42 protein-coding genes and 1 pseudogene are annotated in these 41,492 nt (G+C 65.5%); 14 read left to right on the top strand and 29 right to left on the bottom strand.

Translation table 11 applies throughout. The features are described from left to right. Positions 1 to 349: 349 nt before the first annotated feature. From hisI (HPY23_RS24790) to HPY23_RS24825, 8 genes are all read right to left on the bottom strand, one after another. Positions 350 to 757: a phosphoribosyl-AMP cyclohydrolase gene (gene hisI, locus HPY23_RS24790; RefSeq protein WP_099957656.1), complete on the bottom strand. Its 408-nt coding sequence runs from the start codon at positions 755 to 757 to the stop codon at positions 350 to 352. Positions 758 to 821: 64 nt separating this feature from the next. Beyond that, the gene (gene merB / locus HPY23_RS24795; RefSeq protein WP_043075381.1) at positions 822 to 1,586 is read right to left on the bottom strand and encodes an organomercurial lyase; all 765 of its coding nucleotides are present in this window, start codon (positions 1,584 to 1,586) and stop codon (positions 822 to 824) included. Positions 1,587 to 1,624: 38 nt separating this feature from the next. After that, positions 1,625 to 3,064, bottom strand: a complete 1,440-nt coding sequence (merA, locus tag HPY23_RS24800) for a mercury(II) reductase (RefSeq protein WP_099957658.1) — start codon at positions 3,062 to 3,064, stop codon at positions 1,625 to 1,627. Then, positions 3,061 to 3,324, bottom strand: a complete 264-nt coding sequence (merF, locus tag HPY23_RS24805; RefSeq protein ID WP_099957659.1) for a mercury resistance system transport protein MerF — start codon at positions 3,322 to 3,324, stop codon at positions 3,061 to 3,063. Before merF ends, merA begins: the two co-directional genes overlap by 4 nt. 19 nt (positions 3,325 to 3,343) lie before the next feature. After that, positions 3,344 to 3,682 carry a cation transporter gene (locus HPY23_RS24810; RefSeq protein WP_043075327.1) on the bottom strand — a complete coding sequence of 113 codons (339 nt, stop codon included), beginning with the start codon at positions 3,680 to 3,682 and terminating at the stop codon, positions 3,344 to 3,346. A gap of 31 nt (positions 3,683 to 3,713) precedes the next feature. Continuing rightward, positions 3,714 to 4,118, bottom strand: coding sequence for a mercuric transporter MerT family protein (locus HPY23_RS24815; protein WP_043075326.1), 405 nt, complete (start codon positions 4,116 to 4,118; stop codon positions 3,714 to 3,716). 93 nt (positions 4,119 to 4,211) lie between these two features. Beyond that, positions 4,212 to 4,628 carry a phosphoribosyl-AMP cyclohydrolase gene (gene hisI, locus HPY23_RS24820; protein ID WP_043075325.1) on the bottom strand — a complete coding sequence of 139 codons (417 nt, stop codon included), beginning with the start codon at positions 4,626 to 4,628 and terminating at the stop codon, positions 4,212 to 4,214. 111 nt (positions 4,629 to 4,739) lie between these two features. Beyond that, positions 4,740 to 5,669, bottom strand: a complete 930-nt coding sequence (locus HPY23_RS24825) for a Vgb family protein (protein ID WP_099957661.1) — start codon at positions 5,667 to 5,669, stop codon at positions 4,740 to 4,742. Positions 5,670 to 5,883: 214 nt separating this feature from the next. Here HPY23_RS24825 and HPY23_RS24830 point away from each other — a divergent pair, with 214 nt between their 5' ends. After that, positions 5,884 to 6,312: a MerR family transcriptional regulator gene (locus HPY23_RS24830; RefSeq protein ID WP_043075324.1), complete on the top strand. Its 429-nt coding sequence runs from the start codon at positions 5,884 to 5,886 to the stop codon at positions 6,310 to 6,312. 3 nt (positions 6,313 to 6,315) lie between these two features. Here HPY23_RS24830 and HPY23_RS24835 read toward each other — a convergent pair whose 3' ends face one another. From HPY23_RS24835 to HPY23_RS24870, 8 genes are all read right to left on the bottom strand, one after another. Further along, a complete protein-coding gene (locus HPY23_RS24835) occupies positions 6,316 to 7,659 on the bottom strand; it encodes a dihydrolipoyl dehydrogenase family protein (RefSeq protein WP_043075323.1) in 1,344 nt (447 codons plus the stop codon). Positions 7,660 to 7,961: 302 nt separating this feature from the next. Further along, positions 7,962 to 8,767 (bottom strand): IS5 family transposase gene (locus HPY23_RS24840; RefSeq protein ID WP_099957662.1). Its coding sequence is split into 2 segments (ribosomal slippage): positions 7,962 to 8,437 and positions 8,437 to 8,767, totalling 807 coding nucleotides; the frame shifts between segments, so codons are not numbered across the junction. A 65-nt stretch (positions 8,768 to 8,832) separates the two neighbouring features. Further along, positions 8,833 to 10,044, bottom strand: coding sequence for an MFS transporter (locus tag HPY23_RS24845; protein ID WP_043075322.1), 1,212 nt, complete (start codon positions 10,042 to 10,044; stop codon positions 8,833 to 8,835). Next, positions 10,041 to 10,283 (bottom strand): heavy-metal-associated domain-containing protein, encoded by a 243-nt coding sequence (locus HPY23_RS24850; protein ID WP_043075330.1) that lies wholly within the window; start codon positions 10,281 to 10,283, stop codon positions 10,041 to 10,043. Before HPY23_RS24850 ends, HPY23_RS24845 begins: the two co-directional genes overlap by 4 nt. Before the next feature lie 15 nt (positions 10,284 to 10,298). Further along, positions 10,299 to 10,979: a cytochrome c biogenesis CcdA family protein gene (locus HPY23_RS24855; protein WP_052517025.1), complete on the bottom strand. Its 681-nt coding sequence runs from the start codon at positions 10,977 to 10,979 to the stop codon at positions 10,299 to 10,301. Continuing rightward, positions 10,976 to 11,323: a heavy-metal-associated domain-containing protein gene (locus HPY23_RS24860; RefSeq protein WP_099957663.1), complete on the bottom strand. Its 348-nt coding sequence runs from the start codon at positions 11,321 to 11,323 to the stop codon at positions 10,976 to 10,978. Before HPY23_RS24860 ends, HPY23_RS24855 begins: the two co-directional genes overlap by 4 nt. 14 nt (positions 11,324 to 11,337) lie before the next feature. Beyond that, complete coding sequence (locus HPY23_RS24865) at positions 11,338 to 13,788, bottom strand: heavy metal translocating P-type ATPase (protein ID WP_099957664.1); 2,451 nt, start codon at positions 13,786 to 13,788, stop codon at positions 11,338 to 11,340. Positions 13,789 to 13,821: 33 nt separating this feature from the next. After that, positions 13,822 to 14,505, bottom strand: a complete 684-nt coding sequence (locus HPY23_RS24870; RefSeq protein ID WP_236012845.1) for a MerR family DNA-binding protein — start codon at positions 14,503 to 14,505, stop codon at positions 13,822 to 13,824. A 293-nt stretch (positions 14,506 to 14,798) separates the two neighbouring features. Between HPY23_RS24870 and HPY23_RS24875 the strand changes: the two genes are divergently transcribed. The 3 genes from HPY23_RS24875 (at position 14,799) to HPY23_RS24885 (ending at position 16,803) form a co-directional block, all read left to right on the top strand. Continuing rightward, positions 14,799 to 15,086, top strand: coding sequence for a 2OG-Fe(II) oxygenase family protein (locus tag HPY23_RS24875; RefSeq protein ID WP_052517036.1), 288 nt, complete (start codon positions 14,799 to 14,801; stop codon positions 15,084 to 15,086). A 705-nt stretch (positions 15,087 to 15,791) separates the two neighbouring features. Continuing rightward, complete coding sequence (locus tag HPY23_RS24880) at positions 15,792 to 16,373, top strand: recombinase family protein (protein WP_053611413.1); 582 nt, start codon at positions 15,792 to 15,794, stop codon at positions 16,371 to 16,373. Between the two features lie 4 nt (positions 16,374 to 16,377). Continuing rightward, positions 16,378 to 16,803, top strand: a complete 426-nt coding sequence (locus HPY23_RS24885) for a hypothetical protein (RefSeq protein ID WP_053611414.1) — start codon at positions 16,378 to 16,380, stop codon at positions 16,801 to 16,803. 134 nt (positions 16,804 to 16,937) lie between these two features. On the opposite strand, the gene HPY23_RS24890 is transcribed toward HPY23_RS24885, so the two are convergent. The 3 genes from HPY23_RS24890 to HPY23_RS24900 form a co-directional block, all read right to left on the bottom strand. Next, a complete protein-coding gene (locus tag HPY23_RS24890; RefSeq protein ID WP_078947397.1) occupies positions 16,938 to 19,181 on the bottom strand; it encodes an AAA family ATPase in 2,244 nt (747 codons plus the stop codon). A 95-nt stretch (positions 19,182 to 19,276) separates the two neighbouring features. Next, the gene (locus tag HPY23_RS24895) at positions 19,277 to 19,594 is read right to left on the bottom strand and encodes a helix-turn-helix domain-containing transcriptional regulator (RefSeq protein ID WP_053611415.1); all 318 of its coding nucleotides are present in this window, start codon (positions 19,592 to 19,594) and stop codon (positions 19,277 to 19,279) included. Then, positions 19,594 to 19,920, bottom strand: coding sequence for a type II toxin-antitoxin system RelE/ParE family toxin (locus HPY23_RS24900; protein WP_053611416.1), 327 nt, complete (start codon positions 19,918 to 19,920; stop codon positions 19,594 to 19,596). Before HPY23_RS24900 ends, HPY23_RS24895 begins: the two co-directional genes overlap by 1 nt. A 294-nt stretch (positions 19,921 to 20,214) precedes the next feature. On the opposite strand from HPY23_RS24900, the gene HPY23_RS24905 reads away from it, so the two are divergent. From HPY23_RS24905 to HPY23_RS24930, 6 genes are all read left to right on the top strand, one after another. Next, positions 20,215 to 21,171 (top strand): toll/interleukin-1 receptor domain-containing protein, encoded by a 957-nt coding sequence (locus HPY23_RS24905; protein WP_053611417.1) that lies wholly within the window; start codon positions 20,215 to 20,217, stop codon positions 21,169 to 21,171. A 313-nt stretch (positions 21,172 to 21,484) separates the two neighbouring features. Then, entirely contained in the window at positions 21,485 to 22,138 is a 654-nt protein-coding gene (locus tag HPY23_RS24910) for a ParA family protein (RefSeq protein WP_053611418.1), read from the top strand. Further along, positions 22,113 to 22,397 (top strand): ribbon-helix-helix domain-containing protein, encoded by a 285-nt coding sequence (locus HPY23_RS24915; RefSeq protein WP_053611419.1) that lies wholly within the window; start codon positions 22,113 to 22,115, stop codon positions 22,395 to 22,397. Before HPY23_RS24910 ends, HPY23_RS24915 begins: the two co-directional genes overlap by 26 nt. 155 nt (positions 22,398 to 22,552) lie before the next feature. Continuing rightward, positions 22,553 to 23,566, top strand: a complete 1,014-nt coding sequence (locus HPY23_RS24920; protein WP_007558570.1) for a hypothetical protein — start codon at positions 22,553 to 22,555, stop codon at positions 23,564 to 23,566. Positions 23,567 to 24,913: 1,347 nt separating this feature from the next. Continuing rightward, on the top strand, positions 24,914 to 25,666 hold the full coding sequence (locus HPY23_RS24925) for an IS6 family transposase (protein WP_099957665.1): 753 nt from the start codon (positions 24,914 to 24,916) through the stop codon (positions 25,664 to 25,666). A gap of 284 nt (positions 25,667 to 25,950) precedes the next feature. Then, a complete protein-coding gene (locus HPY23_RS24930; protein ID WP_099957666.1) occupies positions 25,951 to 26,226 on the top strand; it encodes a hypothetical protein in 276 nt (91 codons plus the stop codon). A 167-nt stretch (positions 26,227 to 26,393) separates the two neighbouring features. Here the strand turns inward: HPY23_RS24930 and HPY23_RS24935 are convergent. Both HPY23_RS24935 and HPY23_RS24940 read right to left on the bottom strand, forming a co-directional pair. After that, positions 26,394 to 26,807 (bottom strand): annotated as a pseudogene (locus HPY23_RS24935) (MgtC/SapB family protein); the annotation flags it as partial. Positions 26,808 to 27,040: 233 nt separating this feature from the next. Beyond that, positions 27,041 to 27,373, bottom strand: coding sequence for an ArsR/SmtB family transcription factor (locus HPY23_RS24940; protein WP_099957667.1), 333 nt, complete (start codon positions 27,371 to 27,373; stop codon positions 27,041 to 27,043). A 182-nt stretch (positions 27,374 to 27,555) separates the two neighbouring features. Between HPY23_RS24940 and HPY23_RS24945 the strand changes: the two genes are divergently transcribed. Then, positions 27,556 to 28,551, top strand: a complete 996-nt coding sequence (locus HPY23_RS24945; protein WP_099957668.1) for a lipid kinase — start codon at positions 27,556 to 27,558, stop codon at positions 28,549 to 28,551. Between the two features lie 12 nt (positions 28,552 to 28,563). Next, on the top strand, positions 28,564 to 29,832 hold the full coding sequence (locus tag HPY23_RS24950; RefSeq protein ID WP_099957669.1) for a sodium:proton exchanger: 1,269 nt from the start codon (positions 28,564 to 28,566) through the stop codon (positions 29,830 to 29,832). A 66-nt stretch (positions 29,833 to 29,898) separates the two neighbouring features. On the opposite strand, the gene HPY23_RS24955 is transcribed toward HPY23_RS24950, so the two are convergent. The 8 genes from HPY23_RS24955 to HPY23_RS24990 form a co-directional block, all read right to left on the bottom strand. Next, a complete protein-coding gene (locus HPY23_RS24955; protein WP_164712608.1) occupies positions 29,899 to 30,180 on the bottom strand; it encodes an RT0821/Lpp0805 family surface protein in 282 nt (93 codons plus the stop codon). 457 nt (positions 30,181 to 30,637) lie between these two features. Beyond that, on the bottom strand, positions 30,638 to 31,021 hold the full coding sequence (locus tag HPY23_RS24960) for a hypothetical protein (protein WP_123834609.1): 384 nt from the start codon (positions 31,019 to 31,021) through the stop codon (positions 30,638 to 30,640). Between the two features lie 154 nt (positions 31,022 to 31,175). Then, positions 31,176 to 31,511: a hypothetical protein gene (locus tag HPY23_RS24965; RefSeq protein WP_236012844.1), complete on the bottom strand. Its 336-nt coding sequence runs from the start codon at positions 31,509 to 31,511 to the stop codon at positions 31,176 to 31,178. A 90-nt stretch (positions 31,512 to 31,601) separates the two neighbouring features. Beyond that, positions 31,602 to 32,030, bottom strand: a complete 429-nt coding sequence (locus HPY23_RS24970) for a threonyl-trna synthetase (RefSeq protein WP_236012843.1) — start codon at positions 32,028 to 32,030, stop codon at positions 31,602 to 31,604. 189 nt (positions 32,031 to 32,219) lie between these two features. After that, a complete protein-coding gene (locus tag HPY23_RS24975) occupies positions 32,220 to 35,477 on the bottom strand; it encodes an efflux RND transporter permease subunit (protein WP_099957673.1) in 3,258 nt (1,085 codons plus the stop codon). A 14-nt stretch (positions 35,478 to 35,491) separates the two neighbouring features. After that, a complete protein-coding gene (locus HPY23_RS24980; RefSeq protein WP_099957674.1) occupies positions 35,492 to 36,841 on the bottom strand; it encodes an efflux RND transporter periplasmic adaptor subunit in 1,350 nt (449 codons plus the stop codon). Positions 36,842 to 37,533: 692 nt separating this feature from the next. Next, the gene (gene lspA / locus HPY23_RS24985; protein WP_236012842.1) at positions 37,534 to 38,178 is read right to left on the bottom strand and encodes a signal peptidase II; all 645 of its coding nucleotides are present in this window, start codon (positions 38,176 to 38,178) and stop codon (positions 37,534 to 37,536) included. Then, positions 38,178 to 40,379, bottom strand: coding sequence for a heavy metal translocating P-type ATPase (locus HPY23_RS24990; protein WP_099957676.1), 2,202 nt, complete (start codon positions 40,377 to 40,379; stop codon positions 38,178 to 38,180). The genes lspA and HPY23_RS24990 overlap by 1 nt, the downstream gene beginning before the upstream one ends. A gap of 99 nt (positions 40,380 to 40,478) precedes the next feature. Here HPY23_RS24990 and HPY23_RS24995 point away from each other — a divergent pair, with 99 nt between their 5' ends. Both HPY23_RS24995 and HPY23_RS34140 read left to right on the top strand, forming a co-directional pair. Next, positions 40,479 to 40,904 carry a MerR family transcriptional regulator gene (locus tag HPY23_RS24995; protein WP_099957680.1) on the top strand — a complete coding sequence of 142 codons (426 nt, stop codon included), beginning with the start codon at positions 40,479 to 40,481 and terminating at the stop codon, positions 40,902 to 40,904. Positions 40,905 to 41,005: 101 nt separating this feature from the next. Next, complete coding sequence (locus HPY23_RS34140; RefSeq protein ID WP_420891344.1) at positions 41,006 to 41,485, top strand: transposase; 480 nt, start codon at positions 41,006 to 41,008, stop codon at positions 41,483 to 41,485. Positions 41,486 to 41,492 lie beyond the last annotated feature (7 nt).

Here is a 41,492-nt window from a genome sequence, read left to right on the forward strand (position 1 = left end):
GACCATCTGGCGGCGGAACTCCGCCGGGTACGGGGGACGGGTTCTCGGCATGGCAAACACACCTCACGCGAAAGCGCTCTCGGTGTCCACCGATCCGGGGCAATCCCAGACCATCGACTGGCTCAGCCACGCTACTGTCGCGACAACGCCTGACACGAGCGCTGCAGGACCTGCGCAACAGACCACCGTCAGAGGGAATACGAACAAAAACGCTACGAAAGCTGCGACGGGCTTATCGCTCACGAAGTCTCTCCTCGATGTCTGTGATGGGGCGATGACGGCTTCGCGCCCGGGTGTCCCTTGAAGTAGCAATCGGCCGGCAGGGCGGGATCGGCGCTGGCTCGGGACATCATCGCGCATCCGTACCGGCTACTCGGAGGATCAGTCCGTCAGGTCCACTCGACAGCAATCGGTAAAAGCAGCTTGCCCGACCCGTATGGCAGCAGGACCCATCGCCGCCGACGTTCACCTTCAGCAGAATTGTGTCTTGGTCGCAGTCGACCCACGGCTCCTGGACGTGCTGGATCTGCCCGCTTGTCTCGCCCTTGTGCCACAGAGACTTGCGCGATCGGCTCCAGTACCAGGCTTCGCCGGTCAGGATCGTCCTGTTCAACGCGTCCGCGTTCATCCAGGCGAGCATGAGCACGGCTCCGGTCTGACACTCGGTCGCGATTGCCGGGATCAAGCCGGCTTCGTTAAACGCAGGCCTGAGCACCGGGCCTTCTTCAAGCTCGTTCGCGGTTCCGGCTCCTTGCACCTGTTTCTTCTCCTCAGCAGGAAAGAGGTCGGCGCCCTCGGAGACGCGCTGCAGGGCGAGGCTCTCAAGGCAGCGCGGACACGGGCTCCCTGAGGATCGGGGCAAAGATCGCGCGACCGAGTTCCAACCCCTCGTTCATGCTCAGCCGAACTCCGGCCCTTGCCGGCTCCTGCCCTTCCAGCCAGCGACGGAGATGCTCGTCCGAGCAGAAGAACGCGATCGACGGGCAGCAAGAGGAGGCCGCGCTGTCGCCGTAGGCAAAGTCGTACCAGATCACCGCCCCGGCAGGAGCGACGCTGCCCAGCTTGCGGCCTTGGTCCGTCGTGACGACGCTGATCGTCTCCCCGCAGGATCGGCACTGCGCCTGGACCCTGATGTCCGTCCGATACATGTCCCCAACGCCAAGCGCGTCGATCGCGCAAAGGGCGCTGAGAACATGCCGACCGAAACCAACCCGGTGCCCGGTTTCGCTTTCCGTGAACGGGTAGGCGTGCCGGATCTTATCGGACTCGTTTTCGAGGCCGACAAGGTCGCGCAACTGCAGCTTGCGCAGCAATGCGCCGACCCGGTCACTGGGGATGCCCGTATCGCCGGCAAGGTCCGCCGCTTGGGGAGGCCGGCCCATGGTGGCGTATCGCTTTAAAATATTCCGCCACACCAGATCCTCGTCGGGATCCAGGGCGTGCGACCACTTGTCGAGCAGGCCAGCACGTGCCGACATACGCCCGCTCAGCGCATTGCGGGCGGCCGGGGTTGTCACGGCGGACCAGTCCGGCCGCACCACGCCCGGCCTGATCTCGGTCGCGAGCTCTTCCGCTTTTGCGACCATTCCGTCTCCGTCGCCCGCGCAAGCGTCTTGCCCCGGCATCAACCGGCGCAACACGAAAGCCTCTTCACGTCCCGATCGAAGGTCTGAGCCGCGAGTTTCAGGCCCTCGACCGTGGTCAAATACGGAAAGATCGTCTCGGCCAAATCGTCGATCGTGAGCCCACCGCGTATCGCCATTGCGGCGGTCTGGATGCTGTCGGCCCCCTCGGGTGCTACGATGTGGCTTCCCAGAAGCTTGCGGGTCCCCCGGTCGGCGACGAGCTTGATCAGACCGCGCGTGTCACGAGCCGCAAGCGCCCGCGGCACATTGTCGAGCGAGAGCACCGAAGTGCGAACGTCGTGCCCGGCAGCACGGGCCTGGGCTTCAGTGAGCCCAACGCTTCCGACCTGCGGGTCCGTGAACACCACGGCCGGCATCACCCTGTTGTCGTAGCGCAGGCTGTCACCGTTGAGGGCGTTCTTGGCGGCCAGTTTCGCGCCGTAGGCCGCCATGTAGACGAACTGGTCCTTGCCGGTCACGTCACCCGCCGCGTAGACGCCCAGCTTCGAGGTGCGCATGCGGTCATCGACCACGATGGCGCCCGTCGGCGTCTGGGCCACACCCGCTTCCGCGAGGCCGAGGCTCTCGGTGTTGGCCGAACGCCCGGTCGCGACGACGATTTGCTCGGCCGTGACCGTCTCGCTGCGTCCGTTTCGTCGGACCGTGAGGCTCACGCCTTCCTCCGTTCGGCGCACGGCCTCGTAGGCAAGGTCGCCCAGGACCGTGATGCCTTCTTCCGCTAAGTAGCCGGCGAGCGCCGCGCCAATCTCAGGCTCTGCCTCGGGCAGAAGCCGGCTGCGGAATACAAGGGTCACCGCGACCCCGACCCGTGCGAACATCTGCGCAAGCTCCGCACCGATGTAACCGCCGCCCAATACGATCATCGAACGCGGCAGCTGAGTCAGCGCAAGAGCTGCCGTGCTGTCGAGAGCCGACACCTCCGCGATGCCCGATATGGCTGGTAGGGCCGGGCGTGTACCGGTGGCGATGATGATGCGGTCCGCGGAGAAACGTTGGCCACCGGCCTCGACCCCGCCTTCGACCAGGCGCGCCTCGCCCTCGTGGTAGGCCACGTTGTTGTAGGCCGGCAGAAGGTCGGCATACTTCGCATGCCGCAGGCCCTCGACCAAAGCATCTTTCTGGGCAACCTGTGCACGCCAGTCGACCACCCGCGCCTCACCCTGGACGCCTTCGAAGCGGGTGCTGGCGGCGTTGGCGTGATGCACGGCTTCCGCAGCCCGGATCAGGGCTTTCGACGGGACGCAGCCCACGTTCACGCAGCTGCCGCCAATCGTCCCGTATCCGATGAGGGCGACCTGTGCGCCCTGCTCGGCCGCCGTGATCGCGGCCGAGAACCCAGCCGACCCGGCGCCGACGACGACGAGGTCGTAGCGGCCCTTGCCGTCGCTCTCGCGCTGAGTGTTGCAGCAATCGCTCATGGTTTCAGCTTTCGTGTGTCATCGTCCGCGTCGCAGCAATCGGATGCCGCCGGGCTCTTTGATGTGTTTCGTCGATAGAGTCCGATCCCGACCAAGCCGACCGAGGCGACGAGCACTGGGATCAGGACGTAATCGGCCTTGGCAGCCCAGGCCGCGAGCCCGACCGCACCGAGACCAACCGCCAAGAAGGGCGTCACGCAGCAAAGCGCGGCCACAACGGCGCCGGCGATGCCGGTTCGTACAAGGATGCGGTCTTCCATGACGAAGCTACCCCACCGCTCAGCGCGCCTGGGCGGTGCTGCCCGTGGTGTCCGCACTCGCGTTCCTCACCTCCTTCACCGAAGATGGGTATCCGGCACCGGTGGTTGCCTGGGAGAGCGCCTCGGCTGTGATCTTGTCGTCGTCGAAGGTGACGGTCGCCGTCGCCGCGCCGCCGTGCTCGACCACTGCCACCTGGGTGACGCCGGTCAGACGTGACAACGTCTTCTTGACGATGGGCGCGCAGGTCACGCAACTCACGTTCTGCACGTCGAGAATGGCCGTGCGAGGAGCGGCGGAGGCAGCGCTGGCCGATATCAGGATCGATGCGGCGAAGGTGGCACGGAGCAAGGTTTTCATGGGTGGTCTCCTTCGATCGTGGCGGTGAAGGTCAGAGAAACAGAGGCGCGGTGTAGGGGAAGGTCACAGCCGCGAGGATGAGCGCGGCGGCCACCCAGAGCCCGATCCGGGCGACCCGGCTGGAGCCTGGCCGCGCGCAAGAACCTTCATCTGAACACGTCGCGGGTCGGCGGTAGGCCCGCCAGAAGCCAAAACCAAGAAACGCGACCGCCGTGGCGATGAAGAAGGGTTGGTAGGGGGCGAGCGCGGTCAGGTTGCCGATCCAGGCCCCGCTCACGCCGAGGCTGAAGAGCACGAGCGGCAGGATGCAGCACGAGGAGGCGCCGAGCGCAGCGAGGATACCGCCGACGACCGCGAGCTTCTGTCCCTTCTGTCCCCCTTCGCTCCTCGGTACGACCGCGTTTCCGCGAGGAGCCGTGCCAGCCAATTTGTCCATCAGAGTTTCCCTCACCGTGAGAGTGTACGACCTGTAGTAACTACAGGTGCAAGAGCTAATTTCGGAAGCTCACTCGCCCTCGTCCGAAGAGCTTCAGGACTGTTCCGCAGGGCGTCCGAGGGCGACCGGGTCGAGGGCGAGCATCGGCCCGCTCACGACGCGACGGTAGAAGCAGCTCGAACGGCCGGTGTGGCAGCAGCCCGCCTGTTCGGACATCCGAACCCTCAGCCAGATGGTGTCCTGGTCGCAGTCGACCCGGATCTCCTGGATGCGTTGGACCTGCCCGCTCGTTGCGCCCTTGTGCCAGAGACATTGCCGGGACCGGCTCCAGAACCAAGCCTCGCCCGTCTCGATGGTCCTGCCGAGCGCCTCGGCGTTCATCCAGGCGAGCATCAGCACGGTTCCGGACACCGCGTCGGTGACGACGGCCGGAAGAAGCCCGGCGCCGTCGGACCGCGGAGTGAGCGCCAAGCCTTCCTCGCGAGCCTGGATCTCAGAATGGCCGGACATGCAACATCTGTTCTCTGATGCGAGTTCTCGGCCATCTGGGCTGACGCGAGTTTTCATGCCCGGGGCGGGGGGGGGCCCGAAACGAGTCAGTGAGGAACCTGGAAACAACGCTCATTTCCCGTCGTTCTTGGGCCGGTGGCGGCCGATGCCGTTCGAGCGCGCGAGAGCAAACCAGACAGTGTCGTCCTGATCGACCACAATCCCGTTCGGGGCTCGCAGCCCGTCCAGCCCGACCTCGCTGAAGTGTCCGTCTGGCGTGAGGCGGCTGAGCCTTCCGCCGCAATGCTGCGTCACCCACAGGGCGTCCTTGCTCGACGCGATGCCGTAGGGAGACTTCGTGCTGGTGCAACGCGAGGGACGGCCATCCTCCGAAGGAGAACCAGGCAGGCACGATGGCAGCGCGAGCTCGGTCACCTTGCCGTCCGTCGTGATCCGACCGACGCCGTCCACGGCGGCTTCGGTAAACCAGAGGCTCCCGTCGGGGCCGGCAACGATATTCTGCGGCGCGCTGTCGAGGGTCGGGAGCGGGAACTCCGAGACTTGGCCGGTCGGCGTGATCCGGCCGATGGTGTTGCTGTTGAAGCCCGTGAACCAGAGATTGCCGTCGGGGCCGGCCGTGATGCCGTAAGGGGTCAGCGTCTTGCCGAGCCCAAACTCGGTAACCTGACCATCGACCGTGATCCGGCCGATCCGGTTCGTACCGGACAAGGTGAACCATAGGGCACCATCGAAACCCATCACGATGCCGAAGGGATAGCTCGCAGGTTCCGATAGCGGGAACTCCGCGATTTCGCCCGCGGGCGAGATGCGCCCGATCTTGTTGCCGCGGTTCTCCGTGAACCACAGGTTCCCGTCAGGACCCAAAACGATGTCCTGAGGCCGGCTGTCCTGCGTGGGGATAAAAAACTCGTTCAACTGTCCGTCGGGCGCGAGACGTCCGATCTTGTTGCCTTGCTTCTCCGTGAACCAGATGGCGCCGCCGGGTCCGACGGCGACACTCTCTGGATAGCTATTCGGGGTCGGAACCTCGAAAAGCTTCACGCCTTCCGCACTCGCCGGGGCTGTCAGGACCAAAGCGGCATAGAGGCTTCCTAGGCGAAGCATCCGAGCGCCGAAACACGCGATGTCAGGGGCGGCCGTCGGGGCCAATCGGCGCGCTGCTTGGATGACATGATTAATTGCTTCGAACATGGCTTTCCCTCGAACCGCAGAGGGCGTAACATCTGTACCAACTACAGCTTCAAGGTAAATTTCGATGGGTGCGCTACCAGCGACACGAGGGCCTGCTTCCTTGACTATCGGCGCGCTCTCGGAGCGCACCGGCGTCAACATCGAGACGATCCGGTACTTCGAGAAGGTGGGCCTGCTCCCCCGTCCCCCACGCACCGAAGGGGGGCATCGGTCCTACGATACCGAGCATGTGCGCACCCTGGCCTTCATCCGGCGTGCGCGCGAACTCGGCCTCAACCCCAAAGAGGTTCGGGCGCTCCTTGAATTGCGTCAGCCCGGCAAGGCGTCCTGCTGCGAGGTGCAGGAAATCGCGGTGCATCACCTCGACCGGGTGCGTGCGAAGATCGCCGACCTGACCCGGCTCGAACGGCTCCTGACCAGGACCATCGACCAGTGCTCGGGTGAAGCGGCTCCCGAATGCCCTGTGCTCGACATGATCGATCACTCGGGGTGAGCGTCACAGCATGTATCCGATATCTGAGGATCCGGTTGGATAGGCGAACATCGTGGATTTCAGATCGTCGGCCGTCAGCCCATGCCGGATCGCCAGGGCGAAGACGTTGATGGTCTCGTCCACGTGCGGGCCAACGAGATGGGCTCCCAGGATGCGCCCGGTCCCTTCCTCGACCACCGTCTTGTAGCCGTAGACCCGTTCGGCTTCGCGCCGCGCCGTGAACCAGCCCGAGGTGAACTCGGACTTGATGCGGACGCGCAGGCCGCTCTCCCGAGCTGCGGCTTCCGACATGCCGACCGCTGCGATGGGAGGCGAGGTGAAGGCGACACTCGGCACGCCCGTGTAGTCCGGCTTCGCGTGATTGCCTTCGAGCAGGTTGGCGGCGGCGACCTTCGCATCGTGACTCGACACGGGCGTAAGCGGCGGCCCGACCAGCGCGGCATCCCCGGCCGCGTAGATCGCGGGGTTCGTGACGCTCTGAAGGTACTCGTTCAGCTTGAGCCGTCCGTGCTCGACCGTGACATCGGCGGTGGCCAGATTGAGCTTGTCGAGCGCGGGCCTGCGCCCGGCTGCGTGGACGACGAGATCGGCTTCGAAGGTCTCCTGGCCCGCGTCGGAGGATGCCTCGACCCGGAAGATGTCACCAGCCCGCTGGATCGCCGTGACGGTCGTCCGGGTGCGCACATCGACGCCCATCCCGTCGAACGCTTTCATGAGCCAACCGACGAGATCGGGGTCGAACTGCAGGAGCATCCGCTCTCCCCGCTGAAGCACCGTGACTTGTGCCCCGGCTCGTGCCGCGATGCGCGCGAACTCGGCCGCGATGTAGCCGCCACCGACAAGGACGATGCGAGACGGTAGGTGCTCCAGAGCAAGGAACTCCTCGCTCGTCGCCAGATGCTCCTCGCCAGGAATGCCGAGTGGCACCGGCACTGCCCCAGCCGCGATCAGGATGTGCCGTGCCTGGATCGCCGTTCCGGCGACATCGAGCGTGGTGCGGCCCGTGAACCGGGCCTCGCCGTGGAAAGTGTCGATGTCCTTGTCGGCATACCGGTGCTCGTTCTTCACCGGCACCGGATCTGTGAAGGTGCGCTTGAAGGCGATCAGGTCAGGCCAGTCGATCCGCACATCTCCGACGATGCCATGACCGCGCATTCGCCCTGCGGCGTCGATCACCTCGGCTCCCGCGATGAGCATCTTCTTCGGGTCGCAGCCCCGAAGTGCGCAGGTGCCGCCGAATGGCTTGTGGTCAATCACGGCGACATTCCAGCCTGCACCACGAACACGCATGGCCGCGACCATGGCCGCCGTGCCGGTGCCGATGATCGCGAGATCATAGATTTTCATGTCGGGTCCTCCAGCATTCTGAAGGACAACAAATCTGGAGTTGGTATAGGTTCCGGGCGATTACATTCTGCCTTTTGCGCTGGACACCGTCATCGACGTTCTCAAGGCCTCGGTCACGGCCTTTCTCTTGTCGGTCGGCGGGTGCGCCCGGCTCTGGTTGAGGTCCGCAGACGTCGGCCCGCATCGTCATCGTCGCCCCGCCCCGTGTCTGCGAACGCTCGCGAGATCGAAGCAGGGCCGACAACGTTCTGCACCTGCCTATCATTTCGTGCCACGACCCCGTGTTCAGGATTTAAGAGCGCCTAACAAAACCATCGTTCGATGAAGCGCCAGACGATGAGGGCTGCGGCCAGCGTGGAGAAGGCGAGATGGATGTCGTGCCGCCGCTCGTAGCGGATGGCGAGGCGACGGAACTGGGCGAACCACGCCAGCGTGCGCTCGACGACCCACCTGCGACGTCCCAGCCGCTGGCTTCTCTCGATCCCGCGCCGGGCGATGCGGGGCTGGATGCGGCGGCGGGTCAGCGCCTGACGACAGCGGCGGTGGTCGTAGGCCTTGTCGGCGTGCAGCTTCAAGGGACGCTTGCGCGGCGGTCCCCAGCATGAGCGGATCGGCGGGACGGCATCCACGACCGCCTCCAGCATTCGGCTGTCATGGACGTTCGCCCCCGTCAGCTTCAGAGCGAGGGGGATGCCCTTCGCATCGGTGAGGATGTGGCGCTTCGTGCCCGGCTTGCCCCGATCGGTCGGGTTCGGGCCCGTCGCCGGGCCCCCCTTTTGGCGGCAATCGAGGCGCTGTCGAGGGAAGCTCGACTAAAGTCGATGCCGTTCTGGCGACCGAGCCGGTCGAGAAGCGCGTGCTGCAGACGGTCCCACACTCCGGCCTTCTGCCAATCCCGCAAGCGCCGCCAGCAGGTCATCCCCGAGCCACAGCCCATCTCCCGGGGCAGCAACTCCCACGGCGCGCCCGAGCGCAGCACGAAGAGGATCCCCGTCAGTGCCGCGCGGTCGGAGGTTCGAGGCCGACCGCCCTTCGGCTTGGCCCGTTCAGGCGGCAGAAGCGGTGCGATCTCGGCCCACAGGCCATCGGGAAGGAGCGGTCTCGCCATCTCCACCCAACGCGCCAAACCCGGTTTTGTTAGAGGCTCTAAAGGGCGTAAGGCAGGGAGACACGTTATCCTCGGGCTTCCGTGGCTGGCCGGGTCTCTGCTCGGAAGAGCCGGATTGCGGTGATGGCAAGCGCCAGTTCCGCGGCCGCGAACAGCGCCAGGGCAATCCCGAAGTCGTAGCGAAGCGCCCAGCCGAAGAGCAGGCTGCCCACTCCAAACCCGACGAAGAGGAGACAGACGTTCAGGCCCATGGCCTGCCCCGGGCGCTTGCCGCCGAACGCCGTGACGATGCCGGCGAGGAGGGGCTGGGTCATGTCGTAGCCGAGGGATAGGACCGTCACCGCCAGCGCCGCCGGGAGCAGGGGCGCGTCGAGGATCAGCGCCGCCGCCGCGAGCGAACCCAGGAGGAGCCCAAGCGGCAGGAGGCGGCCGCGGCCCTGCCGATCCGCCATCCGGCCGATGAACGGGCCGAGCAGGAGCCCAGGAATGCCGTAACCCAAGAGGGCGAGGCCGACCCCCATTGGACCTAGGCCGTAGCGTCGCTCGAAATACAGCCCGAGCCAGGTGAACACGCCGGAGTGGAACATCGAGTTCAGCAGGACGGTGGCGTAGGTGCGCCGCCCGCGTGAGGAAGCCAGAAGATCCCGATACCCGCGTACCAACATACCGAGGCTTGCCGCGTTCGACGTTGCGCCTGGGATGATTCCGCGGGCCGGTATGAGAACGAACAGGATCGCCGCCCCTGCCGCCCCGACGGCCAGGAAGAGGCCGCGCCATCCGAGATAGGGTTCGAGCAGCGCGCCGAAGGTCGATCCGAAGGCCATGCCGCCGGCCATGGCGCCGAAGAGCCAGCCGAGGGGGCGCCCGCGTCGCTCGTAGGGGAAAAGCCGGGCGACGAGGACGAGCGCCAGCGGAACGACGCCGCTCGCCCCGAGCCCGGTCAGTACCCGCCAAAACGCGAGTTGCTCGACGGACCCAGCCGTGGTGGTCAGGACGCTCAGTACGGCGAAGGCCGTCAGGGAGGCCGCCATGATGCGCCAGATGCCGAGGCGGTCCGCCAGGAGGCCGTAGACCAGCGTCGCCACCCCGTACGGGACCAGATAGGCCGGCACGATCAGGCCGACCCTCTCCGGCGAGGTCCCGAACGCCGCCCCGAGCTGCGGCAGGATCGGGGCGACCATGAACGCCTGGAAGAAGATGACGAAGGTGGCGGCCGCAAGCAGCCGAAGCAGGCGCTCCAGCTGGATATCCGGCAAGTCGGGTGTCGCTGACATCATGCCCGGGCCTCCTCGCTCTCGAACCCTTTGTCCGCGAGGGCCGACCGGATCTCTGCAGGCCCGACCCGGGACGGCTCGAAGCGGACGGAGGCACGCTTGCGCCGGGCGCTGGACTTCGCCTGCCGGACGCCGGGTACGGCCAGGAGCGCGTCCCGCACCTTCTCGGCGCAGCCGTCGCACATCATGCCCGGCACGGACAGCGTGACCTCCGTGAGAGGGGCGTTCGTGTCGTTGCTCATCATGACTTCCAAGGTTCAGACAAGGTCCGCGTAGACCTGGGCGTAGTAGGCGCCGACCATGAGAAGGGCCCCGCCGCTGAAGATTTGCAGGGTCCGGCCCCATAGGCCGAGGCGCGCCAGCCGCGTGACGGCCCCTCCGGCCACCCCAGCGGCCAGGAACGGCAGACCCCGGCCGAGGCCGAACACGAAGGCGAGCAGGATGCCCCGTCCCAGGTCCCCGTCAGACGCGGCGACCGTAAGCAGGAGAAGCAGGGGCGCCACCGAGGTGCCGACGCTGAACACCAGCCCGTAGGCGAAGGCGCCGAAGAGGCCGGGCCGGCGCCAGGCGGTGAGACCGTCGATGCGCATCCGGGGCCACAGGAACGCCAGCAGCGCCGACGCGAACGAGAGGAGGGCCATGAAGAGGGCCCAACCCCTGCCGAACGCCTCGGTGGCCAGGGCGCCGAGATGGCCCGCCACCGCTCCGAGAACGGCGAGGCTCAGGACGATTCCGGCGAAGAAGGCTCCGGCGACCTGAAGCCCTGAGCGTCGCGATCCGGCCTCGGAGGCGCTCGCCACGCTGGCGAGGCCGAGCCCCACCGGTAGCGTGCAGGGGCAGACCGCGCTGGCCAGGAGCCCCGCCAGGAAGGTGACCCACAGCGCCGCGGGTCCGCCAACGCCGGACGCGAGCGGCTGGATCAGTCCTTCGAGCGTCACGGTTCGAGAACCGGAGTGCCGGGCTTATAGCCGAGGCCGACGATGGCGGTGCTCACCCGGCCGAGGAGAAAGACCTTTCCGGACGCGTAGGTTACGCGGAGCGAACGGTGGACGAAGTCGATCTCGGCGTCGGTGACCCCGTCGACCTTCCTGACGGCCTTCTTGATGGAGGCGGCACAGGAAAGGCAGACCATTCCTTCGACCGGGATGGTCGCGACCTTTAGGCCGGTGGCCCGCACCGACATGGGCGGCGGATCCTCGACGGCTTGCGCCAGGTTTGCCGTCACGAGCGACATCAAGGCGGCGGAGAGCGCAGCGGCCACGCCCGAACGCTGGTTTTTCATCGAGTGAGCTCCTCTCAGGTCAGGTTGCTGCGTGACGCCTCGGGCACGTGACCGACGTTCATGATCGCGCCGAGGAAGAGGCCCGGTTGTCCCCAAAGCGAGTTGAGGAAGATCGCGGTGACGCTGACAGCCATGGCGACCATCGCCCAGATCGGGTTGACCAGGCCGGTGGCGGCCACCGGGATGCCGATCCCGTTGAAGGCGAAGGCCAGCCAGACGTTCTGGAGCATCTTGGCGTAGCTGCGGCGGCTGATCCGGCGAGCGACCGGTAGGGCTGCAAGGCGGTTCGACAGGATGATGATGTCGGCGGCCTCGATGGCGATCTCCGTGCCGCCGCCCATGGCGATGCCGACGTTGGCCTGCATCAGCGCAGGGGCGTCGTTGATGCCGTCGCCGACCATCGCGACCTTGCCCAAGACCTGGAACCCACGAACGATCTCGGCCTTGCCGTCGGGCAGCACCCCGGCATGGACCTCGTCGATGCCCGCTTCTGCGGCGATCCGACGTGCGGCCCGCTCGTTGTCTCCGGTGAGGAGAACCGTCCGCAGGCTCTCCTTGCGCAGGGCCGCGATGGCCTGCACGGCATCGGCGCGTAGCCTGTCGTCGAGGGCAAGCAGGCCGAGTAGGCGCCCGCCGCGTCCCACCACGATGACGGTGCGCCCAGCCTCTTCCAGGGCACCGATGCGGAGCCGGGCGAACGAGAGGTCGATACCTTCGCCGGAAAGGAAGGCGGGGCTGCCGACCAGCACGTCGCCATCCCCGATCCGGGCTACGACCCCCTTGCCCGGAATAGCCTCGAACGCGTCGACCTCCGGAGGCACGGCACCGTGCCCAAAGGCGGCCTTGACCACGGCTTGGGCTAACGGGTGCTCGGAGGAGGCTTCGGCCGCGGCGGCGAGGGCCACGAGCTCGGCCTCGGTGCCTGCAAACGCCTCAACCTCGCGAACCACGGGCCGGCCCTGGGTTAGGGTCCCGGTCTTGTCGAGCACGATGGTGTCGACGAGGCGGTAGCCCTGGAAGGCCTCGCCCGTCCGCATCAGGATGCCGTGCCCAGCGGCCTCTCCGGCACCCCGCACGATGGAGAGCGGGGCCGAGATGCCGACCGCGCACGGGTATCCCATCACCAGGACGCTGAGGCCCGCGAACACGGCCCGCGCGATGTCTGCCTCACCACCGAGGAGCCAGGTGCCGGTAAGCCAACCCGTGAAGGCGAGTGCGGCCACCATGAGCACGGCCGGGGTGTAGACCTGCAGCACCCGGTCGACGAGATGGAGCAGGCCGGGCTTGAGGGCGCGGGCGTCCTCGACCTCGCGGATGACCTTCTGCAGGAAGCTCCCGGCCCCGACCGCCGTCACGCGAACCAGCAGGGTGCCGGTGCCGTTGATCGAGCCGCCGATGACAGCGTCGCCTTCGGTGCGTTCGACCGGGATGGGCTCGCCGGTCACGAGGGCCTGGTCGACGGCGGAGCGCCCAGAGGCAACTGTGCCGTCGACGGGTACACGCTCCCCGGGGCGGATGCGGACGAGGTCGCCAACCGTCACCGCTTCCAGCGGAAGGTTCTGCTCCAGGCCGTCTCGGACCACGCGGGCAGTCTCGGGTTGTAGGTCCAGGAGGCGCTTGACGGCTTGCGAGCTGCGCGTCTTGACGATGAGCGACAGCCACTCCGAAAAGATGTGGTAGGTCACGACCATCACCGTGACAGCGAAGAACGGGGCCGTCGGGTAGCCCGGCTGGTCGAGTACGAGCCCGATCACGCCGCCGGCCATGCCCGCGAAGGCGCCGATCTCCAGCAGGGCATGCTGATTGAGGATGCCCCGGCGCAGGGCCTGGAAGGCCATGTGCAGGATGTGGCGCCCGACCCCGAAGACGAGGATCACGGCTAGCGCCGCGACGAGCCAGGGTGCAGACCTAGTGAGGTAGCCCTGCAGGTTCAGGTAGAGCAGGCCCAGCGCCAGCGCGGTCAATCCGGCGGTGCTGGCGACGGCAGCCACGAGGCTCGTCTTCTTCAGGACGAGGAACACCATCGCGCCGAGGCTGATGCAAACCAGAGCGGGCAGGTAGCCGATCCAGCCGAGTGTCGGATCCGCGATGATGGGGATGGAGGCGACGCTCAGGGAGACCGCGACTACGAAGCGGCGGCTCTCACGGACGAGGTCCTGCTCCTCCTCCTCGTAGGGCCGGACCTTACGCGGGTCCGAGATCGTGTAGCCGATGTCGCGCAGGATCCCGAGCAACGCCGCAGGGCGGGCGACGGCCGGATCGTACTCGACGAGCGCCTGCTCGTGCGTCAGGCTGACGGCGACGTGGTCGACGCCGCGCTGGCTGCCGAGCGCCTTCTCGATGGTGCCTGTGCAGAGCGAGCAGTGCAGGCCGCCGATCCTGGCGCGGATGCGGGCTCGGTCGGGCCGGCTGGCCGGTTCCTCGCTCCAAAGCGGCGGTTCCAGATCGAGCATCGCTGAGGCCATCGGGTTGTCTCCAGACCACGTCGGATGAGCAGATCAGGCCGGGTCGCGCGCCACGACGCGAAAGCCGCGCTTCTCGATCAGCGCGACGAGGCGGTCCTCGCTGGTGGTCGCGGGGTCGTAGAGAACGCGGGCGCGTCCCTCCTCGAACGAGACGTCGACGCTGCGGACGCCGGCATGGGCGTCCAGCAGCGAGCCGACCGAGGCGGCGCAGGACGCGCATCGCAGGCCCACGACCTTCAGGGTGACGGTCTTCATGGTGGTGTCCTCTCTCGGTTCGTCGCATCCGCACGGCACTGGTCCGTGCTTCGGATCTTCCAGGGCTTCCAGGATGGTGCATCCCTCCAGGCCGCCGTGCCCGGGGCAGGAGGCGACGACCGCCTCCAATGCTGCGCGGACCCGCAGCAGCTCGGCGATCCTCTCGTCCACCACGGCGATCTTATGCTCGGCCTGGGCGCGCACCTCCGCGCAGTCGGCGTTCGGGTTGGCGCGCAGGGCCAGGAGCTCCCGCGTCTCCTTCAGGGAGAACCCGATCCCCTGGGCCTGCCGTATGAAGCGGATGCGGGCGACCACCTCAGGTGCGTAAGTCCGGTATCCGGCCCCCTTGGCTGGCTGCTCGATCAAGCCCTTACGCTCGTAGAAGCGGATGGTCTCTACGCCTACGCCGGCGTCCCGGGCCGCTTTCCCAATGGTTAGATCCCTCATCGCCGTTCCCGTCATCGTAACCACTCCATCACCCTACGGTCCGTACCATGGTACAGAGTCAAGGGGCTTTCAGAGGGCGATGGCGTCTGTTGGTGCGGGATTACTTGCTCAAGGACCGGAACGACACCGCGTCAGTTTCGGGTATAGTTTCAGAGGTGCCCAAATGCATTTCAAGGAAGTCAGCACACATGCTACGACGAGGGGAAGCAGTACGGCACCCACGTCGACGACGCCTTGATGCAGGGTATGCGCACCGACGTGTCCTTCACGCTCTTCCTGGCCGAGCCCGAGAGCTACGTAGGGGCGAGTTGGTCATCGAGACGAGCGCTGGCGAGCAGCCCTTCAAGCTATCGGCCGTCTCGATGGTGATCTACCCTTCGACCACCCTGCACCGCGTCGCGCCGGTCGAGAGTGGGATGCGGGTTGCGGCGGTGGGCTGGGCGCGTAGCTACGTGCGCAGTGCGGAGAACCGCGAGATCTTGTTCGACCTGGAAACGTTGCGCCGCGATCTGTTCACCCGAGAGGGCAAGACGGGTGCCTTCGACTTTCTCTCGAAGTGCAGCGCCAACCTGCTGCGTCTTTGGGCGGAAGACTGAGACGTTTTGAGCGGGTGTAGGTGGAGTTCGCGAGGAATGACCATGACAACATCCGAGCCCCTACACCTTGGAGTAAAGGGCAAGCAGGTGTGAAAGTCAGGACTTGATCTGTCGGACAGTGTCAGGTTGAGGCGCGATCGAGGGGAGAGTAGTGCCCCTACTGCAAGCCATTTTCGGCCCGAAAACCTCTGGCTTGGTTCGGTCAGGCGGTCGGGCCGCGAAGCCGCGAAGCCGCGAAGCGGTGCGCCGCAGGCGCAGGGCTTGAGGGCGTGACCGCACGCCAAGCCATTCTCGGTCGGGCTGAAGGGAAGTGAAGCTGACACTGTCTGTCTAATCAAGTCCAGGTTTTTACAAACCTCGTCGGGGGTCTCGCGATGCTTATATCCAGCGTAGTTGCCGGTGCAGTCTGGGACTCGTACGAGCCCACCATGACCTTCCTTGCCGGAGCCGGATTTACGATCCTGTCCCTCATCGGGCTGATGCGTGTTCAGCGTCGGCTCGTTAGGCCCATCTAAACGGCGATCCCATTATGCTTGACCGCATAGAACGTTCCAAATCCCACTGCCGCGCATGTAGATAAATCGATCGTTTTCCTTACAGTGCTGCCGGACCCACCTCTGGCCTCCTCAAACAGCCCCGTTTGTGTAAGGAAAGTATGTAAGGAAAACTATTGTCAGAAAAACGTCCCTATGGGACTATCCTGACATGCTTGTCGGCTACGCGCGTGTGTCCACCCTCGACCAGAACCTGAACCTGCAGCGCGATGCCCTGCTGAAGGCCGGCTGCGAAAAAATCTTCGAGGAGAAAAAGAGCGGCAAGGCCGGCACCAAGCGGCCGGAGTTTGAGGCTGCCCTCGCCTACCTGCGCCCGACCGACGTGTTGGTGGTCTGGAAGCTCGACCGCCTTGGCCGCTCCCTCGTCGAGATGATGCGCACGATCGACGGCCTGCGGCTGAAGGAGATCCACTTCCGCTCACTCACCGAGCAGTTCGACAGCGCGACGGCCCACGGGCGCTTCGCCCTGCAGATGCACGGTGCCATGGCCGAATATTTCCTCGACCTTAACCGTGAGCGCACAATGGAAGGCCTCAAGGCCGCTGTCGCCCGCGGTCGCAAGGGCGGCCGGCGCAAGGCGCTGTCCGAGGGGGATCTGGAGGTGGGGCGTGCCCTGCTCGCGGCTGGCAACATCTCGATCGCTGAGATCGCCAAGCGCCTCGGGGTCAGCCGGATGACTTTCTACACCTACTTCCCACAGGCGCGGACGCGCAGCCAGGCGGCGAAAGGCTAAGCCGATGCCGATCCGCCCGGAAAACCGCTTCTTCTATCCGATCGACTGGGCGCAGCTCTCGCAGGTGATCCGCTTCGAGCGGGCCAAGAGCTGCTGCGAAGGCTGCGGCCGTCCGCACGGTCAGCTGGTTTGCCACTTGGGCGACGGCCGCTGGTGGGATGAAGCCGCGCAGACCTGGCGCAGTGGCAAGGGCCGTAAGCTGAAGCTGGCGCCGCCCGAAGCTCTACCGGAGGGCACCGAACGCTATACTACCCGGGTGTATCTGGCCTGTGCTCATCTCGATCACGACCCGAGCAACAACGTGCCGGCAAACCTCAAGGCGCTCTGCCAGCGGTGCCACATCCTTCACGATCGCGAAGAACATCTGAGACAACGCTGGCTGACCTATCGGCTGCGCAAAGCTCGTGGCGATCTGTTCCTAGTGCTCTGACGCCGACAAAACGTACACGAAGCAACGCGATTTTCGAAGCGCTGTTAGCACGTTAGCAGGCAAGCACGTGGTGCTTTCGTCGGCGTCTGTGCACTAGGTCCATACACCGCTCGGACACGGCTCGATAGATGATGTCAGTACGCCCCTATTATTGAGGCGACCTTTTTGCATTGCGAACGCAACGCAGCGGGATTGGGCAGAGAGCCTCCGCCATGCATATTATCCCTGCTGTACTCATTGATAGCACGAAGATCAGAAACCCTCCCATACATGGGATCTGTACTCCCGGCGTCCTCGACTTGCCTCGCCATATCATCCAGCATCACGAGTGGGGCAAAGCGGCCGGGAAATCTCGCGCGCATGTAGTCTTCTAGAAATGGCCGCAGATCTTTGATAAGAGACTCGGCCGTGACACCCTGTAGAAAGTGACCGCAGCGCGCATATTCACGAATGCGTTCCGCCTGTCTAACATAGAGATCCTTCAGTTCGTCAGTTGAGCTCCAGCTCGAAATGGATCCTCTGCCCTCATCCGTGCAGTTTAATTGGAAGGAGCTGCATTGGCCGCGCGAGTTCTTCTCGATTAAAGCTAAAAAGCGCGGATCGTGGGAAAGTACGATGACTTGGCAGGCGTCCCTAGCCAGCGCACGGATTTGGCTTGTCGTCTCCCACTGACGATCCAAGTCCTGACTACTGAAGGGGTCATCAAGAATAATTGTCGCGGCTGAAAATGAGGCGCTCTCCCTCACCTGTAGCAAAAAGAAGCTGAACGCCAACGTTGATTTGTCGCCTGCGCTCAGAACCGTTGTAAAGCAGGGTTTATCCTCTTGTCGCTCCCCAACATCAACGTGGTGGTCACCAATCGATATGCAGAAGTGAACATTGGCCTCGCGCCCTATGAAATTTGTCTTCGTTTGGCTGATTTGAAATCTAGTCCCGAAGCTTTCAAGAAGGTCATTGATCAGGCTTTGCTTCTGAGTGATGGTTGCGGCCGTATAGGTTCGTAATGCCTCCTGAGCCGCTTTCTTCTCTGTCTCAATCTCAGCCCGCCTGCTGGTATAAGCTGTCCAATCTGCGACTTCTGCGACGAGAGGGGGCAACGTTTTGAGGCGTAGAGCGTCGTTTTTGTCGTACGCCTCTTGTGCACGCTTGACGTCAAGATCTGCGGTATTGCTTCGAGCCGCAGAAATTATGTCGATGCAGGTTAATAATAGAGATTGATAACTAGCGAGTTTCGCAAATCCATCCACGATCTCCGCGAGATTATTGATCGTGAGCACACTGAGAGGACTGGCCTTCTTTGCGGCGAGTTGAGCTTCCAATGCCTGAACGGAATGTTGGACCGCATGCAGATCCTGTGCGGACAATTCTGGGATTTCACCTAGGTCGCAAACATTACTCCAGAACGCAAGATCTGAGTTCGTCTTAGCAATAAAATCAGCGATTTTTTCTCCTTTCAATCCGTACGTTTCAGCAAACAAATCGTAGGCTAAATCGATCCTTTTCAGAAATGCCGAATATTCTTCGCTGAAGTATTCTTTAAAAAGCGATACCATATCAACTTTAGATGTATCCTGTGTGCAGAATGGGCATTTATCTTCCTGCATGTGCTCAATGCCAAACTTGAGCCAGCGTGTGCCCTGCAGCTCCATAGCATGCGCATTTATATGATCTTGCAGGACTGATTCTGCTCTTGCGCTGAGCGTTTCAATTGTTTCGGCCGATAGAGCGCAAATGCCATCGATGTCAGGCGTTGGCAGCGGCGAAGGCGCTTGCTTTAGTTTTACGGATACGGAGTTCTTGGCCAGTTCCAGTGATTTGCGTGCGCGATCAATTATGCAGCCGATATCGTCCGGCACACTTCTCTGGACGAACGCCTTTATGTCTGTGACGACGGGACAAGCTCGTTTAATAGCTCTCTCAACAGTACTAATCTTGGCCGCGAGATCGCGCTGTTCGCTGTCGAGTTGTGATATTTTGTCCGCCAGCTTTACACCTTCTTCGCCGAGGACAATAGGTATAAGGCTTCGCTTGTTATCCCGCGTTACGCTTTCGCCGACATGCAGATTGCGACGGACAAACTCAGCATCAAAAACGTGTACTGGGCCGGGACAGGAGTTCCACTTGCCTACTGAATAGGTCACTGCGCCGTGCGTATGCCACTGAAGGTGCGCAGATGGCTCCTTTGTTGCGCCCAAACGTTTGCGGGCAGCAATCAGGCGAGCGTCTTGCTCGGCAGCAGAGCGAATAATCGAACAAAGCGTGCTTTTTCCAAGCCCGTTACGTGCAAAAACAGCTGTCAGACTGCCGAAATGAGGTGCTTGATGCTTGAGCGTTTTAAACCGCCCAATTTCCTCAACTGTTTCAACTTTCAAAAGCATTTGCACAGCCTAGCTTAGGTGCGAGCGCTTGGTAAGGTGCTTGCAATGGGCTTGGGCTGAATGCCGTAGGTTGAATTTATTAATCCTAAATTGACTCAGCGGCCTGTCGCGACAGCCAAGTGCACACCGGCTGCCTTCTGGACGGTGCTCAGGACACTGAACAGGTTGCTGGCTGTGGGGTTGCCGGTCGGGCTCAGCATGCGCATCAGGCTCTTGGACGAGCTTCCGGTCTCTGCGGCCAAGCGCTCAAAGCCGATCGTCGCGTTGATGTAGTCGCGGAGCACCGCCTTGCCGGTGTCGAGGTCGCCGGCCAGAAACTGGTCCACCGCCTCAGTCAGCAGGGCATCGCGGAACGCCGGGTCGCTCTCGGCGCGCGCCTTCACGGTGTCCTTGAAGCTGCGGGTCAGGGCCATCACCCCTCCTCCTTTTTCCGTCGTTTGTACTCCGCCCAGTGCGCCTGCGCCTCAGCGATGTCGTCCTGCTGCCGGCGCTTGGTGCCGCCACACAGCAGGATGATCAGCGTGTCCCCGTCCCGCCCGAAATACAGCCGGTAACCAGGACCCCAGTCGATCCGGAACTCCTGAACCCCTCCCCCGACCGCCTTGGCGTTCGCGAGGTTGCCGCGCTCCATCCGCGTCAGCGCCACCGTGACCTTGGCCGCCGCCTGGGCGTCCAGATCATCGAACCAGCTGGCGAACGGACTCCCTCCGCGGGCGTCCAGAAACACCCTGATCTCCATTCACTATAGTACCGTATATGTTACCAATCAAGCCTGCTCTGACAGGCTGCTGGATCCTCGGTACACCGGAGCGGCTTAGCGAGTCTCTGCAGATGCCCGCCGGAACGGCAGGTTTCTGCGGATACGGTCACGTTACCGCATGCCGTTCACGGTTTACGGTAAGCCGTTCGCCGTAAACGATGACATTGAACAAAGATGGAACGAATGCCCAGCCTGGCCATTGGCCTGCTGAGCTGCCAAGGTCGCCAAAGGGAGAGCAGCGCAAGCCGATCACGCCCGGAGGCACTGTGCCCGATGCCGAACAACGCCTTCATCTCCTACGCCCACGCCGACGAGAAGCGCCTGGAGCGCCTGCACAAGCACCTCGTCATGCTGCGGCGCGACGGCAGCCTGCAGGCCTGGTCGGATCATGCGATCATCCCTGGCGACAACGTCGGCCAGACGATCAGTGCGGCGCTGGCTCAGAGCAGCCTGTTCATCGCGCTGGTCAGCCCGGACTACCTGGCCTCGAACTACTGCTACGAAAAGGAATTCCAGCGGGCGCTGCAGCTGCAGGCGGAGGGTCGCCTGCGCATCTTGGCCGTGATCCTCGAACCGTGCGATTGGCTCAACTCGCCATTTAGCCAGATCCTCGTCCTGCCCAAGGACGGCAAGCCGGTGTCCGAGTGGACAAACGAGAACACCGCCTACCTCAATGCCGTGGAGGGTATCCGCCGGGCGCTGGCGGCCACCCCCTCCCCCGGACCGGACGTGGGGGCCGAGGGCACTGGCGTAACGGCGCTCGGCACGGCGCGGCGCGTGCGGGTCAAGCAGCAGTTCGATGCGATCCAGAAGGCCGAATATGCCGAGGCCGCTTTCCGGACGATCCAGACCTACTTCCAGAACGCCTGCGCCGAGCTGCACGAGGCCAGTGACCAGATCCGCGCTCGGTTCGAGCTTATGGGCCCGAACGCGTTCACCTGTACGGTGGTCAACCGCGCCCTGATGCGCAACGGCGAGGCGCACATCACAGTCCGGCAGGCGCGCGGCGGCCGCATGCAGGTCGGTGACCTGTCCTTTGTCTACCAGCCGCATGCCGAGGCTGGTACGTCGAACGGCTGGATGAGCGTCGAGGCAGACGACTACAACCTGTTCCTGAACGCCATGATCGACGGGCTAGGACGCTCTCGCGACGAGAAGGTTACGCCTGAGCAGGCTGCCGAACGACTCTGGAACAACTTCGTCACCCAGGCAGGCATCGAGTACGAGTAGCACTACCGCTTACGGCATGCGGTATGCCGCAAGCGCTGCGGCCGAGGCTGCCGGCGTTGGTTACCGCCGCCTGAGCCAACAACATATTGTTCCAGCAGCGTTACCTTATGCCGTTTGCGGCAAATGGCGAGATCAGCGCAATGCGGGCGTCCTTCTCCTATCGGCGCTGAGATGAGCTGGCGTCATCGCAAGTTTTGCCGTAAACGGCATGCCGCGTGCCGTGTGCGGCATAAGGCACACCGCTTGCCGCATACCGCGTGCAGCTTGCTGTTAACCGCTTGCCGTTTAGGCTCGCCCCCGAAAGGATGCCGCCATGAACGTCATCGCATTTGTCACCCAGAAGGGCGGCACCGGAAAAAGCAGCCTGGCCGTCTCTCTGGCCGTCGCGGCCGAGGAGCGGGGGATCAAGACCTCGATCATCGACCTCGACCCGCAGGGCACCGCCAAGAACTGGTATGAGCGCCGGGAAGGGACCGGCGGCCCGGAGGTCAACGCCCTCCAGGCCGGTCAGCTTGAGGCCGCGATGGGGCTCCTGAAGAAACAGGGAGTCCAGCTCGTGATCATCGACACGCCCGGCGTCGATACACCGGCAGCCACCGCGGCGATCCAGGTGGCCAACCTGTGCCTGATCCCAGCGCGGCCGAGCATCGCCGACATCGAGGCTGCCGCGCCGACCGTGCGCAGCATCACCCGCCTCGGCAAACCGTTCTCCTACGTCCTCAACCAGTGCCCGCCTGGCCGCTCGATCCGGACCAGCGATGCGTTCCGCGTCCTGCAGCTGTCCGGCGCGGTGGCGAACACACCGCTCGCGATGCGCGCCGACCACATGGACGCGCTGGCGACAGGGCAGGGGGTCACCGAACGCGACACCACCAGCAAGGCCGCCGCCGAAGTGCGCGAGCTGCTGCAGTGGGCGCTCAACCGCATGGAAGGAAAACAGCATGGCCAAGAAACCCGCGTCGCTTGAAATCGCCCTTGGCGGTCACAGCCAGCCCGCTGCCCAGGACACCGCCGAGGTCGTACAGCACCCGTCCGCGGCGGCCGCCCGCCCGGGTAAGTCGCAGGAGGCCAAGCTCACGGTCTACGTGCCGCCGGCTGCCAGCAAGCGCCTGCGCCTGATGTGCATCGAGCACGACCGCGACCTGAACAGCTACCTGCGCGAAGGCCTCGACATGGTCCTGGCCAAGTACGGCCAGCCCTCGCTGGCGGAGTTTTCCGAGAAGTGAAGGGCGGTATGCGGCTTGCGGTAAACCGTAAGCCGTAAACCGTCAGAATTGGCGACCGTCTGCATACGGGCTGCAACAGTGAGCAGAAATTTGGGGCTGCTGTTCCCGAATTTTGGTGCCACTGTTCCTGTCATGCCCTAGCTTGAGTCGCAGCCATGACCACCGGACGCCCGCTCACGCCTGAAGAACAGCAGCGCCTCGCGCGCCGCGAGCGGACGCTCAAGAACCGGCGCGGCCGGCGCAACCCGGCAGTGATGCCGGACCGCCTGGCGCGGACCTCGGCCTTCGTGCCGCGCAAGGTCAACCTGATCACCGACAGCAATTTCACCCGCGTCTACGAGGTGCCGGGCTACTCGGTCGTCGAGGTGAGGGGGCGCGAGCTGGGCAGCCAGCACCGCGATGCGATCTACGCCCTGTTTCGCCTGAAGCGCGAAAAGGTCTCCATGCCCAACCCGGACTACCGGCCGGGCACGTTCATTCCGCCCATGCGGACCTACTACGAGACGCGCACGAGCTGGCGCGAGCTGATCCGCGTGATGGGCCGCACCGAGCACGTCAACAACCTCCTGAGCCTCGTGCACGTGTTCCAGGAGATCCAGCAGGTCAGCGTGCTGATCCACGAGGGCCGCTCCCTCGACGAGCTCGACAAGATCAAGAAGACCCGTTCGATCGGCGCCCTGCCTGACAGCCGTGGCAGCGCCGCGCCGCTGATCACCGAGGTCAGCTGGGAGGGCGCGCAGCTCGATAGCAGCGTCACGGTCCGCTACGGCCCGAGCGTGCTGCAGATGATCGAGAAGGCGCACCTGGTCAGCATCAACGCCGACGTGCAGTTCCGCCTCAAGGGCGACCACGCCAAAACGTTCTGGCCGTTCATCGACAGTCAGCCAGCCTTCGCCTGGATCGACGAGGAGCGCCTGGCGCAGCTCGCCGGCCGGGATCTGTGGTCGGACAAAGAGACCAGCGCGACCCGCGCCCAGTTCCGCAAGGACTGCCGGCAGGCCTTCAACGACATGGTCGCTGCCGGCGGCCTGAAGGAGTGGCGCGAGGAGATCACCGGCTCGGGCTGGAAGAAGTCGCGCCGCTACCACTACACCCACGCTGCGCCGACCCAGCTGGAGATGGATCTGGCCAAGGCCGCAGGGCAGGCGGCGGCACAGCTGACCGCCTAAGCGTCTGAATTCCCTTGCTGCGGTCCGGAAGTGCAGCCCCAAATTCCGGACAGACCGCGCACTGGACGCTGGCAACCTACGTGCTGATGCGTGCCGCTAAACCCCTGCAATTATTGACAGCAGGCCGGAAAGGCGGCCCCAGAATTGGTCCGGCCGGTCGTGCGGCCGGTCATACCGGGGCAGGGGATCTGTCTGCTAAGTGTCTGTCTCTGCTCGCCTCACACCGGAAAGCCAGCCCCAAATTCAGGTCCAGAACGGCCTTCCTGTGCCCTGTTTTATGGTGTTTGGGTGCCGGAAGACGACCAAATGTGCGTGCGGGAACAGCGGCCCCAAATTTCCGCAGAAATCCGCCGTTGCCGCCCACTCCTAAGGGCAGCCTTAGGGCTGTGGATAACACGGGGTGCCACCGGAAGTGCAGCCCCAAAATTACGGAAGTCCGGCCCCAAATTCGGGAAGTCCGGCCCCAATTTACCGGAATACTAGCCCCAAATTTATGGCCTAACCCACTGCAGACAAACAGGAATTTTTATAAAGACTTCTTATATAGATATCTTAAAGAGACCTAAAGAGACGCAGGCCTGTGGAGCGAACCCACAGAATCTGACCCTTGAACAAGCCCGTGGACAGGCTGTGCATCTCCGGTTCCGTCTGTGCAAGCACAGACCCCGCCCCTTTTCGCTACGCGAAAACCCGCTCCCCCGCCCAATACGGAAGCCGCCTCCGGCGGCTCGATTCCAGATGGTGGTCGCCTCACGGCGACCAAAGATGGGCTCTCCGAGTGTGCGGGTGGCAAAATCCACCTGAGCGACCTCAGGAAGCGTTTGGGGCGGCAGAACCGACAGCGTGACGGCAGAGGCTCCGAAAGCCGCTCACAAGCCTCCTGAGAGGCTTTGTCACCGCGCTGAGCGCAGTGGGGTGATGATGCAGCCGCTCCGCGACTGTGAATCCCGCAAGCGACGGGGTGCCGATCTGGCGGATGAGCTTGGCCCGCGACGCGGCCACGGTAAATCTGGGGCTAGCTTTCCCGTGGCCGTTCAGGCCCTCAATCAGACACTTGATCGGCGCGCGGCCGAGGTCAAACCGTGCTCTAGGCGACCGTTCGGCCCGGAGATCCCGGAAATTTGGGGCCGGTGTTCCCACAAAAACCCAAGCTGGAAGCCAATTTGGGGCCAGCTTTCCCGTTCAATCAGGCCTTGCCGCGCAGTTTACCGTTTACGGCAAGCCGTTTGCTGTATGCGGTGCAAGCTCATGTAAGCGCGAGGGGCCTGTCGCAAACGCGAACGGACCCCCGTTTACGGGTCGGTAACCATCCCTGCCCAGCTTGCCGCTCTGCCTCGGAGCCGGCCCATGTTCCTCAACGCCCTCGCCCTCAAGCTGAAGAGAGAGGCCCGCGGCGACTTCCGGGGCCGGCACTTCGAAGCCACCCTGATCGTCCAGGCCGTCACCTGGTACCTGCGCTACTCGCTCAGCTATCGCGACATCGAGGAGATGCTCCTCGAACGGGGCCTCACGGTCGACCACTCCACCATCAACCGCTGGGTGCTCGCCTACGCCCCGGCCATCGAACGCCGCCTGCGCCGGTTCCGCAAGCCGCATTGCGGGTCCGTGCGCGTCGACGAGACCTACATCAAGGTGCGGGGCCAGTGGCGCTACCTGTACCGGGCCATCGACAAGCACGGCGAGGCGGTCGACTTCCTGCTCACCGCCAACCGCGATCTGGATGCCGCTAAGCGCTTCTTCCGCAAGATGCTGCAGGATCAACCGCTTCTCGCGCCTGACCGGATCGGCACCGATGGCGCCGGTCCGTACCCGTCAGCCATCGCAGAGAGCTGCAAGGAGGGGCTGCTGCCGCGCACGCCCACCCACTACGTCACCAAGCACCTGCAGCAGGGGATCGAGAGCGACCACTTCCGAGTGAAGCGGGCGATGCCGCGGGTGGGCGGGTTCCGGTCGTTCAACACGGCGCGGCGCACGATCTGCGGCTTCGAGGCGATGCTCTGGCTGCGCAAGGGCTTCGGGTTCGCTGGCGCGTGGACCGTTCGGGAGCAGAACCAGCTGCTCGCCACCTGCTTTGGTCTTCCGCTCGCGAACAAAGCGTGAAATCGAGGGCGGGCGGCTCCTTCTGCGGCCCGAACCCGAGTTTGCGACAAGCCCGGAATTTGTCGGGCGCAGCCCCGTCGGCGGCGCTGCCGGCGCTGCAGCGGGCGCCGAGACCCTGAATGCCGGTCGCCTCGACCTGGCCGAGCGCTAGGCCTGGTTGGTGCTCGCGACCCGCTCCTAAGAACCCGGGGCCCTCGACGTGCTTGGCTGCGTCGCCTTGAACCGGGGCCGGCCCAAGCGGCCTGCTGTTCCTCGGCCTCTACAGCGAGATTGCGCGCGCCAGCGTGGTCGCGGGGCACAGCCTGGTTGCGGAGCATGCGCTCGCGCCGATCCCGACCGGCGTGCGGGCGGGGCGGCGTACCGTCATGACCGATGCCGCGGCGCATCCGGACCTCGGCATGCTGCTCAGGGCCGCCTGGGACTTCTGGACCCTGTCGGAATGCTGCGACCTGACCTTCCACGTTGAGGAGCACCGTTTCACGCTGCCCAGGATCGGCGCGATACCGGATGCTTGCGGGCTGGAATTGCTCGGCCTTGAGCTCGAACACTCCTTGGATTGAGAGGGCGTATCCCGGCCGAGCTCTCGGATCCGGCCGCGGCGCGGTCGCCGACGGCGTGGCACGGCTTCGAGGCCCGCCATCCCGAAACCTTCGGCGACACCTACCGCATCTGGGCTCGGCAGGCGCGCCCGGGCCGGTCCGCGCTGAGCCTCGATGCCGGGGTGCCGTCAGTCGGCTCGCCCGGCCTCGCCCGCGGCGGCCTGGGCTCGCGTCGGCTCGCCGAGCGCGCCTTGGTCCCCGGGCGCGGCGGCCCCAGGACTGTGCTTCAGGGGCGTCAAGAGCGCGAGGACCAGGAAGTTGCAGAGGGCGAGGATGAGCCCGAGATCGTAGTAGCCAAAGCCGACGGCCGCCCCGATCACGCCCACGTTCCACAGGCTCGCCGCGGTCGCGGTGCCGTGCACGTTGTCGCCGCCTTTCAGGATAGCGCCGCCGCCGATGAAGCCGATGCCGGTGATGAGTCCCTGGAGGATGCGCGCCTGCTCCGGCGTGCGCGCGCCGAGGAGCTCGCTGGCGAGCAGGATGAGCCCGCAACTGGCGATGGCGACGATGGGAAAGGTGCGCAGTCCGGCGCTGCGTGCCTCGCGCTCGCGGTTCTATCCGAGCGGAAACGCGAAGGCGAAGGCGAGGGCGAGTCGCACGACGTGATTGGGTACGTCCCCCCAGATGCCCCAGTACGAACCCATGATCCCTCGCCGGTTTGAGAATGTCCCGAGGACCGCCCGCACGTCGTGCCGCCGCTCCGAGCGCGGGGCTGTGCCGGATCCGAGACGATACCCTGTTCTCCATGGGCGTCGCCGGGCGCGGATCAGGCTGCTCAAGGAGCATCCTCGCCCTCCACCACGCCCAGACAGCTTTGTCCGCTGACATGCGCGACCATGTCCGTGATCACGCAACGCACATGCGCATCGGTGGTCCCGTAGAACACCTGCTTGCCCCGCTTCTGCGAGCGCACGAACCGCGCCGCGCGCAAGAGGCGCAGGTGATGGCTGACGAGCGACGTTGACAGGTCCACGCGACGGGCGATGTCGCCTACGCACAGAGGGCCATCGAGGCAGACCACGGCAATCCGCAGGCGGTTCGCGTCGCCGAGCAGGCGGAAAATCTCGGCGAGTTCGGTCGCCTGCTCCTCGTCCAGGACCAACGTCATCGCGCGTCCATGAAACATTTGAACATGTGTTTGAGTTATCAGCTCAGCGCGGCACGTCAAGGAGAACGAACGATGCGTGGCTCAGCCCGGCCGCATCATCAGCCCACCTGCATCGAGCTTTCGGACATTCGGACCGTTGGCGCGTCAGCATCGGTCCCATCCGTGCGCGCGGCGCGGACCTGATGTCGGATCCCAGCGGCGACCGCGCCGAGGGGCACGGGACGGGGGAAGCGAGAGCATCGCCGCGACCGCCTCGGAGTGCCCTTCTGCTCCTGAACCCGCGAAGCCGGAGCGGGAGCGCGGACGCGGCCGAGGCAGCGGTCCGGCGCCTCGAGGCCGGAGGTATGGCGCTGGTGCGCCGGCCCATGGGCGGACAGGAAGATGTGACCCGCGTGATCCAAGACCTCGCCGGTGCCGTGGAGGGCATCGTGGTCGGCGGCGGGGACGGGAGCGTCAACGCGGTCCTGGAGGGCGCGTTGGCCGCTAAGCTGCCGCTCGGCATCCTGCCCCTGGGCACGGCCAACGATCTGGCCCGCACGCTCGGCATCCCGACCGATCCGCCGGCGGCGGCCGGGGTGATCCAGGCGGGCCACTGCCGACGGATCGACCTTGGCCGGGTCAACGGACACCTGTTCGCGAATGTGGCCAGCCTGGGCTTGAGCGTCGAGCTCACGCGCCGACTCACCGCGCCGCTGAAGCGGCGCTGGGGGCGCTTCGGCTATCCCATCGCCGCTGCCCAAGCCCTGATCCATGCCAAGCCTTTCGTAGCCGAGGTGCGCTGCGGGCCGCTCTCCGAGCGGATGTCGGTCCGGCAGATCGCGGTGGGCAACGGCGTCTTCTACGGCGGGGGGATGTCGGTGTACGAGGCGGCGCAGATCGACGACGGCTGCCTCGATTTCTACAGCCTGGAGGCGCACCGACGCTGGTGGCTGCTTCCCGTGCTGCTCTTCCTACGGGGCGGACGCCAGCGCGGGCTGCCGGGCGTGCGGGCCTTCTGCAGCCTCGACCCCATCCATATCCGCACCGAGCCGCCGCTGCCGGTCAACACGGACGGCGAGATCACGACGACGACGCCGGCACTGTTCGAGGTCCTGCCGCGGGCCCTCACCGTGTTCACCCCCGCGCCCTCAGCTCCGGCAACTCCCGCCAGCCCTGAGCCGGCCCGCCCACCATCCTGACGGAGGCCCTGGATGCGACGTTTCCTAATGCTGGTGGTGGTCGCGGTGCTGGCGGCGATACCGGCGCTCGCGTTTCGTCTGACCGGCGCGACGATCGGGGCCCTCGGCGAGACTGCGGCCTACGGTCTCGCGATCCTGTCGGCCGGCTTTCTGCTCTCGTGGGGGGCCGAGGCGGCCGAGCGGCACATTTCGCAGGGCCTGATCATCGCCGTCGTCGCCCTGGTGACCGTGCTGCCCGAGTACGCGGTCGATCTCTACTACGCCTATCAAGCCGGCAAGGCGGGGCCCGGGTCGCAGTACGTCCATTATGCCGCCGCCAACATGACCGGGGCGAACCGGCTCCTCGTCGGTGTGGGTTGGCCGCTGTTGGTGGTGATCCACTGGGCGCGCGGCGGCGGGCGGGCGCTGGACTTGTCACGCGGCAACGCGGTCGAGGTCGCCTTCCTGCTCGCGGCGAGCCTCTACGCCTTCGTCATCGTCCTCAAGGACAACATCACGCTCCTCGATTTTGCCATCCTGGCCGCGCTCTTCGGGGCCTATGTCTGGCGCGTGCGCGGCGCGCCTGGGGCGGAGGGGGACGAGGACGAAGAGCCCGGCCCCGCCGCGGCCCTGAACACGCTGCCGCTGCGGACGCAGTGGGCCGTCATGGCTGCACTGACGCTCGTCGCCTGCGTGATCATCCTCGCCTCAGCCGAGCCGTTCGCCGAGGCCATGGTGCGTTCGGGCCGGCTGCTGGGCCTCAACGAGTTCCTCCTGATCCAGTGGTTGGCGCCGCTGGCGAGCGAGGCTCCGGCCGTCACTGTCGCGATCCTGTTCGTGGTCGCGGGGCGCGCCGCGAACGGGCTCGGCGCCCTCGTCAGCGACAAGATCAACCAGTGGACGCTGCTCGTCGGCATGCTGCCGCTGGCCCTGAGCGTCGGCGCGGGTTCGATGTCTTCCCTGCCGCTCGACGCGCGCCAGGGCGAGGAGTTCTTCCTGACCGCGGCACAGTCGCTGTTCGCCTTGGCGCTGCTCCTGCGTCTGCGGCTCGGCCTCTGGTCGGCCCTGGCCTTGGCGGCCCTGTTCGGCGTGCAGGTCGCGCTGGCCTTCGCCTACCGGAACGACGAGGCGCGCACGGTCGCGACGCTGACCACGCTCGCCTGGATCTATCTGGGACTGGCCGCCATCCTGTTCCTGGTGAATGGCCGGCGCCTCCTCGACCTCGGGCGCACCGCCCTCTTGGAGCGGCGGACGGCGGCTGGCGCGCCGGGGCGGCCCGAGGTGGCGCGCGGCCAGCGGTGAGGGGTCCGACCCGGCGGTCTCCCCAGCGGTCTGCCCGGCCATCGAGATGGCCGTCCGATGCTCGCCTCAGCGCGCGAGCTCCGTCACCTCCCAGTCGTCGCCGGCTTGCTGGCAGGCCATGCCGCGAACCTGGGCGGTGCGCCGCGCCTCCTCGACGGTCGCCAGGAAGGCGCGGCAGATCCGACCCTCGCGCACGATCGGCAGGGCGGCCGGCGCGATGCTGCCCTTGCGGCCGGTGGCCGGGTTGTCCCATCGCACGCGCAGGCCGTTGCCACTCGGCTCCAGGGCGAGGCCGAGAACGCCATGGGCCCTGCGCCAGTCCTCCTGGTCCAATCCCGGAAGTGACAAGGGCGCGCTCTGCTTTGGATCGTGCCCTGCAGCGCCGGGCGGGCCCTCGGCTGGCTGGGAGACCGGCAAGGAGATCGCGCAGGCCGGCAAGGCTAAGATCAGGAGCGTCCCGCCGACCCGGGGTAGGAGGAACGAGGCCGGTGAGGATCGGAGCGACGACATGGGAGTGGGCTCGCCGAGGTTGGAGGTGAGGGGAAGAAGGGGTGGACCGGCGACCAGGGGTCTGCTCCAGCGCCCCGAACTACCCGGTGTGCTTCGCCCCGCAGGATGCGCGGGACATCGGTGCCGGCACGAAGCCGCTAGGCTGATCTTCAGAGCCGTCGGGCGTGCGCACGCCAAATCAGAGATCGTTGACATGATCGTAGGGCGAGACGTGAGTCAGCAGGTTTCGGGTGCTCACTCGACGGTTGCGCGCAAGTGCAACACCGCATCAGCCAAGTAGGTCGAGTTCCCGCTGTCATTCATGGCGGATGGCGTCCCCGTACTGAAATATGGCGTCGCTGCCGTCGTCCATTCGGAATGTCCCGGCCCCGGCGAACGAACTCGTCCCAGCGGCTGGTCCGACGCCGCGCTGACCGTTCGAGCAATGCAGGGTCGCTGACGCCTGCGTCTCCGCCCCAGACGGGTGAAAGGTGCCGCTGCAGTTCATCCGCCCGTCGGTGACAAAGAAGTAGCGCCTCAGCAGCCGGCTCGTCACGTTACCCCTCAAGTGCTCTCCAGAGGAAAGCTGAAGGATGAACGGCACTGTCGCGAAGCCGGGAACATCGGGAATACGGCTGCAATTGGCAAGTGTTGCAGCCAATCCAGTTACACACACAAGCCTCGTCAAGCCGATCACCATGAGATTTCCTTGGTTAAGCCGATCCGACAAGGGGCGGCTTGCCTCCTTGACGGACCAGTCAAAGCCTGAGGGGCAGACGCGGGCTCGGCAGCCTTCCAGCCATGCCCATGATCCTCAGCCCTCGCGAGCCGACGTTGCCTGGAGAGGTTCGCATCTAAATGCCGGGCCCGCGCAAGCGCCGGTAGAGAGCCCTGACGGCATCCATGTAGTCTTGATCTGGGTTCTGGGCGCAAAACGTGCGCAGAAAATCTACTTGCGCCTGAAGCGGAAAAGAGCGTGGTGTCAGATCCAAGCCTTCGTCCAAACCTGCGGGCGCACGAATGAGAACGCCGCTCATGAATCCTTGTGCCCAAGCAAAGAAGTACAGCTCGGCTGCTTGGGTCGAACCGATCTCCTCGTTAAATTCAGCGCAGGTCTGGGCACCGATGCCGACGATCTTGGCCGTCGACTGCGCCTGCGCGGATGTCGCGACCGCGATGCCGAGGGCCATTATCAGTGTTCTTCGCATCGAAACTCCCCTTCGCTCCAGGGTTGCAGGACAGTTCCGGCCGGACACGGATGAGCTCCGGCCAGCGCGCGGTCATGGCGCTGTGCCCCGTTCCCGGGCCTCGAGTAGGTCGGCGGTGTGGACGGTGGCGGGATGGCCGGTCGCGGCCTCGTGCTCCAGCGAGCACTTCTCGTAGAGTTCGCCCGAGGCAATCATGATGATGCGTTTCCCGCCGCCCGCGACGAGGCGGATCGCCAGAAGCGTCCGCCCCGTCGGCCAAACGACCGCTTGCGTCGGCCTGTCGTCCCGCGGCGCGCCGTAACGTCGAACCCCCTCCCGATAGATGGCTGCATAGGCCGACGGGATCTCGGCCTCCGCGAAAGGCCGGCTGAGCCAGATGACCTGCTGCAGACCCTCCTCCTGACAGACCTCGAGGACGATTTGCTGGGTGTCGGACCCGGACGCCGGGGGCTGGCCGTGGACGTAGAACAGGGCCGTGACGTTCCCCTCGCGATCCGCCATGGATGGGCGGGGCACGGATGTGAGCGGCCCCCATGCGAGACCGAAGGGTGCATCTCCCGCCGGTGCCCCTGAGACGGCGCCAGCCCAGAGGAGTGCCGTCGGGAGCAGGAGTCGAGGCGCTATCGCCATGGTCCACCTCGGTGTTGCCGGTCCTGCCAATCTTCGCTGCCCGACGATGCGCCGGCCGGGCTATTCGGCTGCCTGCCGGAGCGGCCGGCGGACGGCTCCCGCGTCCTCTTCCCGTCGAGGAGCCGTCGGGGTCTGCACGCCGCCGAACCGGGCGTAGAGGGCCGGCAGGACGAGGAGCGTGAGCAGGGTTGCGCTGATCAGGCCGCCGATGACCACGGTCGCCAGGGGCCGCTGGATCTCCGCCCCGGTCTCGGTGGCCAGCGCCATCGGCACGAAGCCGAGGGATGCCACCAGCGCCGTCATCGCCACCGGCCGCAGCCGGGTCATCGCGCCCTCGTAGATCGCCTCCGCCTTCGGCCGCCCTTCCGCGATGAGCTGCTTGATGAAGGTCAGCATCACGAGGCCGTTCAGGACTGCGACCCCCGACAGGGCTATGAACCCGACCGCGGCGGGGACCGAGAATGGCATCCCCCTCAGCCAGAGCGCCGCGATGCCGCCGGTCAGCGCCAGTGGCACCGCGCTGAACACCAGCAGCGCGTCCCGCGGCGAGCCCAGCGCCGAGTACAACAGCAGGAAGATCAGGAAGAAGCACACCGGCACCACGATCATCAGGCGCTGCCGAGCCGAGGCGAGGTTCTCGAACTGGCCGCCCCAGCTCACGCTGTAGCCCGAGGGCAATTGCACCTCGCTCCCGACCTTTGCCTGCGCCTCCGCCACGAGCGAACCGATGTCCCGGCCGCGTACGTTGGCGGTGACCACGACACGGCGCTTGCCGTTTTCCCGGCTGATCTGGTTTGGTCCCTCGGAGACGGTGAAACTTGCGACCTGCTTCAGAAGCACCGACGCGGCGCGCCCATTCGGTCCAGGGGGGAGAGATACGGGCAGGTTTTCCAGAGCCTCGCGGTCCTCGCGCACCTTGTCCGTCAAGCGCACGACGATGGGGAAGCGCCGATCGCCCTCGAACACCATGCCGGCCTCCTTGCCGCCGATGGCTGCACCGATGACCTCCTGGATGGCCGACGTGCTCAGGCCAAGACGCGCTGCTCCGATCTTGTCGATCTTGATCTCCAGGAACGGCAGGCCCGCGGTCTGCTCGACCTTGACGTCTTCGGCGCCTGGCGTGCCACGCAGGATCGCGGCGATCTGGTTCGCCACCCTCGTCATCGGCTCGAACTCCTCGCCGAACACCTTGACGGCGAGATCGCCGCGGGTGCCGGCCAGGAGCTCGTTGAAGCGCAGCTGGATCGGCTGCGAAAACTCCAGAACGTTGCCAGCCAAGCCTCCAACCGCTTTCTCGATCTGCTCCTGGAGCTCGGCCTTGGACAGCTCCGGGTCCGGCCACTCCTCCTGCGGTTTGAGGATCACGAAGGTGTCGGAGGAGTTCTGCGGCATCGGGTCGGAAGCGACCTCGGCCGTGCCCGTCTTCGAGAAGACGTAGGCCACCTGCGGGAACTTACTCACGGCCTGCTCGATCTTGAGTTGCATCGCCTGCGACTGCGACAGCGAGGTCGAGGGGATCCGCAGCGCGTTCATCGCGATGCTCTTCTCGTCGAGCGTCGGGATGAACTCCGCACCGAGCCGGGTGAACAGCACCCCGGCGCCGGCGAGCAGCAGAAGCGCGGCGGAGATGAACACCAGCGGGGCCCGCACCGCTGCACCCAAGGCAGGACGGTAGGCGGCCTTGAAGGCCCGAATGATGAGGTTGTCCTTCTCGGTCACCTTGCCGGTGATCACGATGGCGATCATCGCCGGGACGAAGGTGAGGGACAGGACGAAGGCGGAGACCAGCGCGATAATGACGGTCAGCGCCATCGGCTCGAACATCTTGCCCTCGACGCCCGTGAAGGTCAGGAGGGGCACGTAGACGAGGATGATGATCGCCTGCCCGAACAGGGACGGCTTGATCATCTCCTCGGCCGATGCGCGCACGGTGGCGAGCCGCTCCTCCAAGTCGAGCTTGCGCCCGAGTTCGGCTTGCTTCTCGGCGAGGTGGCGCAACGCATTCTCGGTGATGATGACGGCGCCGTCGACGATGAGGCCGAAGTCGAGGGCGCCGAGGCTCATCAGGTTCGCCGAGATCCTCGCCTCGACCATGCCGGTCATGGTCATCAGCATGGCGACCGGGATGACCAGCGCCGTGATGATGGCGGCGCGGATGTTGCCGAGCAGCAGGAACAGGATGACGATGACCAGGGCCGCCCCCTCGGCCAAGTTCTTGGCCACCGTTTTGATCGTGGCCTCGACGAGGAGCGTCCGGTTGAGCACGGTCTGCACGGCGACGCCGGGCGGGAGCGAACGCCGGATCTCGTTCATCTTGGCATCGACGGCCGCCGCCACCGTGCGGCTGTTCTCGCCGATCAGCATCAAGGCGGTGCCGATGACGACCTCCCGCCCGTCCTCGCTGCCCGAGCCGGTCCGCAGATCCCGCCCGATCCGGACCTGAGCTATGTCCTTGATCCGGACGGGCACGCCGCCGCGGGTGGTGACGACGACGGTGCCGATTTCCTCCATGCTCTCCAGGCGCCCCGCCGCGCGCACGACGTAGCCCTCGCCATTCTCCTCCAGGTAGCGGGCGCCCTGGTTGGCGTTGTTCGCTTCCAGCGCGCGGGCGACGTCGGCGAAGGACAGGTCGAGGGAGGCGAGCTTCATCGGGTCGGGCTGGACGTGATACTGCTTCTCGTAGCCGCCGATGCCATCGACGCCGGCCACGCCAGGCACGGTCTTGATCTGCAGGCGGATGATCCAGTCCTGGATTGTGCGGAGATATGCGGACCGCTCCAACTCGGTCGTGAGGCGCTGCCCCTCGGGCGTGAGGTAGCTGCCGTCGGATTGCCAGCCCGGCTTGCCGTCGACGATCGGCGCGCCCTCGCCCGGCTTCGCATAGTGCACCGACCACATGTAGATCTCGCCCAGACCTGTCGAGATCGGACCCATCTGCGGCTCGGCCCCGGGTGGCAGCGAGGCCTTCGCTTGGCTCAGACGCTCGCCGACCTGCTGGCGGGCGAAGTAGATGTCGAGCTTTTCCGCGAAGACGGCGGTGACCTGTGAGAAGCCGTTGCGCGAGAGCGAGCGGGTGTATTCGAGCCCCTTGATGCCGGCGAGCGCGGTCTCGACCGGGTAGGTGACCTGCTTCTCGATATCGACCGGCGAGTAGGAGGGTGCGACCGTGTTGATCTGCACCTGGTTGTTGGTGATGTCCGGCACCGCGTCGATGGGCAACTTGGTCAGCGAAAACACGCCGAACCCGGCAGCCAGGAGCGACAGCAGCACCACGAGCCAGCGCTGGTGAACGGAGAAGTCGAGAATACGGCTGATCATGGGGTGCTCCGCGGTCAGTCGTTATCGCCGGCTTCGGACTTGCCGAGCTCAGCCTTGAGAAGGAACGTGTTGCCCACCGCGATCTCGTCGCCTGGTGCGAGGCCGGAGACGATCTCGACCGCTTCATCGTCGGTCCTGCCGACCTCGACGTTCCGTTTTTTGAAGCCCGCTGGCGTGCGCACGAAAACCACGCGCTTGCCCTCGACCGTCTGTAGCGCCGCCTTCGGCAACTTCACCTTGACCCGGTCCTGCGCGATCTCGACCTCGGCGGTCACGAAGGTGCCCGGCCGCCAAGTCATGTCCTTGTTCGGTAAGGCGACGATGACCCGGGCGGAGCGCGTGTCCGGATTGAGGATCGGGCTGACGAAGATGATCTTGCCCTCGGCGCGCCTGTCCTCGTCGCCCAGGTTCGGGACGATGCCGACGCGCGCTCCTTCCTTGATCTTCACGAGCTCCACGGTGGGTACTGCGAGTTCGATCCAGACGTTGGACAGGTCAGCGACGGAGTAGAGGTCGGGCGGGTCGCCTTGGCCACCGACCGTGGTGCCCACATCGACCTTGCGCTCGACCACCCGCCCCGTTAGGGGCGAGCGCAGCTCGTACTGGCGCAGGCTCGACAGGTTCGGGGTCGTCTCGTCCTTTTTCGCCAAGCTTGAGACCTCGGTGGCGTTGAGCCCGAGGGCCGAAAGCTTCTGCCGGGCGAGATCGACGCGCAGTTGCGCTTCCGAGTAGACGGCTCTGGCGTTGAGGAAGGCGGATTCCGCGGATATCCGCTTGTCCCAGAGGGACTGCTGCCGGTCGAAGTTCGTCTTCTCCAGCTCCGCCTTGACGGTGGTCGTCAGGTACTCGCTCTTGGCGTCGGCGACCTCGCGACTGTCGAGCACGGCCACGACCTCACCCTTTCGCACGGGATCGCCCAGGCGCTTGCGCATCTCGGCCACGGTCCCGACGACCCGGGCCGGCACGCGCGCGATCCGGTCGGCGTCCGGCGTAATTGTGCCCGGAACGATCAGGTGCTGCGCGATCGTGCCCCCTTCGGCCTGTGCAAGCGTGATATCCTGCCCCGCGACCTGCTCGGGCTGCATCTTGATCAGGCCCTCCTCGGCGTGCTTCTCCCCTCCCTTGTGCTCAAGCGCGTCCGCAGGCCTTTCGGCTCCGGGCTTCTCGTCATGCTGGGAACCGCGCTCGCCTGCGTGCTCCGGGGCCTCTGTTTTGGAAGCCCCGCGGCCGGCGGCCGGAGGCGGCTGGACCTTCGAAATCCCGACCGCGGCGAGGGCGCCCTGGATGAGTTCGGACACGCGTGGCACCGCACCACCGACGGCGATGCCGGTGGCCAGGATGGCAACGGACAGGAGAATGCGCATTGGGCCTAACTCAACCGGGACGTCAATTAGCCGCCTGTCGGGCGGTGACGGTCGCTCCCGCGTGTTCATCTGAGCTGGATCGATGGCCCGGCGGGAAGCGGAAGGTCCGCGCCACTCCGGTGGCGCGGTTACCTCATGTGCGGGGAGGCCTCGACAAGCGTTCCGGCCAGACCGATGCGAACGCGCAGATGGACTTGAACTGGTTCAGCTGTGTCCCGTCCGGAGATGGCGTCGCAGGAATGCTGTCCCCCGTAATCGCTTGTTGGCAGCTGCAGTGTACGTGACAGGCGAGACCGGAGTTGGACTTGGCCGCCGAAGGGTCATCGGCGGGCGACATCACCGGTAGTTCCGTCCCAGCCTGGGTCTGCACGCCCCGATAGACAAGGTCGGTCGCCAGACTCAGGTCGGGAGCAGCGACGATCAGGACGAGCACGAGCGAAAGCAGGTGCACGGCGGTTGCCCACCAGCCATGCCCTGCGAAGCTCCGAGACAGTCTTGGCGAAGACCGAGGCCCTTGTCGCGCTTGCATGCTGGCTATCCTGGCGGGGCGAGAACGCAAGCAGGAAAGCCAGCCCGAGCGCCCTTTTTCCAGCATGTCATCCTCACCGGAGGTGAGGGCACCTGAACCCAGAGCCACCAAGACGGGATGGTTTGGTTCGGCACGACCGTATAGCCCCGACAGGCAGAGCGCTTCATTGCGCCAGCCCTCCCGGCATGCCGGCGCGGTGGGGCCAAATCGGAAGCGCGTCCAGGATCAGCAGGACGACGCCAACCGAGATCCAGACGTCGGCAAGGTTGAAGGTAAACCAGCGGATGCCCGCCGTGTGCAGGTCAAGGAAGTCGGTGACCGCCCCATCCATGAACCGGTCGAGGACGTTGCTGATGGCCCCGCCCGCAATCGCGGAAAACCCGAGGCGCTGAAGCGCTTCGGCTGCATTCAGGGCCAACCAGATCACGAAGCATGTGAGGGCGACCTGCATCCCGAGGAGAAGCGCAAGGGAGGTCGGGTCGGGCGCCTGGAACAGGCTGAAGCTGATGCCCCGGTTGAAGACCAGGCTCAGGTCGAGCACAGGCATCAGGCTCTGAGGGACGCCCCCGGCGAGCAGCTCCACGGCCAACGCTTTCGTCCCGAGATCGACAGCCATGGCGGCCGCCACCATGGCAGCAACGGTCGCGGCTCGACGAACCCGGCCGAGCGGAACCTCAGTGGCTTCGCGCCGCCGGTCCTCGCCATCACCGGTGGCACCGGTGTTCCGGGCAGCATCATGCAGCGGATGGGCCCTACTCCGGCCTTGAGGCGCATAGGCCGGTGACTGGGATGATGACGGCGACACCATCAGGCCCTCAGAAGGCGCAACGCGTTGGCGGTCACCAGCACCGTCGCGCCGGTATCGGCCAGGATGGCCGGCCACAGACCGGTGATGCCAAGGAGCGTCGTGACCAGAAACACGACCTTCAGGCCGAGCGCGATGGTGACATTTTGATGGATGTTGCCGAGCGTCGCCCGCGACAGGGCGACCAGGGCCGCGACGTCGGCCACCCGCTCGTTGAGCACGGCCGCGTCCGCCGTCTCCAGGGCGGCGTCGGTCCCGCCTCCCATCGCGATGCCGACGCTGGCCGCGGCGAGGGCGGGCGCGTCGTTGATGCCGTCCCCCACCATCGCGACGGGGCCGACGATCTTGAGGGCGGCGATCTCGGCGAGCTTGTCCTCGGGCATCAGCTCGGACCTGACGTCGAGGTCGAGTTGCGCGGCGACCGCCTGCCCAGTGCGCCGGTTGTCTCCCGTCAGGATCACGCAATCCACGCCCATGGCGCGAAGGGCGGCGATGCCGTCGGCGGCGTTGAGACGAGGCTCGTCCCGCACGGCGATGATGCCCAGCGCCTCCCCGTCGCGCAGGACGACGACGGTCGTCTTGCCGGCCGCCTCAAGGCTCGCGACCGCGCTTTCGGCCTCGGAATCGAGACGGACTCTTTCCGAGGCGTGGCGCGGGGAGGAAACGAGCACCGTCTGCCCCATGACCGTAGCCTGCACCGCCCTGCCGGGGATGGTCCGCGCGTCACGGGTCGGCCGGAGCGGAACTCCGTCTCTGTCCGCCCGGTCGAGGATAGCTCGGGCGATGGGATGGCTGGACCCGTTCTCGACCGCGGCGGCAAGGCTGATAATGGAACGTTCCGAAGCATCCGGCCCGAAGGGTAAGATGTCCGTGACACGGGGACGTCCCGCCGTGAGCGTGCCCGTCTTGTCGAAGGCGACCGTGCGCACCCGACCAATGGTCTCCAGAGCCGCGCCGCCTTTCACGAGCAGCCCGCGCCGCGCACCCGCGGCTAGCCCGGAGGCGATGGCGGCCGGCGTCGAGAGTACGAGGGCACAGGGGCAGGCGATCAGCAGGAGGGCCAGCCCGCGGTAGATCCAAGTGCCCCAGTCCCCGCCGAGTAGTAGCGGCGGCACCACGGCTACCAGGACGGAGAACGCGAACGCGAGGGGGGTGTAGATCGCGCTGAACCGATCAATGAAGCGCGCCGTCGGCGACTTCGAGGCCTGTGCCTCCTCGACCAGGTGCAGGATGCGCGCGACCATGTTGTCAGCGGCCTCCCGCGTCACACGAACCTGAAGAGCACCGTCGGCGTTGACGCTGCCAGCATAGACGGCGTCACCGGGTTCCTTGGCCTTAGGCACCGACTCGCCCGTGATGGGGGACTCATCGAGGCTCGATGCCCCGTCCGTCACCACTCCGTCGGCCGGCACTCTGTCGCCCGGACGCACTACGACGGTCTGACCGATGCGAAGGGAGACAGCGGGCACCTCCCGCGCCGATCCGTCAACGTCGTCGACGAGGCGGGCCATCTTCGGCACCAGCGCGACGAGGCTGCGAATGCCGGCCCTCGCCCGCCCAGCTGCGACGACCTCCAGCATCTCGCCGACGGTGAAGAGCAGGACGACGACGGCCGCTTCCTCGGCCGCGTGGATTGCGAGTGCACCGGCCGTTGCCACCGACATCAGCATTTCGATGGAAAAAGGCGAGCCATTCCGCGCAGCCGCGAATGCGCGCCGGCCATAGAAGGAAAGTCCGACAAGGGCTCCAGGCCAGTACGCGAACTCGCCTGCTACTTCGGGCATTGCGCGGTCGAACAGCAAGCCGAGCGCAAAAAGGGAACCAACCGCGATGGCGAGAGTGGCCTTGGGGGTTCGCCAGAACGGCAGGTCGATGTCTTCTGCTTCCACCTTGGCCAGTGAGGCGTCGAGGCTGGCCGCCTGCGATCGGGCCAGATCCGCCGCCGTCGGAAGGGACGTGATGGGATACCCGAGCGCCCCGACACGCTGCTCAAGAGCGTCGCGCGGCGTTCCGGTCTCATCAAGCGTGAGGTCGAGGGTTTGACTGGTGTAGTTCACCCGAACCGTTGCGATGCCGGGCAGGCGCCTGACCGCCGTCTCAATCTTGCCCGCGCAGCTCGGGCAATCCATGCCCTTCACCCGATATCGCAGCGAGACCAAGTTCGCAGGGACCGGCGGGGCCGCGGCGACAGCGGCGTTGGACATGTTCTGCTCCACGGCTCGCACGATTGCTTCGAGCCTTAGCGCCCCCTATATGAACCCTGTAGCAACTATAGGGTCAAGGGCATGTCGCGGATCGATGCGATGACCATCGGCAACCTCGCGGCGGCGACGGCCACCAAGGTCGAGACGATCCGATGGTACGAGCGGGTGGGCTTGCTTCCGGCTCCGCCGCGGACGGACGGCAACTATCGGTCCTATGGCGACGAGCACCTGCGCCGGTTGAGCTTCATCCGCCGCAGCCGCGACCTGGGCTTCACGGTGAAGAAGGTCCGGGAACTCCTCGCCCTGGCGGACCAGCGCGACAGGTCTTGCGCAGAGGTGGACATTATCGCACGTGCGCATCTGTCGGAGATCGAGCAGAAAATTTCCGACCTCATGAGGTTGTCGAATGAACTGAGAGACGTCATCGATCGTTGTGGTTGCGGCTCCATTGCTGAGTGCAACATCATCGGTGCACTTTCGCCGGACGGCGGAACAACACGGCCAAAGCTGCCAATTGCGGGTTGAAGTGTCGATGGTGTCGTCCGCAAGGATCGGCTGTCTACGGCCTGTTTGGCCTTGAACGTGTTCCGTGTGCGGGCGTTTGCTCCTCCTGACTGGGAGGAGAGATGCTGGACGACGCAGAATGGAGAAAGCTGGAGCCGCTGATCGAGGCACGCCGGCCGAGGGCCAAGACCCCGCCGCAGGATCAGCGCCGGACGATTTCGGCCATCCTCTGGCGGCATCAGAGCAGGGCCAAGTGGCGCGCCATCCCAGCTGAGTTTGGTCCCTGGGCTCGCGCCGCGCAGACCTTCGTCCGTTGGACCCGCCTTGGTGTCTGGGAGCGCCTGCTCCGCCTCGCTCAGCATGCCGGGGTGCAGCTCGGGATACCTCATCTTCGAGAGCCGGTTCGCTCAGGATCTGTTCTGCGCAGTCCCGACAAGTCGCGTGATCCCCGCGTTCCTCTTCGGCGCCGCTTGGTTGTTCCGAGGCACCCTCGGAAAAAGGGTCATTCGTCATTCGGGGTTGATGGACGAGAGGCGGGCTCGAAGCCCGCTTCGTCGTTTGGGGTTGATAGACGCCCAGGCCACAGGCAGGAAACAGCGTGAGGCGGCT

The sequence above is a fragment of the Methylobacterium ajmalii genome (genome assembly GCF_016613415.1).
GTDB classification, from domain to species: Bacteria; Pseudomonadota; Alphaproteobacteria; order Rhizobiales; family Beijerinckiaceae; genus Methylobacterium; species Methylobacterium ajmalii.

Excerpts from the sequence above, each read along its gene's own strand:
- HPY23_RS24815 (WP_043075326.1), bottom strand. The coding sequence starts at position 4,118 with ATGGACAAATTGGCTGGCACGGCTCCTCGCGGAAACGCGGTCGTACCG.
- HPY23_RS24870 (WP_236012845.1), bottom strand. The coding sequence starts at position 14,505 with ATGACGGGAACGGCGATGAGGGATCTAACCATTGGGAAAGCGGCCCGG.
- HPY23_RS24845 (WP_043075322.1), bottom strand. The coding sequence starts at position 10,044 with ATGATGTCAGCGACACCCGACTTGCCGGATATCCAGCTGGAGCGCCTG.
- HPY23_RS24970 (WP_236012843.1), bottom strand. The coding sequence starts at position 32,030 with ATGGCGGATCGCGAGGGGAACGTCACGGCCCTGTTCTACGTCCACGGC.
- HPY23_RS24995 (WP_099957680.1), top strand. The coding sequence starts at position 40,479 with ATGACCATCGGCAACCTCGCGGCGGCGACGGCCACCAAGGTCGAGACG.
- HPY23_RS24895 (WP_053611415.1), bottom strand. The coding sequence starts at position 19,594 with ATGGCCCTGACCCGCAGCTTCAAGGACACCGTGAAGGCGCGCGCCGAG.
- HPY23_RS24810 (WP_043075327.1), bottom strand. The coding sequence starts at position 3,682 with ATGAAAACCTTGCTCCGTGCCACCTTCGCCGCATCGATCCTGATATCG.
- merA (WP_099957658.1), bottom strand. The coding sequence starts at position 3,064 with ATGAGCGATTGCTGCAACACTCAGCGCGAGAGCGACGGCAAGGGCCGC.
- HPY23_RS24890 (WP_078947397.1), bottom strand. The coding sequence starts at position 19,181 with ATGCTTTTGAAAGTTGAAACAGTTGAGGAAATTGGGCGGTTTAAAACG.
- HPY23_RS24940 (WP_099957667.1), bottom strand. The coding sequence starts at position 27,373 with ATGACGTTGGTCCTGGACGAGGAGCAGGCGACCGAACTCGCCGAGATT.
- HPY23_RS24920 (WP_007558570.1), top strand. The coding sequence starts at position 22,553 with ATGACCACCGGACGCCCGCTCACGCCTGAAGAACAGCAGCGCCTCGCG.
- HPY23_RS24865 (WP_099957664.1), bottom strand. The coding sequence starts at position 13,788 with ATGGCCTCAGCGATGCTCGATCTGGAACCGCCGCTTTGGAGCGAGGAA.
- lspA (WP_236012842.1), bottom strand. The coding sequence starts at position 38,178 with ATGGTGTCGCCGTCATCATCCCAGTCACCGGCCTATGCGCCTCAAGGC.
- HPY23_RS24905 (WP_053611417.1), top strand. The coding sequence starts at position 20,215 with ATGCCGAACAACGCCTTCATCTCCTACGCCCACGCCGACGAGAAGCGC.
- HPY23_RS24990 (WP_099957676.1), bottom strand. The coding sequence starts at position 40,379 with ATGTCCAACGCCGCTGTCGCCGCGGCCCCGCCGGTCCCTGCGAACTTG.
- HPY23_RS24830 (WP_043075324.1), top strand. The coding sequence starts at position 5,884 with ATGGGTGCGCTACCAGCGACACGAGGGCCTGCTTCCTTGACTATCGGC.
- HPY23_RS24965 (WP_236012844.1), bottom strand. The coding sequence starts at position 31,511 with ATGGCCCTCGGCATCGCGGTCGCGACATCCGCGCAGGCGCAGTCGACG.
- hisI (WP_043075325.1), bottom strand. The coding sequence starts at position 4,628 with ATGTCCGGCCATTCTGAGATCCAGGCTCGCGAGGAAGGCTTGGCGCTC.
- HPY23_RS24835 (WP_043075323.1), bottom strand. The coding sequence starts at position 7,659 with ATGAAAATCTATGATCTCGCGATCATCGGCACCGGCACGGCGGCCATG.
- HPY23_RS24880 (WP_053611413.1), top strand. The coding sequence starts at position 15,792 with ATGCTTGTCGGCTACGCGCGTGTGTCCACCCTCGACCAGAACCTGAAC.
- HPY23_RS24925 (WP_099957665.1), top strand. The coding sequence starts at position 24,914 with ATGTTCCTCAACGCCCTCGCCCTCAAGCTGAAGAGAGAGGCCCGCGGC.
- HPY23_RS24885 (WP_053611414.1), top strand. The coding sequence starts at position 16,378 with ATGCCGATCCGCCCGGAAAACCGCTTCTTCTATCCGATCGACTGGGCG.
- HPY23_RS24960 (WP_123834609.1), bottom strand. The coding sequence starts at position 31,021 with ATGGTGATCGGCTTGACGAGGCTTGTGTGTGTAACTGGATTGGCTGCA.
- HPY23_RS24910 (WP_053611418.1), top strand. The coding sequence starts at position 21,485 with ATGAACGTCATCGCATTTGTCACCCAGAAGGGCGGCACCGGAAAAAGC.
- merF (WP_099957659.1), bottom strand. The coding sequence starts at position 3,324 with ATGGAAGACCGCATCCTTGTACGAACCGGCATCGCCGGCGCCGTTGTG.
- HPY23_RS24900 (WP_053611416.1), bottom strand. The coding sequence starts at position 19,920 with ATGGAGATCAGGGTGTTTCTGGACGCCCGCGGAGGGAGTCCGTTCGCC.
- HPY23_RS24980 (WP_099957674.1), bottom strand. The coding sequence starts at position 36,841 with ATGCGCATTCTCCTGTCCGTTGCCATCCTGGCCACCGGCATCGCCGTC.
- HPY23_RS24860 (WP_099957663.1), bottom strand. The coding sequence starts at position 11,323 with ATGAAAAACCAGCGTTCGGGCGTGGCCGCTGCGCTCTCCGCCGCCTTG.
- HPY23_RS34140 (WP_420891344.1), top strand. The coding sequence starts at position 41,006 with ATGCTGGACGACGCAGAATGGAGAAAGCTGGAGCCGCTGATCGAGGCA.
- HPY23_RS24950 (WP_099957669.1), top strand. The coding sequence starts at position 28,564 with ATGCGACGTTTCCTAATGCTGGTGGTGGTCGCGGTGCTGGCGGCGATA.
- HPY23_RS24975 (WP_099957673.1), bottom strand. The coding sequence starts at position 35,477 with ATGATCAGCCGTATTCTCGACTTCTCCGTTCACCAGCGCTGGCTCGTG.
- HPY23_RS24945 (WP_099957668.1), top strand. The coding sequence starts at position 27,556 with ATGTCGGATCCCAGCGGCGACCGCGCCGAGGGGCACGGGACGGGGGAA.
- merB (WP_043075381.1), bottom strand. The coding sequence starts at position 1,586 with ATGGTCGCAAAAGCGGAAGAGCTCGCGACCGAGATCAGGCCGGGCGTG.
- HPY23_RS24850 (WP_043075330.1), bottom strand. The coding sequence starts at position 10,283 with ATGAGCAACGACACGAACGCCCCTCTCACGGAGGTCACGCTGTCCGTG.
- HPY23_RS24915 (WP_053611419.1), top strand. The coding sequence starts at position 22,113 with ATGGCCAAGAAACCCGCGTCGCTTGAAATCGCCCTTGGCGGTCACAGC.